A 57,671-nucleotide genomic window follows, 5' to 3' on the forward strand; every position below is an offset into this window, starting at 1 on the left:
GAGCGAATAGCCGCTTACTCGCCTATCGATAACATTAAAGAGCAGGCATACCCTGCCCTATGGATTGAGGGCAGTTGGTTCGATACCCGGGTCAGCTACTGGGAGCCAGCCAAGTTTTATGCTCAGGTGGCGCAACTGCAGCAGGGTTCAGCGCCGATTTTGATGCGTACCGATATGAGCAGTGGCCACGGCGGCGCATCCGGTCGATTCAAAGCGTGGCGCGATACCGCCCGCCAAGACGCGTTCATTCTTTGGGCGCTGGGACTGCACTCGCAATTATTTTCAACTTCCGAGTAAAGTGCTCGAAGGGAACTACATCGGCAGCACGGCAATAATATGCGACTCTAATTGCTGCTCCGGCACCTCGTCTTGGGACACCGCAAAGCTGCGCACGCTGATGCCTTTGCGGTGAACCCGCTCGGCGTCATTGCTTAACAGCGGATGCCAGCCCGCCAGCTTGCGCCCTTCCGCCACCCGTCGGTAGCCACAGCTCTGCGGCAGCCAGGTGAACTCTTTAACCAACGCAGGCGTCAGCTGGGTGCAGTCTGGCACGCTGTCAAAACGGTTAGCATAATCACTGCACTGACAGCTGTGGGTATCCAGCAGACGACAGGCAACATTGAGCACCGCCAGCTCTTGGGTGTCCTCATCGTGCAACTTCAGCAGGCAGCACTGACCACAGCCATCACATAGCGCTTCCCACTCCTGGGGTGTCAGCTCTTCAAGGGTAAAGCGCTCCCAAAAACGTTCGCGCATCGCGGTTTCCATCCTGCTACCTCTTTGTCACGGAATAACTCTTTATGATGGGGGTCTGTCTTGGTGGCTTAATTCAGCCATAAGAGCGGGCCATAGTGTCTGGAAATCGCCCTCTAATGCATGATAATCGTCGTATAGCCAAGGCACTAAAGCAGCCAACTGATTAGGGCCAGACAAACGCCGCCCAATTCCGGCCACGGCCCGGCAGGCAAACGCAAAGTCAGCGTAGCCTCTTAGCCAGTCCTGCTCGACGAGAATCGGCATCATACCGGCTAGCCGATTCGGCGCGGTGCGGGCGGAGAGCAGCCGATAACAACGCTCAAGAATCGCTTCTTGATGCGCCTGCCCCGCCGTATCCCAAGCCAGGAAATGATCCCACACCATATCCAGGGCTATTCCCGCATAGCGACGCTGACCCGTTGGCGCACGCCGCCGCGCATTTAAAACGCTAGGCCTGACCGAACAGCCGACCTCGGAGAGCCATCTGCCCGTCACCATCACGGCGATCTCGCCAGTGGGCGCCGAAGTACGCGTGGAGCTAGAGGCTGATTGGCTCGCCCAGCCTTGGCTTGCTACCGTGCGCCACACTGACTTTGAACACTTGGCGCTACGCCGCGGGCAACGCTTATTCGCCCACCCCCGCCACTGGCGACGCTTCCCCAAAGTCACTGCAAAAACCACAGAGCAGACACGCGTCGCATAAAGCCTAACAAATTACCGCCCCTCACGGGGCGGCTAGCCAGAGCAGCTCAGAAGCGCATTTTCCTAAAGGTTAGGCTCACCCGCGGCTCGATATCTTTCTTGGTTTTGGGCAGACTATGTAGCCAGTTTTGCTGTGTAGTACCTTGCATAATTAACAAGCTGCCGTGCTCTAGGGTAAGCGACACACTCTCCCCTGTTTGTTTATGTTTAAACGAGAATTTCCTTTCGCCGCCTAAGGTCAACGCCCCGATTGCCCCATTCTCGACAAGGTCTTTTTCAGCATCACTGTGCCATCTCATGCCTTCCGCGCCTGAGCTGTAAAAATTACCCAGGCACGAATTAAACACCTCTCCGCAGTGGCTCTCCACGACCTGCTTAAGCTCACGCAAAAAGTCCGGCCACACCAACGCCATTTTTGTGTAGCCGGAGTAGGCATAAGAAACCGGCTTATCTGCATACCAGGCTATTTTCCTCTTTGTAACGATCTCTTTGCCGTAAATAAACGCGCGATCATTCTCCCACCTTAGTTCGCTAATGCATTTATCTAAATACCTAGCGGCTGTAGCCATATCCAGGATTTTGCCGTGGTAATAAGCCGCCCCATCCTGTGGAAGCAGATTAATCAACTTCATGTCGTCGTTTTCAAACAAATCTGTATACGTCATAGCTGTGCCTATTGTGTGCTCAATACAAAGACAGCAAGAAACGGGTTTTTCTCACACTAACGGGAAGCAATACTGAACGCCATGGGGCAAAGCTCCAGGGTCTGGCCGAGGACTGTTGGCTAATGGGAAACATTGAAATGGGGCACAAAATGAGAGCAATAGACTATATACGACTACTGACGCTAGCAGCTATCTGGGGAGCTAGCTTTCTTTTTATGAGAATCGCCTCACCGGCGATAGGCCCAGTCAACACAGCATTTTTTAGAGTCTTTTTTGGCCTCATTGGTTTGGCTTTTATCATCGTTATCATACGTAAAAGCATGGCGTTCAGAGGTAAACTAGGCAAAATTTTGATTTTAGGTGCCATTAACTCTGGCATACCATTTCTTATGTACAGCATAGCAGCAATATTACTACCTGCTGGCTATTCAGCGATTCTAAATGCGACAACGCCTTTAACAGGTGCCCTGATTGGTTTTTTTATCTTTAGCGAGAGTTTAACTATAAAAAAATGGCTGGGAGTAACGCTAGGAATTGTCGGTATCACAGTTATTACCACTGTGGGTGATTCAAATATCGTTGGTAACATTTATATTGGCGTTACTGCTTGCATCATAGCCACTATTGGTTACGGCTTTGCGGGGTTTCTTACTCGAAAATGGATAACCCAGCAGGGCGGGCTGGATCCAACGTTAGTGGCGTTTGGCAGTCAAATAGGCGCGACCATTTTTCTCGCCCCCTTTTTGATCTGGAACCTTTCATCTGGCCCCAGCATTGATTGGCTTCAAGGTGATGTTTGGATCAGCCTGCTGGCCGTCGGTTTTGTATGCACCTCTCTAGCCTATATTCTGTATTTTAGATTGATCGCTGACATTGGTCCGTTACGCTCGCTCACCGTTACATTCTTGGTACCTCCCTTCGCTGTGTTATGGGGCTTTTTAGTCCTCGATGAAACGATTTCCAGCGGATTCTTAGTAGGATCTCTGATCGTTCTGCTTTCCGTTTGGCTAATCGTTAGTCCCGATGCTAAAAAAAGCCTAAGCCACTAACCTATTTTACTTCTTTCGCAATCAGGCGAGGAAAGTGATCAAGCATACTTGCATCGCCAGAACATACCGCCAAAGCGCTACCCGCGTTATACTGGCGTTTTAGCCATAGCGGAGGACGACCATGCTTCGGCGTCACTTTTTAAAAATTTCAGGTGTTCTGCTTGCCAGCGCATGGCTTGCTGGCTGTACCAGCCCTCAGTACTTGCAACTTAGTCCTGAGCGCAGCGCACAGGTACCGCAAGTGGGCTCAGGTCAACAGGTGACTGTGATTGCCCAGGATGGCCGTGAGAGCGACATTATTGGCAATCGAGCAGGCGGTGGCATGTCGACGGCGCATATTACCGTGAGCAGTCACGAGTTAATTCCCCGTCTCCAAGAAGAAGCTGAGCGCGCCGTGCGGGATATGGGCTTTAGCCCTACCACCGAACAGGCCGAGGGCCGCCCGAGCTTAACGCTGGAACTTGCCAGCCTGAACTACGCCCGTGGCGACAGCGGCCAGCCGCTGGTCGATGAAGCACGCCTTGAAGGTGTTTTCCGCGCTGTTGCTCAAAATAAGGGCACCACCTATACCGGCACCTACACTTCTCGCCGTACCCAGGGCTATGCCCTTAAACCCGATGCCGACAGCAATGCGCGAATGCTCAGCGATCTACTGAGCGATGGCATGAACCGCGCTTTTAGCGATCCGGAATTGGGCCGTTTACTCGCACGTTGAGAAGTATCTGCTTCCCAAAATCACCTCAGACTCGGGCTGCGTCTTTTACCACTAGAGACGCGGCCCGCGTCGTTCTAGTGCCCACACACTCTCCGTTCGGCCACGCTCATCAGGGCTGCCCTCTTCCAGAAAAGTGAGCGCGAAATTTGGAGTAAACAGGTTTTCAATCTCGCTTGCGGGAACGCTATAAGGCGGGCCAGCACTGCCATCGGTATGCGACAAACTAATCAACAGGCCTTTGGCGCCAGGGGGCACCAACTGCGCAAGGTGAAACGCATAGCGCTGCCGAGTTGCTGACGGCAGCGCTATCAGTGAAGCGCGATCATAAAACGCCCCAATTTCTGCGGCCTGCTGAATATGTAGGTGAAAAAAGTCCCCACACCAGAGTTCGACATTGCCTTGACGGGAGACATTGAAACCTGCCTGGCGATATCGTGACACCGAGGTACTGCGCTGAGCCAAAAACTGCTCAATGGCTTCAGGGGCAAACTCAATACCCAACACCGGATATCCTTCATCAGCCAGCCAGCGCATATCCAGACTCTTGCCACACAGCGGTACAAGCACCTTGGTGCGCTTGGCAACACCAAGCGAGTCCCAATGACGCAGTAGCGCCGGGTGCGCCTGCTGCAGATGAAAACCAATGCGCCCTTCTTGCCAGCGCTTGCGCCATTGATCACTCATTCTTTTGCTACCTTGTCGTTGATCGCGCTATTAAAACCAACGGTCACGCTTTTTACGTCGACGTGGCAGATGCGGCACAATCAGGCCAACCAACAAGCCCGCGCCAGCCACACCACCGCCGTACATAAAGTAGCGCATCAACAGATCTTCTTCCTGGGTTTCTAAGCGTGCCTGAAGCCCTCTTACCTGTTGGCGCGACTGCTCAGCCTGACTGTCCAGCTCTTGATTACTCGCTTCAAGCTCGGCAATACGCCGTTCACGAACCTCAAGAGTTGAGGTCATTGAGGAAACACGCTGTTCCCAGGATTCATTGATGCCTTCAAGCTCAGCCGTTAACTCTTCAACCTGCGCCTCTAACGCGGGTAACTGCTCAACGGCACTGGGTGTTTCTTGCAGCTCATCACTCAATACCCACACCGCATTGCCATCGCTGTTGCGCACACGCGTGTAGTCACCGCTGGATTCAAGCACATCGACCTGTTCGCCAGCATTGAGCGTACCGATAATACGATAACCGTCCGTTGGGCCACTACGCACATAGGTACTTAACTCGTCAGTCACCCACGCCCGGTTATCGGATTGGGCGTTAGCATTAATGCTCGCCACACTTAGTAAAACGCCAGCCGCAGCGGCGTAATTTCGAAAACGAATTTTATTTACCTGCATGACATCATGTCCTGATTAAAAACGCTGCAAGGCGGACGAAGCCAACAGCGCTTATCGTCTAACTTAGCGGTGCGTTTGTCTCATACGCTTACCCTTCGCCGCGCGGTGGCAACGAAAAGGGACGGGGGAACTCTGCTACCCGGGCATCAGTTTTAACCGCCTTCAATGGGCCTTCACGCTCTACTTCATCAATGCGCACAATAGCATTTAACGGTAGGTAGCTACGTTTGACACCATCAAAGGTTCGCTGCAATTTTTCAGTCGCAGGGTCGACGACTACCCGTGAAGCATCGTCAAAGACAAACTCCTCGACTTCAATAAAGCCCCAGAGTTCGCTCTGAAAGATTTCTCGAACGTATAAATCCCAAATTTCACCCTGCTGGTGAACCACCACACGGTAGATCGGCTTGGCCGCCATCTTGGCCTATTCCTCTTGCCATTTGTACATGAAGTTGAACCGCCTAGCTTACCATATTCCTATTGCTACGCCTTTAAGGTAAGCCGTTGGCAAGGTTTGCGTTAATGCTACGGATAAAGCGCTCATTAGCCGCTCATGCCCCCCTCGTGTATGGTGGGGCAGGTAATTTGGCAGTACTGTTTATTCACCAAGTAGGAGTCATCAACATGCAAAAGGATCCAAATAAGGGCTATATTGCTCTATTAGGCTGGAGCCTAAATGCGATTGAAGCGGCTGAGAATTTTGACCGTCGCTACATTGTCGTTGCACCTGACTGGGCCGAAGAGTATTGCCAAAAACACGACATTCCCTACGTGCCTTGGAATTTTGAGCGTCTTAATGATCGCTCGATGGAAATTGCCGAGACGCTTAAAGAAAAAGGTGTTGATGTCGCGATTCCTCTCTATGAAGAAACCGTAGAGTGGGCTGGGGCCATCAACTCCGTACTGCTTGATAATCCACGCATTTATGGTCAATCGCTACTGCTTCGCGACAAGGCGTTGATGAAGCGTCGGGCCCAGTTAGGCGGTATCCGCGTCGGTATCTTTGAAGAAGCCCACGATAAAGAAGACGTAGTGCGCTTCCTCAAGCGCGTTAACCAGACGCTGCTAAAGCTGGACGGCGACCCTAACGACCCGATTCACCTCAAGGCCTTCGATAAAGCAGGCTGCTTGGGCCACCGTGTCATTCGTACGCCGGATGAAGTGGACACCATCCCTGAGGAAGAGTTTCCGGTGTTAATGGAATCGCACCTGGATGGCTGGGAATTTGCCGTTGAAGCATGGATTCACGATGGCAAAATCGCTTTCTTGAATATCTCGGAGTACGTGACACTGGGCTACTCGGTATTCGTGCCCGCGTCGCCTGAGCTTGAGATTTACCGCGAGCAGATTACCCAACAGATTGAAAAGTTGATCAAGGCGTTCGACATTGAGTTTGGTTTGATCCACCCCGAATACTTTGTCACCAGCGATGGTGAGATGTACTTTGGCGAAGTGGCGTATCGTCCGCCCGGTTTTAAAGTCTTCGAATTGTTAGAACGTGTTTACGGCTTCAATGCCTATCAGGCGTCAATGCTGGTGTTCGACCCGAAAACCACGAAAGAAGAAGTGGCCAAGTTTTTCCCGAAAGAAGTGGTCGATGCCGATGGCTTTGCCGGTTGCTTTGGCGTATACCCACGCCGTCGTGTAGTCAGCCGTTTGGAAATTCCCGAAGAGACCGAAGATCACCCCTACTTTGAGTCTCATGAGCTAACCTCACCAGTAGAAGAAACCGTTACTAAACGCACCGCGTTTGGTACCCATTGGGGTCTGGTCTACTTTAAAGGCGAGGATGCGCATACCATACGCGACCTATTAAAACGCCAAGAAGACCTCGACTTCTATGTATAATCCCCGCTAACGCTGGGATAAGGAGTCACCGTGGAGACAGATCAAGTGACGTCTTCTCAAGAAGATAGCAAGCTCAATGGATTGTTGAGCAAATTTGATGACGCCGTGCGCCTGCTTACGCAGGCGCCCGCCTTCTCAAAGCCCGCCAAGCTGCCGCGAGTAATGGATACTGCGCGGCGAATATTACTTCAGGATGGCGGTTGTGAAGCACTGGAATCACGTGCGCAAGCGTTCGAGGACGCCGGTGTATTTTTAGGTTCTGATTGGGAAACCCCTCAATACTTGGTGCCTACTTTGACGACTTTCTCGCTGAAAAGCGCAGATGCCAACGTGGTCGTTATTGAGTCATTAAGCGAGCTGCGACTGCTCTCTGTCGCTAAAGGCGATTTTGTACACCCGCTGGTTTCTGCAGAGCATGCGCACCATTACCTTACTCAGGTCATGGCGATTAATTTATGGCTACTGTTCTTACCGCCTAGCGAGGCGGAGCGGGAAACCCAGGGGCGCCTGGCGACGATTCCTCGCCTGCTTTTCCAGCACTTAGCGGATCGAATCGGCTACGAACATATTGTCGATCAACTGATTGATGAAATTTGGCGCATTTTAAAGCAGCGACCTATCCAGGTTGACGCAATCAAGCAGATGATCACCCAAATTGCCCTTTGCCAAGCCAACCCAGCAATTGATCTAGGCGCTAGTGGTCAAGGTGCCGACCGTTTGGTCAGCTCACTTTACGGGCCCACTCAGGCCTGCCGAGAAGACCCTGGTGTCGATGTTTATCGCGATCGACTGGAGCACATGGATCAGACGGCGCTGCAGGCTGAATCCACGGGCTTTGCCAGAGCAATGCACGATACCGGCTTAGTATCGCCCTACCACGCCGTGTTGCTACGCCACCTGCTTGAAGAGGGGGATCATTTACTCTCTGAAGCGTTGGGCTTGTCGTCTACCGGGCGTGATTGCTTACTCTGCTACCGTGAGCTGGTTCAAGCGTTGATTCGTGGTGGGGTTTATCCTGCTACCTCTCAGGCAGTCTACGGCCTTGCGCTAATGCTCGAACGCGGTATTCTCTATCAGCCGCCGGTGGCACCGGCAATGTGGCGTCAGCTTAATCTACCGCTCTCAGAGTGGGCGCAGTCACGACTCTCTATCGCCTATGGCGACACTGTTTCTCCCCGCGCACGACTGATTGAAGGTGTGCTATGCATGCTGGGTCTACCGTTAGGCGTGGGACAGGGCAATAACCCTACCTGCCAATCGGCACGCGCCCTTTCCATGTGGGCCTACAACGATCCGGACTATCTGCTACAGATGGTGGCGTGGGCAGCACGCGATGACGAAATCATCATGCATTTCGAGGGCCAGGCCATCTCATCAATGGAGAGCCTTTCTGGCGTTGCAACTGAACTGCCTATGGATTTAGACCCCGTTTCGCTAATTGTCGTGCCACATCTGGATCGCATTTATGCCGAAATGGGCCGACGCTGCATTGGTCGTGAGGGCGACCCACACCGCTGGGTGAATCCTGAATTTCATGGCTGGTGGTCAGGACGTGGTTTCCGCATCAATGTCGATGTGGCCACCGGGCAGCTAAGCGATGTGGATGATTTTGTACGCCACTTCTACGCCAGTTATCACCCCTACTACAATGGCAACCAACCGCTGATTCATCCACAGCCAGCGGGCATTGCGGTCACCGATAGCGCAGCGCGTTTCATTGGCTGGCACGCCATCACCATTTTGCGGGCGTCCCTCGACCCCTCTGACGTTATGCGGGTTTATTTTTATAATCCCAACAACGATAGCGGTCAGGATTGGGGCGACGGCGTCATTGTCAGCACATCGGGTAACGGTGAACGCTTTGGTGAAGCATCACTGCCATTCGAACGCTTTGCATCGCGGCTGTATATTTATCATTACGACCCACTCGAGCGCGGTGAAATAGTCTCTGTCACCAGTGAAGAGTTGGAAAATGTTAAGTATTACCTGCACCGTAGCTGGGGGGCATCGCGTTTACCGCCTGTCGAACTACAGGCTGATCAAGGCCCTAATGCCCCACCGGATGCAGAATAAACCGCCCTATTAACGACACTCTCAATCATGATGATGCGACTCGATCAACTGTTGGTCAGCCAAGGGCTGGCCAATTCGCGTACCCGCGCCCAGCGGCTTATTCGCCATGGCCGGATTCGTCTTGCCAGTAACGGCAAACCGTTAACTAAAGCGTCAGAAAAGTGGCCCGAAGATACTCGCTTTGACGTAGAGGACGACCCTGAAGAGCGCTATGTCTCCCGCGCGGGTCTGAAACTCGAAGCGGTACTGACAACGCTTGAAATGCGCTTGGATGAAACAGTGGTACTCGATATAGGCCAATCAACCGGTGGCTTCACCGACTGCGCGCTGCGCTTTGGCGCCCGCCATGTCATTGGTGTAGAAGTTGGCCATGGGCAGTTGGCCCCCGAGCTACGTGGCGACCCACGCGTGACGTGCCTGGAGGGATTAAATGCGCGTTACATGAGTAGCGATGAAGCACTAAAAAGCGTGCTTGCCGCCCAACCCATTCATAGCGCCATTATGGATGTGTCATTTATCTCGCAAACGCTGATTCTGCCTGAAATTGCCGCCCTGCTGCCGCCGGAGGGGCACTTGATCTCGCTGGTTAAACCTCAGTTTGAGCTGAACGCAGAAGCACTCGATAAACGCGGCGTGGTGCGTGATGCTCGGCGTTATAACGACGTTGAAACCAATATTCGCAGCGCCTGTGACGCCTGCGGGCTCGCCATTCGTCACTGGCAGGAGAGCCCGATTACCGGCGGCGATGGCAATCGGGAGTTCCTCCTGCATGCCATCAAGGAACGTAAGAAAGGGGCTGGAAAAGAGTATCAAGTCGATGAAGGAGGCGTGAGCTGATTTGCAGACTGCACTTTTATCGCCTCGCCTTTATCGGGATGAAGCCATACATCCATCTGCTCAAAGGCCACGCGTACGCCCGCTTCACGAAACAGTGCATCAACCCGACAGTTAATTTCATCAGCCGCAAACAGCCTGTCGAGCAGGTCGTTGACGAAAATACGCAGCTCGAAATTGAGGCTATGCTGCCCGTAGCTTAAACAGAACACCTGAGGTTCAGGGTCAGTTAGCACGCGAGCGTTTTCATCTGCGGCTTTGCGCAGCAGTTGATGCACCTTCTGCATGTCCGAGCCGTGAGCCACGCCGTAGGTAAGCACGACTCGGGTGATGTTATCCGACAGCGACCAGTTGATCAGCTGGTCAGTCACAAAGGTTTTATTGGGGATAATAATCTCTTTACGATCAAAATCAGTGACAGTCGTCGCTCGGATGCGGATACGGCTGACGGTACCGTGCAAATTGCCAATCGTGATCGTGTCGCCAATACGGATAGGACGTTCAAACAGAATGATCAAGCCGGATATAAAGTTGGCGAAAATCTCCTGCAAACCAAACCCTAACCCTACGCTCAATGCGGCTACCAGCCACTGCAGTTTGTCCCAGGAAACCCCAAGGGTCGATAGCCCCATAACGATCCCCGTGCCCACAATGGTGTAGGAGAGCAGCGAGCTAATCGCATAAGCGCTGCCCTGTTTCAATGACAGCCGGGATAGCACCATTACTTCTAACAGGCCGGGTAAGTTGCCCGCCATAATAAAAGTAATAGCGACAATCAGCAGAGCAGCAAAGATGTCGGATATCGATAGCGCGTTATCAACCAGATCCCCCTCTTGCGCCTCCCACAGTGATACGTTGTCCAAATAGCCGAGCACCGAGAGCAAGTCTGACCAGACCAAGTAAAGCAGCGCACTAAAGCCAATCAACACAATCAGCTTGGAAAGCCGCAGCGATTGGCTATTGATCTGCGCCATATCAAGCGGGGGCTCTTCGACTACTTCGAGACCACCTTCCGCCCCCTCTTGTACTTGAGCGCGACGACGGGCCAGTGCACGACGATAGGCGAGCCGACGAGCAGCTACTGCCAAGCTGCGCACCAACGTAGCTTCCACCACCACCCACAGCCCCAGCAGGTAAAGCGTAATGGCGAACCTGCCTACTAGGCGCAACGCAGTGTATTCATAGCCCCAGGTGACTAATCCCAGCAGCATCAGTGGCACCGACGCCATCGCAAGCCCCAACAGCAAACGAAACAGACGCACGCCAAAAATGGGGATATGCGCCAGTATCAACTGCGCCAGCCACCAGCTCATGGCTATCAAACCAAGCGAGAGTAATGCTAGCGCAACGGGACGCATTGCTAACGGGGTCTCCACTTCACCCGACATAGCCGCAATGGCAATGACGGGCACCAAAGCAACCCCTAACCCGCCTAGCAGTTGGCGTAACCGAGCGGTGTATTGAGGTGACCAGGTAAAATGACGCTCAGCCACCCCCTCAGCAACCAATAGTCGGCGCACCCATGCCACTACGCCCCAACTCAGGGCTAACTGAAGCAGTGCCGGAGCAACGCTAGTTACCAACGGCCCCGCTGCGCCTAACAACCCAACCCCAATGCCCGCTAACGCTAATGGGCCAGGCAGCGCCAGCAGCGCATTTAGCAGCACCGCTTTAGGCGTGTGCAGCTGGGTGTCGCTTTTCAAGCGTCCGATTTGTGAATGCAGGTTCGCCAAGCGCGTCTTAATTTGGCGACGTAACCCCATCAGCACGAGACCCACCAACACAAGCGGTGCCCCGTTAAGCACTTGCCAAGAGAGTCCTTGCCAGCGGGTGGGCAAAATGGCACGCCACTCTCCCTCTTGCCACTCCAGGCGTAAATTATGCGGCAACTGGCGCAACCAGTTAACGTCCAGCGGGCGACTATTGGCGACCCAAAATAGCTGTTCATCAATGGTTTCAAGCAGCTCACTGGTGGTCGTTAACACTTGCTGCTGGTTCAGCTGTAGCTCGATCGCTGCACTCAACAAGCTTCCATAGGACTGCTCCAATTGTTCGACCAGCTCTCGCCGGGACTGATAGAGCCGCGAGAGTGAATCCACCAGTCCTGGCGTCGCTTCTATACCCGCTTCGGCTAGCTGCGCAGCCGCAAACTGCTCGCTTTGGCGTAACTGGTCACGCTGACGGACTAAATCAAATTGCTTCAAACGCAGATCAGCAATTTCATCCTGCAAATCGCGCCGTGCGGTTAATGGCGGGAGGGATTGGCGCTGCTCGCGCAAAATACGCGACAGCAGTTGGCTTCCGCGTATGGCGTCAATTTGCTCATTCAGGCTGCGCTGTAGTTGGCGGACATGCTCCAACTGACGCTGGGCTTCAATATTCTCACGCACGATACTGTTAGCGCGGTCGGTGGCCCGTAGCAGTTCAAGGCTTAACGTTTGGTTGGCTTGTTGGGCTTGCACCACCAATGGGTGGCCAGCGGCAATTAAGGGATTATCCCGGGCGGCATCAGCAATCGCCTGCTCTGAGGCCAAACGCCGCTGTTGGTCTATCACCCCTTGCAACATACTGAGCTGCTGCTCTTGATAATCAATTTGCAACATCAGAACATCACGGCGCTCCTGCGCCAATTCGCGCAGCCGACTATTCGCGCTGAGTTCACGCTGGTAAAAGCTCACTTCGCGGTCAGCAAGTGCGCGCTCAAGGCGCAGCTGTATAAGCCGTGCATCACTCAATGCCGAAAGTTGCCGATCTGCTAACAAAGCCTCGCGCTCATCGTGTTGTCGGCGTAAACTCTCCGCGCGCTGGAGAGTTTCAGCGATGGATTGTTGGGCGCGTTCTGGGAGTGTTTGCGCAGCCAGGAGTTGAGAGTTCACTTCTGCTAGCTGACTTTGCAACTGTTGAAGCTCGACCACCGCCTCAGTTTGCAGGGTTTCCAGCTCGTCAAGGCGCCGGTCACTCAAACCAGCCACGGAAAGCTGCTGTGACGCTTCTTCGGCTTCGCTCAACTCACGCTGCAAACGAGTTAGTAATTCTGGGGCTTGCTCTACGCGCGTATCTAACGCGGCCAGGCGCTCATCGACAGAGGCTAGCCGTTCATAGGCATCAAGGGCGGCCTCCAAGGCTTCTTTATCGCTGGTTTGTTGAGCAGTCAATGCGCCCTCAAGCGCTTCCAACTGAGCAAGCCTGGATGCCAGCTCAGCCTGTTCAGGCACACGCTCGAGCATGCTGGCCTGGAATGTAGCCTGGGCCGCGGCACTGCTAACAATAAGCAGCAAGAATAAGCACGTTACGATCCACTTACAGGCGCATCTCACCACGTTTCATATGCCTCGTTGACATCGATAGCTCCGCAGACACGGATAATAAGGTTATTGTCAGGCGTTCTGATAGCCAGCGCAATCAGAGGTGTTGACTTCCGCAGGCGGCGTGATAGAAACAACCATGGCATTTGCCTATTCATTCATTTTGCGAGCCACCTTAGATGGTTATCCGAAAACTACCGGTCACGAAATTATTGGTTCTGCTGAGTCTTGCTACGTTTAGTGCAAGTTCCTTCGCTGAGTCCCAACAAGAGATTGAGGCGCGTATCCGTGCCCTCAACGCTGAGCTATATGATCTGCATCAACAGTTGCAGCAGGTAGAATATCCCGAAGAAGCCGCTCAAGGCGTGCCATTTGAGCAGTTGCCTGAAGAAGCCGCCAGAGAAGACTTGAGCGAGCGACGTGAACTCGAACAGGAATCGAGCCGAAACCCGTTTTCAATCACAGCGCACCGCACCAATTATCTGTTCCCGGTTAGCTATAATACGAACCAGAACCGCGAAAGCTTTCGCAATATCTCAGACGACAGCGAAATAGATAGCGTAGAGCTTAAGTTCCAGTTCAGCGCCAAGGTAAATCTGGCTGAACAGGTGTTTGGCAACTACGGCGACGTCTTTTTTGGCTATACCCAGCGCAGCTGGTGGCAGGCCTACAATACCGACGCTTCATCGCCTTTCCGAGAAACCAACTACGAACCTGAAATATTCATCGACTTTGACAATGCCTGGGAGGCGCTTGGCTGGGTGAATACCCGCAACCGAATCGCCCTTAATCACCAGTCTAATGGTCGCTCAGATCCTCTCTCCCGTAGCTGGAACCGGGTTTATCTTGAAAGCACCTTCCAGCGCGGTGACTGGGCGTTCACCCTGGCACCGCATTGGCGGATACCGGAATCCTCAGATGATGACGACAACCCGGATATCGAACGTTACATGGGGTACGGCGATATTCGCCTCGCCAAGCGCCTCAATAATAACCATGAAATGAGCGGTCAGTTACGCGGCAACCCCAGCGCAGGGAATATAGGCACCCAGATTGATTACAGCTGGCCTGCTTTCAACAGTTTGCGGGCGCATGTACAGTACTACTACGGATATGGTGAAAGCATGATCGATTATGATCACCGTGTGCACCGCCTGAGCCTTGGGTTTAGCTTAAATCCCTTATTTAGTGCGACAGGGTTGAACCGATAGGCGCAATTGCTTGTCTGTTATTAAATGGCTGCTATGCTCATAGTAGCTAAATCATTCATTCGTCAAAGGAAGACTCCATGGCTAAACGTCAACACACTTACTCTACTCAAGCCGATCAACTCAAAGATGATCTGCGCCACTTGAGTGAAACCGTTGAAGAGCTGGTCAATGCGACCGCTAAAGATGCCAGCGGAGAGATGAACGATCTACGTACCCGTGCCGAACGCCGTTTGAAAGACACCCGTGCACGCCTCGAAGCTCGCGGCGAACGTATCTATGACGAAACTCGTGACTCGTTGACCCATCAAGCCGATGCATGTGATCGCTACGTGCATGAAAACCCCTGGACGAGCATTGGTATTGGTGCCGCTGCAGGTATGGTTGTGGGTATGCTGCTCGGTCGTCGCTAATGGCTTTGGGTCCAACCCAACGCGTCTTCTCTGCCGCCAAACGCTTACTGAAATCGCTGATTGCTAATAGCGAAACCCGCCTGCGTTTGGCGGTGTTTGAGTTAGAAGAGGAGCGTGCCCGCTTACTGGTTCTACTTCTTCTTGCAGGAGCAAGCTTACTGCTGCTCTTGTTGGGTATTGCCACGCTGACGGCATTAGTAGTGGTTCTGTTCTGGGATACCTATCGCTTAACCGCCATTGCCATCAGTGCAGGTGTGTTAATCGGCGCCAGTTTGCTACTAGCGGTCATCGCGATTCGCCAGTCCAAGCAACACTCTCTTTTAAAAGAAACACTCAAACAGCTTGCTGCAGACCGAGCACTGCTTGAGGAGCCAAGTGATGAAACCATCCGCAGACAACGCTAAACCGCCAACGAAACCACTCAGCCGTGCTGAACGCAAAGCGCTATTGCTGGCTGAGCTGGAGCAGCAGCGCGTAGATATTTTGGTCGATAGTGAATTTTTACAGCAAGCTGCTTCACCACTGGATAGAAACTGGCAAAGCTTTAAGCTGCCTCTTTACGCCGTTGGTGGCTTTGCCGCATTCAAGTTAATGCGCCATCCAGGCGGCGCCATGGCAGCAGGCAGAAAAGCGCTTGCGGGCTATATGCTATTCAAGAAGCTTAAATTATTAGCCAAAGTAGCTAGTTAATTCTGACGCTATTGCCTGGGTTGGTGGCGTTGCCTAGCAAGATTGCCCGCAGGCTACGCCACTCGCCCAAGCCCACTGAAAGTTATACCCACCAAGCTCGCCTGTTACATCCACTACTTCACCGATAAACCGCAGCTGTGGCAAGCCTTTCACTTCAAAGGTTTTGGATGATAGCGCGTCGGTATTGACTCCCCCCATGGTCACTTCAGCTGTACGCCACCCTTCAGTACCCGCCGGCTTCAGTTGCCAAGCATTAAGCCTGCCAGCCCATTCGTCCAAGGCCTGATTGGCATATTGAGCGAGCGGCCGCGCAGGATCATGATCGGGATACCACTCAAGCAACGCTTGGGCCAAGCGCTTCGGAAAGCGCTCCGTCAGCCACGTAGAAAGTTGACGCTTGGGAGTTCCTTGACGCGCCTCACGCAGCAATTCCGCCACATTTTCACCGGGCAACAGATCAACGGTAAGGCTCTCCCCTGGCTGCCAAACGCTGGATACCTGCAGCATCGCAGGCCCAGACAGTCCGCGGTGGGTAAACAGCATAGGATCAACAAAGCGGCGGCTGCCTGCACTAACGGCCACCGGGACGCTCACGCCTGAAAGCTCTGCTGCGCGCGCTTTCCAGGTATCGCTTAGGGTAAAAGGCACCAGCCCAGGGCGAGTATCAAACACCTCCAGGCCAAATTGACGGGCTATGTCGTAGCCAAACCCTGTCGCCCCCATGCTCGGAATAGAAAGCCCACCGCTAGCCACTACCACCACTCCCGCATCAATTTTACCGATCGACGTCGTCAGCCGCATGGCATTGCCCTGCTGTTCCACGCGGGTAATCTGTGTACTGAGTTTTATTTCAGCCCCGGCCCACTCGCACTCGGTGAGTAGGGTACGAACAATTTCCTTGGCGGAGGTTGCGCAGAACAGCTGTCCCGGTGTTTTCTCAACATGCTCAACGCCATGGCGCTCAACCAGCTCGACAAAGTGCTCAGGACGATAACGTTTGAGCGCCGAAATACAAAAGTAAGGGTTTGATGAGTAAAAGTGCTGTGGCGTAGTGCCAAGATTGGTAAAGTTGCAACGGCCGCCCCCGGACATGAGAATCTTCTTGCCCGCTTTGTTAGCATGATCAAGCACTAAGACCCGCTTTCCGGCATAACCCGCTTGGGCTGCGCACATCAAGCCTGCGGCGCCAGCGCCAATGATGACAACATCATAGATCATAATGGACAGCTCATATTGAGGGCGATTCCCGCTATAAAAAGCAGGCATTCTAACAGGGTCGCACTTAAAAATTATTATATGGCCAAATTACCATATACAATAATTGTATAAATATTATCTAACGCTGAGAACCCTATGCTTTTGCCCTTTCATCGACGACGGCTGTTGCGACTTGCGCTTGTGCCCCTCACCCTTTTACTTTCCTGCGCAGCGTTGGCCCAATCGGCGCCCTCAGTCATCGGCACCCGCGCGATCGTGACGACCTGGTCGGATCCACTAGAAGCCTTGGGAACCCTTCGTGCCGATGAGAGCGTGACGCTATCAGCTACGGTCACGGACATCGTTGCCGAGATCAATTTCCGTGACGGCGAGCAGGTTGAAGAGGGGCAGCTGCTTATTCGCCTAGAGGATGCCGAGGAGCAGGCGCAGCTTAGGGCGTCCCAGGCACTTCGCGAAGAGCGGCGCAACGCGTCAAATCGCGCTTCCCAGCTGCAAGAACGCAATCTGGCGGCCCGGGCCGATGTAGAAGATAGCCAATCACGGCTGCGCCAGGCAGATGCCGATATACAAGCGATTGAAGCGGAGTTGGCTAATTACCAGATAAAAGCGCCCTTCAGCGGCCGTGTGGGCTTTCGCAATATCAGTATTGGCGCTCTGGTCACCCCAGGCATGGACCTGGTGACGCTTGATAAATTGGATGTTATGCAGCTCGACTTCAGCGTTCCAGAAGTATTTCTTGGTCGCCTATCGCCAGGCTTGATGCTCAACGCCACGACTGCCGCCTACCCTGACGCCCTCTTTAGCGGTGAAATTGCCACCATCGGCACACGGGTGGATCCAATAACGCGCAGCGTAAGCGTCCGCGCTGATCTCGATAATGCCGACGGCCGCCTGCGCCCTGGCATGCTGATGGAAGTGATCGTTCAACAGCGCGTACGCGATACTGTCGTCATCCCTGAGGCTGCCATAGAGCCTAGCGGTGACCGTCACTTCGTGATGCTAATTGAGCAGAGTGAAGGTAGCACACGCTTGGCACGGCGCGAAGTGGCGATCGGCGAGCGGCGCAATGGCGAGGTGGAAATTCTTGAGGGGCTCACCGCCAACGATTTAATTGTCTTTCATGGTCTACAGCTAGCCAGAGATGGACAAGAAGCCAGGTTAATCGGGATCGCCGATGACGAGACCGGTATCCGAGCGCTGCTGGAGGCCGACCGCTAATGCGCTTATCGGATATCTCTGTACAGCGACCGGTACTGGCGATGGTGATTGCGGCGCTGATTGTTGCCTTTGGTCTGCTAGCGCTCAATCGTTTGCCGCTTCAAGAGTACCCCACCATCGACCCGCCAGTGGTCACCATCGATACCCGCTACCCCGGCGCCTCGGCCAGCGTTGTCGAAACACGTATTACCCAGGTATTAGAAGACCGCATTGCGGGTGTTGAAGGCATCGAGCTAATTACCTCGCAAAGCGAAGATGGTCGCTCTCAGATCGAGATCGAGTTTGGCATCGATATGGATATCAATGCCGCCGCCAATGATATTCGCGACCGTATCTCCGGCGCACTGCGCAACCTACCCGACGATGCTGACAACCCAGAGGTTACCAAAGCCGATAGCAGCGAAGAGATAGTGGTGTGGCTAAGCCTATCCGGCGAAGACTACTCCATCACCGAGCTGACCGACTACGCTAACCGCTTTCTGGTCGACAGCCTTTCCGTTCAGCCGGGGGTAGCACGGGTGCGTGTCGGCGGCGGCAGTGACTACGCCATGCGGGTGTGGCTGGATCGCAATGCCTTGGCCGCACGCGGACTTACCGTTAGCGATATCGAAGATGCACTACGAGCAGAGAACGTAGAGCTACCGGCAGGCTCGCTTGAATCCGAAGATCGGCAGTTTATTGTCCGTCTCCCCCGCAGCTTTGCCAGCGCCGAAGATTTTCAGCGCCTCGCCCTCACCTCTCCTCAAAACCAGGCGGAAAACGGCTATCTGGTGCGCCTTGCTGACGTAGCAAGAGTAGAAGTCGGCGCGGTGGAGGATCGTTCTGTTTTCCGCTCTAACGGCATCCCCATGGTCGGCCTGGGTATGATCATGCAGTCGACGGCCAACGTAATAGAGCTCTCCGAAGCCGTTCAGGTCGAACTCGAACGCCTGCAGAGCACCCTGCCCGAAGGCATGTCGCTAAGCCTGAACTACGACGCATCGCTGTTCGTCTCCGGGGCGATTGAGCAGGTCGTTATGACACTGTTTATCGCCATGGGCCTGGTGGTGGTAGTGATCTTTATGTTTTTGGGCAATTTGCGCACTACCCTGGTACCTGCGGTGACCGTTCCGATTGCCGTTATTGGGGCTTTTACCGCTCTGGCCGCGATGAATTTCTCAATCAACCTGCTAACGCTGCTGGCGCTGGTGCTGGCGATCGGCCTGATTGTCGATGATGCCATCGTCGTGCTTGAAAATATAAACCGGCGTATGCACGACTACGGCGAGACACCGCTGGTCGCCGCCTTTCGCGGTACTCGACAGATCGCTTTTGCAGTTATCGCCACCACTCTGGTGTTGGTGGCGGTTTTCTTGCCACTCAGTATGTTGCAAGGCGATATTGGCCGACTCTTTTCCGAGTTCGCGCTGACCATGGCCGCGGCGGTTGTGGTCTCGACCCTGTTGGCACTAACGCTTACGCCGATGATGGCGTCTAAAATTCTTAAGCCGGGCATGCACGACAGCCGGATTGGAAAAGCCGTGCAGTGGCTTCTCAGCGGCACTCAACGCCGCTATCAGGCCACGTTAGAGTGGATGCTCAAAATGCGCTGGCTGGTGGTCGCGGCGTTTGTATTGCTGATAGGTGCCACCGCCTGGCTGGCCACGGTACTGCCCAACGAATACACGCCTCAGGAGGATCGCGGCAACTTTATCGTATTGGTGAATGGCCCCGAAGGTGCCACCTTCGACTACATGATGGACTATATGGATGAGATCGAAGCGCGGATGACGCCACTGGTGGAGAGCGGTGAGTTGGAGCGCGTCGTCGTTCGCGCCCCTCGTGGCTACGGCAACATCGAGAATTTTAATAGCGGCTTTATTATCGTCAATATGGCCGACTGGGGCAGTCGACGCAGTGCCTGGGAGATCATGGGCGAAGTACGCGAAAAGCTGCGTACGTTGCCAGGGGTACAAGCCTTCCCGGTGATGCGCCAAGGGTTTGGGCAGCGTACCCAAAAGCCGGTGCAGTTTGTGCTGGGCGGCGGGACATACGAAGAGCTTGCCCGCTGGCGCGATACGCTGATCGATCATGTGCGTGAAGACAACCCGCGCTTGATGGCACTGGAGAGCAACTACAACGAAACCCAGCCGCAGCTAAGAGTCGATATTGACTACGAGCGTGCTGCTTCGCTGGGCGTTACGGTCACCGAGATCGGCAGAACGCTTGAAGTGCTGCTAGGCGGCCGTAACGTCACTCGCTACGTGGATGACGGTGAAGAGTACGACGTCATTTTGGAAGGTGACCGCGGCAATCAAAACAGCCCGAGGGCGTTGGATAACATTCAGGTGCGATCTGCGCGCACAGGTGAGTTGATCCCCCTGGCCAGCTTGGTCACCCTCTCCGACTTTGCTGGCGCCAGCACCCTGAACCGGTTTGACCGTATACGGGCGATTACCATTGAAGCCAACCTGGCGGATGACTACCCCCTCGGCGAAGCCTTGGCCTATTTAGAGCAGAGCGCCGCCAAGCTACTGCCCGAAGAGGCGCAAACCAATGTGGCAGGCGCCTCGCGGGACTTCCAAGAGGCCAGCGGCGCCACCGCGTTCCTGCTGATACTGGGCGCGCTAGTGGTCTTTTTGGTGTTAGCAGCGCAGTTCGAGAGCCTGATCCATCCCTTTGTGATTATGCTCACGGTGCCACTCGCGATGAGCGGCGCTTTGCTTGCCCTGCTGCTCAGCGGTCAGTCGCTGAATATCTACAGCCAAGTTGGCTTGGTGCTGTTGATTGGGCTGGCGGCGAAAAACGGCATTCTAATTGTCGAGTTTGCTAACCAGTTGCGCGATGAGGGGAAAGCGTTCCGTGCGGCGTTGATTGAAGCCTCTGTGACGCGCTTAAGGCCCATCTTAATGACCGCCGTGACCACCATGGCCGGCGCCATTCCGCTGATTATTTCCACCGGCCCTGGCGCAGAATCGCGTTTGGTGATCGGCACTGTGATTATGGCGGGGGTCGGTTCGGCCACGCTGTTTACGCTGTTTGTCGTGCCCGTGGCTTACGACCTGCTGGCACGCCATACAGGATCGCCAGGCGCAGTGAAGCGACAGCTGGAGGAGGAAATTGCCAACGCACCATCTGAGTGATGTTATTGCGACTGAAGCGTGGCAATTTGGGCGGGAGATGAACAATCTGGTTTTTAGAGGCCGCCGCACGCTTGAGATTGCTTCGTCGCGGGCTCCTCAATGAAAGGGACTCCTCCCCTCTCGAAGCTTCAGAGAGCTACATTGATAGTTGAACCACTTCAATGCGGAGGGGAAGAGTCATGAACAAGCATAAGATAATCGGTATTGATCTGGCAAAGCGTGTTTTTCAAGTGTGTGTTGTCGACACTCGCCGCCCGCGTGTTCAGGTCAACAAAGAGCTTAAACGGCATCAGGTCTTGGATTTTATGCGCCGCCAACCGGCCTGTCGGGTGTTCATGGAGGCGTGCGGTGGATCGCATTATTGGGCGCGACAGCTGCAGGCCCTCGGCCATAGCGTTGCCCTCATTTCGCCCCAGTTTGTGACGCCTTTTCGCAAGGGGCACAAGACAGATGCCAATGACGCCCTCGCTATTGTAGAGGCGGGTTTGCGCCCAGACATGCGCTTTGTACCGCTCAAAAGCGTCGAGCAGCAGGATATTCAGAGCCTGCACCGCATTCGGGAAAGGTACATTCATCAGCGCACCCAGTTGATCAATCAAGTTCATGGACTATGACAGGAATACGGTGTGATTAGCGGTCGTGGTCAGAAGGCATTAAAGCAACGTGTATGGCGCGCCCTAGAAGATGCCGACAACGAACTCTCAATGCTGATGCGTGACTTACTCGCTGAACAAATGACGGAGCTGGATCGGCTCAATGAGCGTATTCAGTCACTGGATAAACGGGTGGAGCAGATGAGTCACGCCGTGGGGCCTTGTCGCCAACTACTGGCGATAGAGGGTGTGGGGCCGGTGGTCGCCACGCAGCTCTATAGCGCCCTCGGTAACGGCGACGCGTTCAAGCAAGGTCGCCAAGCGTCAGCCTATCTGGGATTAACGCCGAAGCAACACAGCAGTGGTGGCACCGCGAGCATCAAGGGCATTGGCCGAACGGGTCAAGTCTCACTGAAAGCCGCCCTGATACGTGGCGCGCACTCGGTCATCAACACCGTGGGTGACAAACAGGATGCTAAAAGTCGTTGGCTACGATCCCTGGTCGCTCGCGTTGGCAAGAACAAAGCGGCTGTCGCGTTAGCGAACAAGACAGTACGAACCGCCTGGGCGGTTCTGCACAGCGGTCAGTCCTATTGTAGAGAGTTTAACGACGGTTCAGCGCTGATGGTGAGCTAAGCGGTAGCACCATCAGCGCCTAAGCGCCGACAGGCGGCTACCTTGTTGCTGAGCAACGATGGATGAAAAACAGGTCAGACCGGCCTTCTCGAAACCTGATCATTGCGATGGCTGAAAAAGCCTATCGTTCGTTGAGGAGAGAAGGTGCGCGACGTTCATCAGGGTCAGGGGATAGCGTCCCCATTGAGAGACCGACTATACGCACGCATCGGCTTATGTTGTTCATCATCGTCGCTTGCAACCGGGGAGGAGTCCCTATACGCAATGACATAGGGGAGTGTCATTGCGAAGCTTCGTCGTTTCACTCCTTGCAGTGACAACCTCAATAAAAAAGGGTGCCATTTGGCACCCTTAGTAAAGCAGTTGGCGGTTACTCACACTCGCCTAGGTACTCGCCTTCAATGACCGTGTTCATGCTCAGCTCCCCCATGGGCGACTGGGTCAGGATATCGACACTGCCTTCAATCCGCTCACCCATAAAACGCATTTCGCCATCGATGGTGGCTTCGCCACCTTCAGCACGGCACACCATGCTGTAACTAAGACCGTCTGCGTTCAAATCCTGATCGAGTAGCTCACAGCCCTCTTCTTCTTCGATGAAGCCGAACTCAGCGCCCTCAAGCTCTTCCTGAGTAATACACTGGCGCTCGGTTTCCGTTTGATCCGGAATTTCCATTTCGCCGGTAACGCTGGTTTTGCTCACAAACTCCCACTCACCAGCGGTGACATTGGGGGTTTCAGCCAACGCGACCATCGGAAAGGCCACTAGGGCCGCTACTGCCATGTTACGTAACATCATCGCTACTCTCGCTGCGTTGCTTTGGGAACTTAAATCCTGAGATATCCTACCTGATTCAATCCCACGATGCCCTACCCGACGACCACACTGCTACACTCATTGGGTAAGAAACTGACTTAGCGCATCCGCAATACAAGGTAACCAACAATGCAAGACGACGCTCTGGTCAATTATGACTTTCACTGCCCCTACTGCGATTCACCGCTGACCTTCCTGATTGATACGTCACAGGGCAGTCATGACACCTGGGAGGATTGCCACCAATGCTGTGCGCCCATCCAGCTACAAGTCATCGTCTCGCCGATGAGCGGAGAACTCGAAAGCGTCGTCGCTGGGCGTGACGACGACGTGCTGTAGCTTGATCTAAACGTCTCGTAAAGCAGCCTTTCGCCGGGTCTCATTACGCCGCATAAAAAACCACGCCAACAGTGTCGCCAGCGATACCGTTAGGATGATCAAGGTAGCAAGCGCATTGATCTTCGGCGACACCCCCATGCGCACCGACGAAAACACCACCATCGGCAGCGTATTAGCCCCTGGGCCTGAAACAAAGCTGGCGATCACCAGGTCATCCAGCGAGAGGGTAAACGCCAGCAGCCAGCCTGCTGCCAACGCGGGAGTAATGATCGGCAGCGTGATAGAGAAGAAGGTTTTCACTGGAGGTGAGCCCAAATCCATGGCGGCCTCTTCAATGGAATGATCTACTTCCCTCAGCCGCGCAGCCACCACGACCGCCACGTAGGCACTACAAAAAGTGGTATGGGCAATCCAAATGGTCGCCATACCCCGGTCGGCTGGCCAGCCGGTAATCTGCGCCATCTGCACAAATAGCAGCAGCAGTGAAAGACCCGTTATGACTTCGGGCATCACCAGCGGCGCTGTGACCATGCTGGATAGCGCCGTTTTACCGCGGAAGTGGCCATAGCGCGTCATTACGAAGGCTGCCACGGTGCCCAGGCAAACCGCCATGCTGGCAGCGAAAAATGCGATCCTTAGGCTCGTCCACACCGCCGATAGAATCTGCTCGTCACGAAATAGTTCACCGTACCATTGGGTAGAAAAGCCAGCCCACACGGTGACCAGTTTTGAGGCGTTAAACGAATACACCACCAGCACAAACATCGGTAGGTAAAGAAACAGCAGGCCAAGCACCAGCATGACCGTTGAGAAGTTGATCCGTCGCAGGCTGCTCATGACGCTAGCTCCTTGGACTGATAGCGATGGAACCAGACAATCGGCACTAGTAAGAGCAGCAGCATCACCATGGCCAGCGCCGACGCCACGGGCCAGTCGCGGTTTAGGAAAAACTCCTCCCACAACACCTTACCGATCATTAATGTGTCCGGGCCGCCAAGCAACTCGGGAATCACGAACTCGCCTACCGCCGGGATAAACACTAGCATCGAACCGGCGACAATCCCCCCCATAGAGAGCGGCAAAGTAATTTTTATAAAGGTATTGATCTTGCGCGAACCCAGGTCAGCAGCGGCTTCCAATAACGAATTATCCATCCGGGTTAGGTGGGCATACAGCGGCAACACCATAAACGGCAAGTAGGCGTAAACGATACCAATCGTGACCGCAAACTGGGTATTCATCATGCGTAGTGGAGAATCGATCAGACCTATCCCTATCAGCAGGTTATTGATCAACCCGCTATTGCTTAAAATACCCATCCAGGCGTAGACACGAATCAGAAACGACGTCCACGAAGGCAGCATGACCAGCAGCAGTAACAGCAGCTGCCAGCGAGCCGGTGCCCGCGCCATGGCATACGCCATTGGGTAGCCGATCAGCAGACAAGCCACCGTCGCTATGAACGCAGTTTTGACTGAGCCCCAATAGGCGGCAATATAAAGCGAATCTGAAAGGAGAAAGAGATAGTTGCCCAGGTTTAAAAAGACATGCAGCGTCTGGTCGGCATACTCAAGCAGTGGCCCGTAAGGCGGAATCGCAATCGCCGCCTCGGACAGGCTGATTTTGAGCACTAGCGCAAAGGGCAGTAAAAAAAACAGCGTCAGCCACACGAGCGGAAACGCAATCACTGCTCGACGCCCTAACTGCAAGCGTTTGAGCAGTGCTGAAGAACGAGATAACTTCATTAAAGGCAGCCTCCTCGCGGTAAGGAATGCATCACTATCGCAATTCAAAACGTTAGCAGCTCAAGACACTAGCGGTTCAAAACAATCGTACTGTGATCTTCCCAGTAGACATACACACTGTCTTCCCAGGTGGGTCGATCACCGCGACGCTCTGTATTGGCCATACTGACTTTAATGATCTGGCCCGACTGGGTGCGCACGTAATAGAGCGAGAAACCACCTAGGTAGGCGATATCATCCACCTTGCCTTCCGCCCAGTTATATTCAGTAGTGGGTTCCTCGCGGGTTAGCCAGATTTTTTCAGGTCGAAGTGCGACCCAAACCCGACGATTCGACGCCTGTGTGGTAATACCATGGTCAATATAGATGGGGCGCTCGAGCGCGGGAGCGGCAATGCGGCAGTGGTCGGCAGCGTCTTCGATAATCTCGCCTTCAAACAGATTCACCGTACCGACGAATTCCGCCACCATGCGGCTCACCGGGCTTTCATAAATATCGATGGGCGAACCTATCTGTTCTATCCAGCCATCAGCCATGATCGCCACACGGTCGGCCATGGTCATCGCCTCTTCCTGGTCGTGAGTGACCATAATGCAGGTCACACCCACCTGCTCAATGATCTCAACCACTTCAAGCTGCATTTCAGTGCGCAGCTTTTTATCCAGCGCGCCCATAGGCTCGTCTAACAGCAACAGCTTGGGCCGCTTGGCCAGCGAACGTGCCAGCGCGACCCGCTGGCGCTGGCCGCCAGAGAGCTGATGCGGTTTGCGCTTGGCAAAGCGCTCCATATGCACCAGCTTCAACATTTGCGCGACGCGAGCGTCGACATCCGCTTTGGGGAGCTTGTCCTGCTTTAAGCCAAAGGCAATATTCTGCGCCACTGTCATATGCGGAAATAGCGCATAGGACTGGAACATCATATTGATAGGTCGCTTGTGCGGGGGCATAGCGGTGATATTCTCACCGTCTAATAAAACCCTGCCTTCGGAGGGCGTTTCAAAGCCCGCCAACATCCGCAGCAGGGTGGATTTACCCGACCCGGAGCCACCTAATAGCGCGAAAATTTCCCCGCGTTTAACCTGCAAATTGACATCATCCACCGCCAGCGCATCATCAAACCGTTTGCTTAAGCGTTTCACTTCCAGCACGACATCCTCGGCAAACCGTGGGGTTTTGCCCTGGGGTCGTGACGAAGAAGGAGTCGTTGGCGCAGCAGATGAAGGCTCGTTCGACAGGGGCGTAGTGACCATTCGCCACTCCCATCAAAAGGCCCGGCAACCCGGGCATTAATAAAGACGAACAGCGAGCCAGTGAGGGAATGCCTCTGGCTCGCCGTCGGATAAATGTCGGTTTAACGACCGGACTTTACACGATTCCAGATCCGTGTACGTGCGCGAAGCACATCTTGAGGCTTTTCAGCCTGTACGTACAGGTTTTGCATGACATCGGTAGTCGGGTAAATCGCCGGATCATTCAGGATTTCATCAGAGAGATATTCATTAGCCGCCAAGTTAGGGTTGGCATAGCGTACATACTCGGTGATCTCGGCGGCAATTTCCGGGTCAAGAATGAAGTTGATAAAGGCATGAGCGTTTTCAGTGTTCGGCGCGTCAGCGGGCACCGCCATCATGTCGAACCAAAGGGCAGCGCCTTCCTTGGGGATGCTATAGCCAATAGAGAAGTCGCGTCCTGCTTCTTCAGCACGAGCAGCGGCTTGGAAAACATCACCGGAGTAGCCTGCGGCGACGCAAATATCGCCATTCGCCAGGTCAGACACATAGCGTGACGAGTGGAAATAGGTCATATCGTCGCGAACACTAGCAACCAGCTCACCCGCCGCTTCGATATCGTCAATATTTTCGCTGAGCGGGTCTAAGCCTAAATACGCCATGGCGGGTGACAACATCTCATCAGCGGAATCCAGCATTGACAAGCCACAGCCCGCCTCGCTCAGTGCGCCGGTTATTTCAGGATCAAACAACAGCGCCCAGCTGTCCAAGGGGGCGTCGTCACCGAGGATTTCTTTTACCCGCTCAACGTTATAGCCGATCCCATTGGTGCCCCACATATAAGGGACCGAGTATTCGCTACCGGCGTCGATGGTTTCCAGGTTAGCCATCAGCTCTGGGTTGAGGTTATCTAAATTGGGCAGTAACTCGTGGTTCAGTGGCTGGAACACGCCAGCTTTCACTTGGCGGGTAAAATAGTAAGTGGATGGCACGACCACATCGTAACCGGAACGCCCGGCGAGCAAGGCGGCATCAAGGATTTCATTACTGTCGTAAACGTCGTAGGTCACTTCAATGCCGGTACGCTCGGTGAATTTTTCCAGCGTTTCCGGGGCAATGTAATCTGACCAGTTAAACACCCGCACCTCGTCGGCGTGGGCAGCGCTAGCCGCTGCAGCGAATGAGATAGCCGCAACGGCCGCGGAAAGTTTGTGGATGTTCCCCATTATCACTGCTCCTGTTGTCTCAACTAGTCATTAAACAATTCAGCATTCACTAAGCAGTTCAGCCAAATGTTTTGCCAAGTGTCTTCATACCAAGTGCGCCCTGCTGCTGCCGGCAACAGCCCTCAGCGGCTAACAATAGCGTAGGCCATAATACTGACCGTGCGAATTTTGCGGTGCAGTGACGCCTACCGCAAGCCAATGTGAAAAATTCTTGTATTTTGCTTCATCGACCCCATTAACCAGCTAGTGCAACGACAACCGCCTGGCCAATAGAGAAATGCTATTGATGGCATGGCTATTCTTAATTTTAGCCATTAATCGTTAGCCATTAGTATTATCAACAATTTCACATTATTCATTCACCAATCCTGGAGATTATCTGAATGTCATTGATCAACACTGAAGTTAAGCCGTTTAAAGCAACTGCCTATTTGAATGGCGAATTTGTTGATGTTACTGAAGCCGACATGCAGGGTCAGTGGTCCATCTTTTTCTTCTATCCCGCTGACTTCACTTTTGTTTGCCCGACTGAGCTTGGTGACTTAGCCGACAACTATGCTGAGTTCAAAAAACTGGGCGTTGAAATCTACAGCGTTTCAACCGATACCCACTTTACTCACAAGGCATGGCACGACAGCTCTGACACCATCGGCAAACTTCAGTACCCGATGATTGCGGATCCGACGCTGCGCATTTCACGTAACTTTGAAGTCTTGATCGAAGAAGCCGGTCTTGCCGAGCGCGGCACCTTTGTTGTCGACCCCGACGGCAAAATCCAGATCGTCGAAATTAACGCAGGCAACATCGGTCGTAATGCCGAAGAACTGCTGCGCAAAGTGAAAGCCGCCCAATACGTTCGTGCTAACCCGAACGAAGTGTGCCCAGCCAAGTGGAAAGAAGGCGAAGAGACACTCGCTCCTTCTCTGGACCTGGTAGGCAAAATCTAAACCGCTCGCGGTTTTCACATCCTTGCTCTTTTTTGCTGCGCAAGGGTGTGCATGTTCAACGCCCGGGTTTCGCCCGGGCGTTCTGTTTTAAAACTGTTATTAAACCTGTTAACAGTTTTTTAAAGTATTACTGATTAGCACCGTCACACACGTGTGTTCAATACGTCTGTTATCTGCGAGGAAGCTACTGTCATGCTGGACGCCAATTTAAAATCCCAGTTAAAAGCGTATCTGGAAAAAGTGACTCAGCCGTTCGAGATCGTTGCGTCCCTCGATGACGGTGCCAAGTCACAAGAATTGCTTGGTCTGTTGGAAGATATCAGCAGCCTGAGCGACAAGATTACCTTGCACAGCGATGGTCAGGATGCACGTACGCCATCGTTTGCGATCAACCGCCCCGGTGAAGAGACTGGCGTGGTGTTTGCAGGCATTCCTATGGGCCACGAGTTCACCTCGTTAGTGCTTGCCCTGCTGCACGTTGGCGGTCATCCGCCTAAGACGTCTGACGAATTGCTTGATCAGGTTCGAGCATTAGATGGCGAGATGCTTTTCGAGACCTATTATTCGCTGTCGTGCCAGAACTGCCCGGACGTGGTTCAGGCACTCAATTTGATGGCCATCTTCAACCCGAACGTGCGCCACGTCGCTATTGACGGCGCACTGTTTCAGGATGAAGTCGAGTCTAGGGAAATCATGTCGGTGCCGAGCGTCTATTTGAACGGTAAACCGTTCGACCAGGGCCGCATGACGCTTGAACAGATTCTGGCCAAGGTTGATACCGGTGCCGCCGAACGCGATGCCAAAAAGCTGAGCGAAAAAGCCGCTTTCGATACGCTTGTCATTGGTGGTGGCCCGGCAGGTGCTGCGGCGGCTATCTACTCGGCGCGCAAAGGCATCAATACCGGCGTTGCCGCTGAGCGCTTCGGTGGTCAGGTGGCGGACACCATGGGCATTGAAAACTTCATTTCGGTGTCACACACCGAAGGCCCGAAAATGGTCAGCGCGCTAGAAGAGCATGTCAAAGATTACGAAGTTGACGTCATGAACCTGCAGCTTGCTACTTCCTTTAAAGCTGCCGAGACAGAAGGCGGCCTTCACGAAGTATCGTTTGAGTCCGGCGCTAAGCTGAAGAGCAAGACGCTAGTACTGGCGACAGGCGCCCGCTGGCGTGAGATGAACGTGCCCGGCGAGCAGCAGTATCGCAACAAAGGGGTTGCCTACTGTCCTCACTGTGACGGTCCGTTGTTCAAAGGCAAGCGGGTAGCCGTCATTGGTGGTGGTAACTCTGGCGTAGAAGCGGCGATTGACTTGGCAGGCATTGTCGGCCACGTCACGCTGGTTGAGTTTATGGGCGAGATGCGCGCTGATGCGGTGCTGCAGAAAAAGCTCAAGAGCCTGCCTAACGTTGATATCATTCTCAACGCACAATCGACCGAAGTCACCGGTGACGGCAGCCGTGTCAATGGCTTGAACTATAAAGACCGTACGACTGATGAGAGCAAATCCATCGCGTTAGAAGGTATTTTTGTTCAGATTGGTCTGGTACCTAACACCGAGTGGTTGAAAGGCTCACCGATCGAAATGACGCCACGTGGTGAAATCATTGTCGATGCCCATGGCATGACATCCGTACCCGGCGTGTTTGCCGCAGGCGATGTTACTACCGTGCCCTACAAGCAGATCATTATCGCCATGGGCGAAGGTGCTAAAGCATCGCTCGGCGCTTTCGACTACTTGATTCGTAACTGATCTTGACGAAAAAAAGCCCGCTGACAAATATCAGCGGGCTTTTCTGTTGGGGAGTACCTTTAACTCGCGACCCGTTAGGGCATCCATGCACAATCTTTTAGGTATCCATTAAGACTTAGCTGGAATTTCCCCTAGTACCTCTGGAATCGTCATCTTCACGTAGCGCCCTGGCGCAGGCTCAATCACTTTGAGCTCACCATCGCCAGGTTGGCGCATAGGCACCATCTTTTCGCTATCGGCATAGCCATTTTCAGTCATCCAAGACTGCCAGTGGGGCCACCAAGAGCCTTCATGAGGCGCTGCGTTTGCTAGCCATTCTTCATGCGTTTCCGGCAGCGCATCGTTCGTCCAGTAGCCGTACTTGTTTTTATGAGGTGGATTAACAATACCCGCAATATGGCCTGACCCGCCCAATACGAAGGTGACCGGCCCTTTAGGTAACAACGCTCCATAATAGGTACTGTTCCACTTGGCGATGTGATCCTCTTTGGTGGACACGAAATAGCTGGGTGTGGAGACTTTACGCAGGTCTATTTTCACATCATCCAATTCAATGCCGCCAGGCTCAACTAGACGGTTCTCCAGGTACATATAGCGCAGGTACCAAGCGTGCGTCCCGGCAGGAAGGTTGGTGCCATCCGTGTTCCAGTAAAGCAGGTCAAAGGCGGCGGGCGTTTCGCCCTTTAAATAATTATTGATGTAAAACGACCAAAATAGATCATTTTCACGCAGCAAGTTAAAGGTATATGCCATTGAACGACCATCAAGATAGCCTTTCAACTGCAGCGTCTGCTCAATGCCTTCTACCACTCGCTCATTAAGAAATACGCCGATATCGCCAGGGTCACGAAAATCCTGCAGCGTCGCCATATAAGTAACCGACTTTACTTTGCGCCCACGCCGCGTGCTGGTGAGATAGGCCACTGTAGAGGCGGCTAGTGTGCCCCCCACGCAATAGCTGAGTAGATTGACCGACTTCTCACCACAGGCCTGTTCGATGGCTTCCATCGCGCTGATGGGCCCCATCTGCATATAGTCGGCCCAGGTGATATCGCGTTGTTCAGGGCCAGGGTTACGCCAGGAGATCAGAAAGACGGTATGGCCTTGATCCACCAGCCACTTAACCATTGAGTTATCTTCACGTAGGTCAAGAATGTAGTACTTATTGATCCACGGCGGCACCATTAGCAACGGCGTTTTAAAGGTTTTTTCCGTGGTGGGGGTGTACTGGATCAACTGGATCAATTCGTTTTCGTAGACCACTGCCCCGGGTGTTACGGCGATATTTTCACCCACGCCAAAAGCGCCGCGATCCGTCATGCAGACATTGATACCCTCGGCAGAATTGCCCAAGTCTTCGCGCAGGCGAGCTAATCCATCCACCAAGTTCTGTCCACGGGTTTCAAGCGTGCGGCGCATGACTTCAGGGTTGGTGCCCATAAAATTTGTCGGCGCCATCGCGTTGACCAACTGGCGCGCGTAAAACATCAGGTTACGCTTTTTGGTTTCGTCTAAACCGCTTAGGCTTTCAACCAGCTCTTCCACCATCTGCGAAAACAGTAGGTACTGCTGCATGATAGCCATATAGTGCGGGTCTTGTGTCCACGCCTCGTCTTTAAAACGGCGGTCATTTTTGGCCGGCATGATCAACGGGGTAACCTGCTCGCCAGCCATCCCGCGCATGGCTTGCTGCCACAACAGCCACTGATCCTGCACCAACCGGGCCTGGGTTTCCCACAGCAGGGTAGGATTCTGCATCAGCGACTGCGCACCCGCTTCAAAGCTTTCGCGCATATCGCTATAAATGGAGTCGGCGGCTTCACTTGGTGCAATACGGGAAAGCAGATCCTGCATCAATCCTTGATACTGCTCACCGATCTCTTTGAGTTGATTATGCCACTCTTCAAGCTCTGCCTGAGATAACCCGTCAGGTAAGCCCTTGGCTATTTCATCGGCTAGCCCTTGAGAAAGCCCTGATGATAATGCCTGGAACGGATTGTGCCACGCTGACTGCATACTAACTCTCCCTACGCCCTCTCCAGGCGCACCGACCACTTTGACCAAGACCAAGCTGTTATATAGCTAAGTTTTTATACAATAAGGCTTCTATATGACAAGGTTTTATCGTTGTAATATTTTATTTATAGTTGCAACGTTTTAAATGCATCGCGGCGCCCTAAGGCGCCGCGATGATGTCGTCAATCAGCTTTTGCGCGTTGACTGGCTGGAGGCTTTCGCAGGTTGCTCCCCTTTCGCAGTAGCCTTGGCTTGGTCGGACATTTGCTGCCCGGCTTCACTGAACATCTTTTCCATTTCAGATTTAAACTGCAGGCTCATTTCACTCATCACCCGCGCGTCTTCCTGCATCTGCTGGGAAAGTTCGTTCATCATCTCGGCTTGCTTGGTGCCGAAATCACGCAGGCTTTCTGCATCTTGAATTTCAGTGGCGCTACGCATGCGCTCAGTCCCCATCTGGCTGTAGCGCTTCATGGCTTCCAACTGATACTGGGTCATTTTTTCCATATTATTGAGCATCAGCGAATTAATTTTTCGCATGGGCTCAAACATCTGCTTAGTTTGGGCGTTAAAGGCGTCCATCATATTGTCTTGCATAGTGTCTGCTCCTGTATCGTTCCTTGGCATGAGCCTTGGAGTGACTCACCGTGATGTAGCGTTGCTGCTCTGCAAAAAGAGTAATCTTTGGCATGCTGCATTGCAACAGTGGCGTCATTCCAGTATCACCGTGCAAGCCTGAACCGCTTTGCCATATTACTCTGCCCTACCTCAACAGGTGTAGAACCACCTGCTAAGTTAATGCGCGTTAACTGCTTGCTTCAATCTATGTGCCGCTGCGTTTGGATTCAGAACGGGAACGTGACGATGCCGTTGACTTTGCTTTGCTGGAAGTAGCACTTTCCGAATTGCTTTTAGAGCTAGTCCCCCCCGCCTTCTCATCATCATTGCTGTGGGCCGAAGAAGTGCTGGCGCTGCCCGCTTGCCGCAGCATATCGAGCATCATTTGCTGGTAAGTACCGAAATTAGCTAGCCCCTGGGAAAGCCCCTGTTGCATCATCGGTTGCTGCAGGAAAGGCCGCATTAGGCTCATAGGGTCGTAGCCTTCTACTCCAGACTCCATCTGCCGCTGAATATTCTCTAGCAAATTTTTCTGGAAAGCTTCGACATCAGGCAGCCCCAGTGATTGGCGAAACTCATCGGGGGTAAGATCAAACTCAACGTTAATCTTCATAGGCGGCTCCTGCACTGTTTTTCATGACGACTGCTCATGCATTTGTTTTGTTTGAGTGTAGCAGCGAACTGCAAACCTCACCGTGATGCGTTATCGCTGAGTTAAACGGGGCGTGTCAACGCTAACGTCACCATTCTGACCACGCTGACGCAGCCAGTGATCCAGCAGCGTAATCGCCATCATCGCCTCAGCAATGGGCGTTGCGCGAATCCCTACGCAGGGGTCGTGGCGCCCTTTAGTCACCACCTCAACTGCCTGACCATGAATATCGATAGAGCGGCCCGGCGTAGTGATGCTGGAAGTGGGCTTCAGCGCTAAGCGCGCTACAATCGGCTGCCCACTAGAGATGCCACCGAGCACTCCGCCTGCGTGGTTGGAAAGAAAGCCCTCTGGCGTCATCTCATCACGGTGCTCGCTGCCCCGCTGGGCGATACAGCCAAACCCTGCGCCAATCTCAATCCCTTTTACCGCATTGATACTCATCAAAGCATGCGCCAGATCAGCATCCAGGCGGTCAAAGACGGGTTCACCCAGCCCGACCGGCACGCCTTCGGCAATCACGGTAATTTCAGCACCTACCGAATCCTGGTCGCGACGCAGTTGATCCATATAGGCTTCCAGTTCAGCGACGCGCTCCGGGTCGGGGCAGAAAAACGCATTTTGACCCACCGATTCCCACTGTTTGAACTCAATCTTGATAGGGCCTAACTGGCTCATATAGCCACGAATCTGGACGCCCTGGGCGGCTAGATACTTCTTGGCAATCGCCCCGGCAGCCACCCGCATAGCAGTTTCACGGGCACTGGAGCGCCCGCCCCCGCGATAGTCGCGGTGGCCATATTTATGGTGGTAGGTGTAATCCGCGTGGGCTGGCCGAAACTGCTCTTTGATTTTCGAGTAGTCGTTAGAGCGCTGATCGGTGTTCTCAATCAGCAAGCCGATCGAGGTACCCGTGGTTTTGCCTTCAAACACACCGGACAGAATGCGCACCTGATCGGGTTCTTTGCGCTGAGTGGTATGCCGCGAACTGCCCGGCCTGCGGCGATCCAGGTCGAGCTGTAAATCGGCTTCGCTTAACGGCAGCCCAGGCGGACAGCCATCCACAATAGCGCCAAGCGCAGGTCCGTGGCTCTCACCAAAGGTAGTCACACTGAATAGTTTGCCAAACGTATTGCCAGACATGGCCGTTAATTCCTCACACGAAAGACGCCGCATGGGCGTCGAGTTCAGCGGCGCTCAGAGCAAAAACACCCTGGCCGCCACGCTCGAATTCAAGCCATAGAAAAGCGACATCCGGAAATGCCGCTTCCACATGGCGGTCAGAGTTGCCGACTTCTACAATCAGCCAGCCCTCATCGGTTAAGTGTTCCCGCGCCTCGCGCAAAATGCGCCGCACTATATCCAACCCATCGCTACCGGCTCCCAGGGCCAGTGAAGGCTCGTGGCGAAACTCGGCAGGCATAGTGGCAAGGTCACGGGCATCGACATAAGGCGGGTTAGAGACGATCAAATCAAAGCGTCGGCCTTCTAAACCGCTGAATACGTCCGATTCGACCGCCCGCACCCGGTCGCCCACATCGTGGCGGGTAATGTTCTGGCGGGCCACGGCCAAGGCATCCTGACTAACATCGGCAAGCGCCACTTCGCAGGTCGGTAAATAAAGCGCCGTCGCAATGCCGATACAGCCAGAACCGGTGCATAAATCCAGCACACTGGCAGGCGGCTCTTCAGGAAACCAGGCGGCAAAGCCGTCTTCAATCAGCTCGGCAATCGGCGAGCGCGGAATCAGTACCCGTTCATCGACACTGAACGGATGGCCGGCAAAAAAGCTCTCGCCCAATAAATAGGGAAGCGGACGGCGGGTGGTAACACGCTCCCGTGCCAGAGCAATAATCCGCTGCCGTTCTACGGGCAGCAGCCGCGCCTCGAGCACACTGGGATCGATGTTCCACGGCAAGTGCAGAGCACCCAGGCAGAGCGCTACCGCCTCATCCCAGGCAGAATCGGTACCATGGCCGTAGTGCAGGCCCGCCAGATAAAACTCGCTGGAGACCCAGCGCAGATAGTCGCGTAGGGTAAAGAGCTGGCTCACCAGCAACGACTCCGACAGGGAAAGGGTTGAGTGAGGATGCTCAACGTTTAGATGCGTGGTCACAGCGGCTCCTGGTTGACGATAATGATGAATGCAGCTGATAAAGCCTTATTCATGCAACGAATAAAAAGATTGTACCTTTCACGCCGTCCGGTTCACAGCAACGCTCAGCCCGCTATACTGTGCGTCTTTATCTGTTTCACCTTTATTTGCCACTTTTTTGCCACCCGAGCCTACCATGACGCGACGCCGCCACCTGCCCGACGATGACGATATCAATGCCTTCCGCGATGCGTTAAAGGCGGCAGGCGTGCGCCGTATCGCGACTAACCAGGCCGATCCAGGCAAACCTAAAATTGACGGTAAGGCCCATGAGGCTAGACGTCATGCGGCTGTTGAAAGCAATACGCCTCAGTCCAGCGGGCGCACCTCAGATGGCCGGGTGGAGGCCGTGCGCCCCTCTGAGTATTTAGAGTTTTGTGTACCGGATTTACCATGGCGTACGTTTAGCCAACTAAAACGTGGGCAAACGGCGTGGCAAGCGGGACTTGATATGCACGGCTATACGCTGGAAGAGGCGCGTGCGGAGTTGGAGAGTTTTTTGCGCGACGCCGCCAGCCAAGGCTTGCGCTGCGTACTGGTAGTGCATGGCAAAGCGTGGGGCACCACGTCTGACTTTCCTGTGCTTAAAAGCCATACCAATGCCTGGTTACGTGAGTGGCCCGGCGTGCTGGCTTTCTGCTCGGCTATCGATATCGATGGTGGCACCGGTGCGGTGTATATATTGCTGCGCAAGCGAAGCCAGTAGCCGTTACTCGGCAGCGTCGGACGCGATACTTGGCATGCGCCGCTCCAGCGCTTCATCGGCCAAATGTCTGCCCAGACGAATCAACTCCTTGCCGCGGTGGAATTCATAGGTACTGCAGACTGTTTTGGGTATTTCTATCAGCACGTCGGGCGGGTAGCCCGCCACCTTGTACTTGGCCAGCGCTGCCTGGGTAATATCAAACGACTCCAGAATCATATCGAGCTTGCTCCACTCCCGCTTACCACGGGCTTCAGTGGTCTCCTCCAGCTCTTCGCCCTCTCCGCTTGCCCCCTCACCATTCGCTCCCAGCCCCGCCCACAGTTTTCGCGTAGCGGCGCGCACATCCCCCATCCAGTTACCCATGTTTTGATCGCGCTCAATCTCTTTTTTGCTACGGCTATCGGTCGCCTCCTCTTCCTTAGGCAGCAATTCCTCCATGGTGACTGGCAGCGGGCTATGCGCGGTCACGTTGACCGCCACCACAAAATCCGCTTGATGAGCCGCCACCACAGGCATGATCGGCAGCGGGTTAAGCAACCCGCCATCCACCAACACTTGATCACCCAAATGCACTGGCGTTATTACCCCCGGCACGGCAATTGAAGCACGAATCGCTTGCAATAAGGGTCCATTTTGAAACCACACTTCCCGCTGGCGAACCAGATCCGTTGCCACCGTTGTCACTGGAATCGCGAGGTCTTCAATTAAGATATCGCCCACCAGCGTTTCCAGCTTGTTCATGACCTTGCTGGCACGCATCGCGCCCATGGGGCTCCAGGTCACGTCGACTAATTTGAGCACATCCAAATAGTCAAGGTTGCACACCCAATCGCGGTATTCCGGCAGCTTGCCTGCCGCGTAAATACCACCGATCAGCGCGCCCATCGAGCATCCTGATACGGCGATGATTTCAAAGCCCCGCGCCTCAAGTGCTTCAATCACCCCGATATGCGCATAGCCGCGCGCACCGCCACTGCCCAACACCAGAGCGACCTTGTTTCCACTACTGACATGCGCCAATTCGTTCATACTGCTATCCATCGCTAGGCCTTATCGGTCTTAACCCTGCCGCTCGTAACCCAGTGAGCGCCAATTACTGCGGCGACTTGCGCTACGGCACGGGGTTCCAGATGCAAGTGGTGGCCGCCATTAAGCACATGCCGGGTCAATGCTTTTACTGCTTGCCGCGCCTGAACCGCCCAGGCGCGTTCACCCAGAATCCCCTGCTCCCCTTCAACCAATAGCACTGGAGCGCTGATTTCCGCCAGCAATGACAACACCTGTTCGGGCGTGAAGCGCACCAATGAAGGCTTCAGCAAGCGACTGTCGGTGCGCATTTGCACATGGCCATCGGCGGTGGGCTGGGTGTTGCGCTCCACTAACGGTGTGGCCGTAATGGTGTCCACCGGCGTGACGCCTCCCGCAACACGCGCAGCGATGGCACTCTCGATATCCGGGTAGCGCGGCGCGCGGGAAAGTGGCCGACGGTAGGCTGTCAGTCCTTTGCGCAGTTGGCTAGCGGTCTCTTCAATGGGCGTATTAAGCGCCCCCAGCCCGTCAATCAACGTTAGCCGCTCCACCCGTTCAGGCAGCGCAGCAGCAAGTAAGCAAGCCACTGCGGCGCCCATGGAGTGGGCCAACACGCTAACCTGGTTAAGGCCGAGGTCTTCCATGGCATCCAACACATCGTGGCAGTACTCCCATAGCGCATAGCCACCGCCCTGGGGCACATGTGCCGAATGACCATGGCCGCGAAAATCCAGTGCCACGACACGCATATCCAATGACTCTACCAGAAGCGGGGCTAACCGAGTAAAACTGGCTGCATTATCCAGCCAGCCGTGCAGAGCCAGCCAAACCGGGGCATCAGCGCGCCCCCAACTAAGGGCGGCCAGGCGACCCTGGGCAAGAGAAAGCGGCTGCGGCGCAACGCTGCGTGCAGCCGTAGATTCGGTGTGGGGCATAATCAACCATCCTGAACAAACGGCAACGTTATAAGGCAAGCAAGATGACGACGTAAGCGACAAACGTTACCATGCCCGGCGTTATGCTTCCGCCTCTTTTACCTCCACCCTCATTTGGTGCCATTATGAAACCACACCGCGATACCCGCGCTCGTAATCTGGTCTTTTTTGTTGCTGTCATTAGCGCCCTGGTGGTCGGTTTCTGGCTCGCAAAATAGGTTCAAGCCTCACCGAGTAGCCCCAGGCTGGCCGCTGGCGCTTGGCGACGTAATCCCCGCGAAAGTGCATGACCTATCACGCCAATCAGCACAGCACCGCCAATGGGGAGGAAAATCCATAGCCCCAGATGAAGGCGCGGGGTTAGATCCAACAAAAAGACGTACAACGCTGCGGTGGTCAATTCAGCCAGTACCGCCCCCATCAACCCACTGGCAAAGCCCAGCAACGCGTATTCAGCGCCCTGCACCCGTGAAATCATTTTACTGCCTGCGCCAAATACGCGTAATAGACCGCTTTCATGGGCGCGCACAGGTAAGCTTGCAGTCAGTGCGGCATACAGTACGCTTATCCCTGCCAATAGGACCAATGCAAGCACTAACTCCACCGCCCGTGTAACCTGGCCGAGTACATCCCGCACCTGGCCCAAAATGGCATCAACATTCAGTAAGGAAACTCCTGGGAATTCGGCAATCAGCTCCCGGATCAACCCCTGCTCCGCTTCAGGCAGATGAAAGGCGGTGATGTAGCTATGCCCAAACTGTTCCAGCACACCCGGCGGAAAAATGACGAAGAAATTAGGCTGAAAACTATCCCAATTCAGGCTGCGCAGGCTGGTAATTTGGGTGGTGATTTCATCGCTACCCACCGAGAAGGTCATCTCATCACCAATGCTTAAGCCAAGCCTTTCAGCGAGTCCATCCTCCATGGAGATGGGTACTGGCGCCGCTTGCTGCGTTGCCTCAACGGCGCTCATCCAACCTTGGCCTTCACTGTCCTCTTCATTGCCCTCCTCACTGTTTGTGTCGCCTCCCAACTGGGCTGGCGAGAACCATTCACCGGCCACCACAGCATTGCCCTCTGGCACTTCAGATTGCCACGTCAGGTTGAGCTCCCGGCGCAGCGAGTTGTCACCGCGGGCATCAGGCGGCACAGCATCTCCAGGCGGATGGCCATTAATGGCAATCACTCGCCCACGCACCATTGGATATAGGGTGCTTTGGGTTTCCACCCGTGGCGAAACTGCCGCATCGAAAGGATCGCGTTCGGAAGGCTGGATATTGATGGCAAAGTAGTTGGGGGTATTGTCAGGCAGTTGGTCTTGCCACGTGCTGAGCAGGTCGCCCCGTACCAGTACAATCATCGCCATGGCAAAGAAGGTCACCGAAAAGGCCAGTAACTGGCCTAGGCCCGCTTGGCGACGCCGTGCTAGCTGGCGGCCGCCTAAGCGGAGCGCCTGAGACCACTCACTACGTCCTGAGAATCGCTGTACGACGCGCAATAAACCGCTAAGCAGCAGCGCGCTAATCATCCATAGCACACCGAGCAGAGCCGCCCCGCCAATCAACAGCGCAATCGCCAGCGGCAGGCTACCCGAATAGAGCCACAACAACCCGCCAAACACGAGGCTTGCCACACCCACCACCAGCCAGGCCGAAGGCGGCAGCGGATCTAATTCGCGACGCAGAACTTTTAATGCGCTCACTCGTTTGATACGCAGCAGGGTTGGCCCAGCAAACCCCACCAGCACGGCAAGAGCCGTAAACACGCCTAATCCCAACGGCATAAGACCAGGCGGCGGTAGCGTCATGGGTAAGAAACTCACCAACAGCCAGATAAGAACCGCTTGGCCAATCAGCCCAAGCAGCGCCCCAATCACGGCGGCTACCAGCGCCAACCCCATTAGCTGAAGCGAAAAAATCGTCACTAGCTGACGCTGGCTGGCGCCAAAGCAACGCAACAGTGCGGCAGTATCCAGGTGGCGTTCTACATAACGGCGAGTGGACATTGCCACTGCCACGCCCGCCAGCAGTACCGCTGCTAAACCGGCCAGCCCCAGATAGCTCTCTGCACGCTGCAAGGCATTGCCAAGCTGGGGGCGATCAACGCGAACATCGCGCACTTCCACCCCATCGCGGCGTAGCTCAGCAAGCAGGCCTTGCACCTGATCAAGCGCTTCCGGCGGGCCTGCTGCCAAGATTTCAAACTCAATCCGCGAGCCTTCTTGAACCAGGCCAGTCGCCTCGACATCCGCCGTATTGATCATTAAACGCGGGTTAAAATTACCAAAACCGCCGGACTGATCCGCTTCGCGCTCAATGATTCCCGTTACGACCAGTTCGGTTTCCCCGACCTGGACTCGATCACCCAACTCGATTTCGACCAGTTCCATCAAGCGCGGGTCAGCCCACGCTTCCCCTGGTGGCGGACCAGAGGCGATTTGCTGGGTGCCATCACCAAAGTCTACATAGGAGGTACCGTAGTGTGGGTAGACCTCATCCACGGCTTTTAAGCTAGCCGGTTGAAAACGCCCGTCGCGGCTAATCATCGATACCAGATCGACTTGGTCACTCAGTACGAAACCTGCATTTTCAAGGCGTTCTCGCAGCTCCTCTGAAAACGGATCACGCTGCTCTAATACCAGATCGCCACCCAGCATTTGGCCCGCCTGGCGCTCTAGGCCGCGCTCTAGGCGATCTAGGAAAAACGCAATCATGGTGGAAGCCGCGACCGCCAATACCAGGGCGATAAATAGCGCACGTACATCAGCGGCACGCAGGTCTCGCTTGAGGCTGCGCATGGCCAGGCGCCAGTTCACATCACTCATTGCGTGCCCTCGTCAATCGAAGCCGCGGTGGGCACAAACGCTTCTAATTTTCCATGATCTAATCGCAGGCAGCGGTCACAACGACGCGCCAGGGCATGGTCGTGAGTCACTAAAATCAGCGTGGTGCCTGCTTCCCGGTTTAGGGTGAAGAGCAAGTCAATGATTTGCGCGCCGGTGTCGGGGTCCAAATTACCGGTGGGCTCATCGGCAAATACCAGCTCGGGGTCGGTAACGAAAGCACGGGCAACGGCAACGCGCTGCTGCTCACCACCGGAAAGTTGTTTGGGTAAGTGATTCACTCGCTCGCCAAGTCCAACACGCTCCAACCACTGGGCAGCGGTTTGTGTCTCCCCTGCACGCGGTGAGAGTTCGAGGGGTAACATGACGTTTTCAAGCGCGCTCAACGTGGGCAGCAGTTGGAAGTTCTGGAACACAAAGCCCACTCGCCCAGCGCGTAGCGCAGCTCGCCCATCTTCATCCAAGCGGCTCAATGCATGGCCGAAGAGTGTTAGCTCACCATCGCTTGGAGTATCAAGGCCAGCCAGTAGCCCTAGTAGGGTTGATTTCCCCGCACCGCTCTTGCCTAGAATCGCCACACTTTCACCTGCCGCCACGCTTAGCGATAGGTCGTGTAAGATAGTTAGTGAGCGTTCACCGCTCGTCACTTTTTTAGACAGCTTATCGGCATGCAGAACAGGATGCCTAACGGCGCCTTGTGGAACATCGCTTAACGCTTGGTTGTCGGTATTAGGCTGGCGCTCACCGTAGGGTGACTCGCTCGACATTGATATATCCGTAGCAGTATTTTCAGTTTTATCTGAGGAGTTTGGATTTGAAGAACATGGATTTGAAGAGCTTTGATTTGAAGAGCTTTGATTTGAAGAGCTTTGATTTAAGGAGTAAGACATGAAGCGTGGCATCCCTGTGGCATGGCATGGACTGAACCGCATGGTAACCGGATGGCTGGTGTTGCTGATAGTCACCTTTGCCTCGGTGTCTATCAACGCTTCGCCTACCAATACCGAACAGTCACCCAGCCTATTAGTGATGGGCGATAGCTTAAGCGCCGCCTACGGTATTGAGCGTGAAGAGGGCTGGGTGAGCCTGCTGGCAGAGCGTTTAGAAGGCGAGGTGAACGTCATTAACGCCAGCATTAGCGGTGAAACCACATCCGGAGGTCTACAACGATTCTCTGATATTCTCGGACAGCAGCAACCGGATATTGTTCTACTGGAATTAGGCGGCAATGACGGTTTGCGCGGTCTGGCACCCAATCAAATGCAGGCGAACTTAGCCAGCATGATTGAGCAGAGCCAAGAGGCAGGTGCACAAGTACTGCTACTAGGGATCGATATACCGCCCAATTATGGCCAAGCGTACCGGGATGCTTTTACCGGGGTTTTCCACTCGCTGTCAGAAGAGTACAACATTTCTTTAGTGCCTTTCTTGCTGGAGGATATAGCCCTAAACAACGCGTTAATGCAAAGTGACGGCATTCATCCTACCGCCGATGCACAGCCGATTATCCTCGACAATGTGTGGCCCGAGCTTGAGCCGCTGATTGAGCCCCTGGTTGAGGGGCAGTTAGAGACAACGCATCAGGCAGCGGTTCAGTAAGGTTAACAAAAAGCTGTTTATCTACTTTATCGACGGGTGGATAAACCGCCCTATGAAATAAACGTTAGTGCATATCTTCTGCCATATGGACTAACATCAGCAGTGTTGCTGAAAAATAGTCGTCCTGCTGTTGAGGTGTTGAGCTAGGCAACGTTTCGCCACTGACATAGGCTCTAATCGCATCCACTCCACGTGAAATCGGATATTCAGCACGCTCATCACTTACCACATCAACCCAAGCGGGTGCTGGTTGATGTACAGGATCATCCCAAAAAGCCTTAATACTGCCAAGGCCGCTGGCTTCCTCACGCCCACCCCATACAAAATAGAGCGGGATACGAACAGCATCAAAACCGAATCTAGGCGCCCAGTTTGTTGCCGGGCTCAATTCACCCTCCTGAGTGATTTGAACCCAATCGGTTGGCAATAAATATGCGCCAAAACGTGCTTGATCCAGTAATTTAACGCCATCATTAATCAGGCGGTCCCAGGACTCATTCGGCTCAATTTCAGCGAAGTCTTGTAACGCGGGAATAAACCAGTATGAGAGGTTGAGATCAGCTCCTTCGTTGCGACGAAAACCTTCTATGCCTGGCAGTAACACCTGAAAGCCAGCAACTTCGTATGTTAGGTTTTCAAGTATTGCGCTTCGTATACTTTTTGATGCACTCGCATAATTAGCGTTATCCCAGCGCTCGGCTGCTAAATATAATGCCCAGGCAATAAATAAATCACCATCGGTTGCGTTATTTCGATCGCGCACTGCTGGTATATCGCGAGGGTCATATCGCCAAGAGAAGAGTGATACATCCGGTCTATTCAGGTGACGGCGGGTCCAGCGCCAAATCTGATCAAACGTTTTCTGATCATTATAATGCTGAGCAAGCATCATGCCCCACCCTTGCCCTTCCGAGTGACTGATATTGTGATTACCTGTGTCAATCACCCTTCCCTCTGCATTAACAAAGCGCTCACGATAGACGTGCCAAGCAGAGTCTGCCTGGGCTGCACTTATGCTGCTGAACAAACAGACAAGAAGCCCAGCGCTTAACGTAAACCGATACAGCATTTTCGGTTAGCCCTTTAATTGTGCAGCTCCATTAACAAAAGCCGCTAACGACCATAGAGGAAAGTGCATTCACGCTGTTCTAGATTACGACTTATACATCTGATAGGCACATCAAAATCTCCACCCTGCTGTTGCAGCCACCCTTTAAACACGCCTTCTAGCAATGCGGACATTGCTAGCAAACTGGTATCGAGGCGCTCCGGAGACGATCCTGGTACTGGGAATGCAGTATGACAAATATGCATTGCTTTATTTTCGGCCACGATGCTCGCCTGCCCCCAGTCCAGCAGGCCTAATTCATCGTTGACGGCTTGCTCCAGCCGCTCTAGCGTAGCGCACTCTCCAATAGGCTTTTCTGCAGCTATTCGACTACCGATATGGTGCCAAAAACCAGATGATTCCTCTTTACCCGCGTTATTAGAGAGCTCATCAAAGACCAGTTCTAAAAAAAGCCGCCACTGGGGACTACAGTGTCGCTTAGCGTAGTACTCGATGTGTTGAATATGATTATCTGGCTCGTTCACCGCTATCTCCAAAGATATAGTTCATAAACATACTCGCGGATGTATCGTTGTAATCACCGAAGCTATTGAAGTCCACATTGCCGCCAAGGGAAAGTTCCGGGGTCATTTGATACTTCATAGTTCCACCGAATGAAAGACCTACACCACTTTCGCTCTCTCCCTCATAGCGTGATTCTTGCGTCGCTCCCAAGGCAGCAAACACATCTAGCAACGCTTGTGCATCCGGATCAGTGGGAAAATAATTGCTTTCATCAGTACTATAGCTTTGGAAACCTGGAGCAATGTATCCACCCAACGTTAACTGGTCGGTAAAGTTTTCCTGATAATTGATAGGGAAGGTCACGCTAACGTAGTCCTGAGGACTGAAATATCCTCCATGCCCATAGGTAAAGTGGCTGAGATCATCATCAAAAGCCATCGCAGAAATATGAACACCCGTTTGCAGCCGACGACGTTCATTATTGATCGGACGCGCATAGCCACCCAGAGATAGTTCATATGACTGGTTATCGGCAACGTTATTACCGGTATATCGATATGTACCAATATCAGCATAGAGACCGCCTGTTTCAGTATCGTAATTGATACCTGCTCGGCCACCGGTGCTCACTACTCCACCCCACGTATCGCCAGAATAAGCATCGTAGGTGCCCGCATACGAAAGTACACTATCCTTCACAGCTCGGCGCTCAGCAGTAAAATTCAGCGATATATTGTCAGCGACCTCAGGGCGCCAATTGATACCACCAACCAAATTTGTTTCTTCAAACCCAAGAGGCGTGCTGCCAATATCCAAGTTTAGGTTGCGATTTGTATAACTAAGTTCTAGCCCCGAACCGCTATCCCGTAGGCTGGAGGGACGTGCTGATTGTGCCTCTGTCTGCAAACGGCTTTGGATGCCAGCAAGGGCAGTTTCAATCTGCTCACGACTATTTGCAAACGCACTTAAAGACTCGCCGTCCAGGTCTAGCTCAGCAAAATTGACACTATTTTCTTCAAGGTAACTATTAAATAGCGCTAGCTGTTGATCAGTCAGACTGGCGACCGTTAAGCCTGCTTCAAATAGTGGATTACGCTCAAGAGCTGCCTCATAAAAGCCTCTCGCCTCCTCTAGTTCAGCAGCCAATCTAACCGCCTCTTGTTCATTTACTGCAGCATCCAGGCTACTCTGGGCAGCGAAAAAGTTTGTTACGGCTGACTCAATCTCGTCCAAGATAGAGGAGACGCCACCCAACGACTGATTTAATGTACTGGCACTCTCAGCCAGACCACTGCGCCCATAGCGTCGCAGGCCATCTCCCTCAGGCGTTCCCGCCGTTACTTGTGTTGGCGTGATCGCTACTTCAAGACGGCCCTCTCCGAATGGTATTGCTGAAAAACGCAAGGGAGCTTCAATGCGATCCTGTTGGCTCAAGCCACTCTCGCCATCGCGGAAATTAAACACAAACTCGGTGGTAACTCTTGGCGCCCGCTCGCGCCTAATCTCTCTAGAGAGATCATCAATCTGTTGGCTTACAGTCGGGGCTTGCATCTCTGTTTCAGCGAGCTCAACGTCGCTGCTGATTTCGCGGCTAGCGCTCGGTAGCCAGCTAGGTCGTTGTGAATAATTTGCGGTTCCTCTGGCCCTATCCGTAAACGGATTCTGTCTTTGAGAAAGGGCAGCAACCTCGCCTTCTTGTCCACTTAACCGCTGGCGGGCTTCGCTCAATAAAGCCAGTGCTCCAAGGCTCTGGCCGTTAGCTCGAGCAACTTGGGCGCGGAGTAGTAGTATATCAGCCGTTTGCTCCTCTGACGCATAGCGCTCCAGCAGCTGGCTAGCTTGACTCGTGCGGTTGTTAGAAAGCGCCGTTTGCACAGCGCCTAGCAGCGCCTGCTCACTCTGTGGATGACGAGTCAACACATAGGTGTAAATTTGTTCTGCTTGTGCTTGGCGCCCCCCATCAGCATATACACGACCCATCGCCAACAATAAATCTTCATTGTCAGGTGTTTGTCGCATCGGTTCAGCAAGCCGATCATAAGCACTAGCTAAGCGGCCACTCTGACGCAGTTGGTCAGCTTCAATAATAACCAACCCACGTTCTACTGCTAACGCATCTTGATTTTCTTGCCATTGAGGATAAGCAGCTAAACGATGAAATAATTGGCGAGCTGCTTCTGGGCGCCCTGCCTGGGCCATCACCAGCACGTGGTTGATATATTCGTTGGGTGTTTGCTCGTCAATTCCACGGGCTAAGTCGCGCTCCACCCAACGAAGGGCTTCACTTTTTGCACCCGCCTGAGATAAAGCTCCCGCAATTTGACTAACCTGATTTGGCGTCAGCTCAGAATCTCTATAGCGAAGATATAACTGCTGTAGTGAGGCAATTGCGGCAGTGCGATTTCCCTGCTCTAGCTGAGCAATTGCTTCCGTGAGGGGCTGCTGAATTTGCGCCTGCTGCTGAAGTGATTGCATATCAGCGGTTATTGCATTGGCCGGAATCCCAGATAGCAAACGCTGGGTTTCTGACCAACGTTCCTGCTCAGAAGCAAATAACGCAGCGGCGTAGCGTTGGTCAGGTGTTGCACTGCCGCTTTGAAAAGGCACCATCAAGGCTTGCGCTTCATCAGGGCGTGATTGATCAGCTAAAACCCGTGCTAAGTCGAGCCGCGTCCAAGGATCATTTGGCGATAAAGCAAGGGCTTCGCGAAGCGCCGTCTCAGCCCCAAAACTATCCTGCTGACGCGCTTGACGACGCAGCGCCTCCACTTGCGCAGTGGTTAATCCGCCAATTTGGCTGCGGGCACTTTCCGGAAGAGCCTGCGCTACTTGCTGAGCAGTCGCCCAATCACCTTTATCAGACAGTACTTGAACCAAACCAACACGCGCGTCTACATCATTTTGACGGGCTTCCAGAAGGCCGCGGTAGGCCTGTTCTGCAGCATCCAGACGCTGCTGCCTGCGCAAAATGTCTGCTTCTAACAGTCGGGCGGCACGCCCTGCATCACCGTTCTGCTGAGTAAGCGGCCGTACTTGCCCAAGCGCCTGCTCAAGATTATTCGCCTCCGCTAAACGCCGAGCTTCTCCCAAGCGGGCATAAAACGCTGCGCTTTGATACGCGGCCGCCCACTGTTCTCGCTGAGCAGGCACTTCATCCATCGCTTCACCGAGTAAATCTCTCGCTTCAGCAAACTGCTGCCTACGTAGCAGTATCAGCCCTAAACCGACTTTAGCCTCTGCGTCTTGAGAATTAACGTTAAGCGCTTGCCGAAATGACTCCTCCGCATTGCCAAGCTCTCCAGACTGAAGCGCAGTAAAGCCGATTGCACGAGAGTTCTGAGCAATGGAGTCTTCGAACCGCTGTATCACTTCGGTATCACTTGGGTTGGCCTGTGCATAAGCCTGATAAAGCGTTTGGTCCGCAGGCGTGGCCTCTAGCCACAATAATGCTTGACGCCAAGCACTCCGTGCAGCCGCCGCATCTAAGCCATCTTCTTGCGCTATCTGTGCTAACTGATCAATTCCTTCACGGCGGGTGCCCTCGCGATAGGTTAAGACCTTTCCTAAGGCAAGGCTTAGAGGATCATTTTCAGGATATTTATTACTAAACTGGCGCAGGCCATCACGCGCCTCTCGCCATTGAGTATCGCTGCCACCGGCCAATGTTTGGTAATACTCAACCGCCAAACCTCGAGGAGGTGTTTCACCTCTAAATAACTCCCGGTATGCGGTTACCGACTCTTCATAGCGGTTAGCACGGGCTAACTGACGAGCACGATTCAGCTGCGCGGTGTCTAACTCACTGCCCTGCTGAAGCTGGTCTAGCTCGATTAGACGCGGGTTATTAGGTGATACCTCTGCAAGGCGCTGAATCCACTGCTCCGCTTGATCAGGTTGTTCATCCACGAGGGCTTGTTGCGCTAATCGGAACAGAACTTCTGGGTCGTCCGGCCGACCAGAAAGGTATCGCTCTAAGGCTTGCCTAGCTAAATCCGGACGTTGATTTTCTTGCCAGAAATCAGCTTGGCGTAATAAAGCATCTAGGGCGGTTTGCGAGTTATCTTGCCCCCACGCAGTTGACACTGGAACGCAGCAGGCGAATGCACTTAGCAAAAGCCGCTTTTTTAACTTCATGATAGTAGGTACGGGTGATGTATACATATTTATTTCCCGCCAGGGTGCGTATTGCTACCACTATATGCGCGCCGCAATGCCCGCCGCTTGAGAGCGCTATAAAAAACTCCCGCCATTAATAAAAGTACCGTCACCATCGCCAGCAGCATAGGAATAATATACTGCCCTGCATACCAGCGAATAAGTCGATGCCAGACCATTCTTCCTCGCGCTGTCCGGGGCCCAACTTGATAAGCATTAACTTTGTGATCAGGAGAGATCACTACTAAGTCACCTACTGCTTGACGGCTAATTTGGGGTTGATCAATGATCGCAGCTAACGTCCGCATTCCTTCATCGTGAAAAGCAGTTGCTACCACGATACTTCGCATTGGATTAAGCGGTGACCGAACTCCCATTAACACTTGTTCTGGTGCTTGACTACCGAGCCTGTTACGTGAACGTTCTACGTCTTTTCCCCACTGTGCCTGCGACCACAAGTTGAGACGACTAAGCAGACTTAACGGTGTAACACGCAAAGCGCCTTGCTGAATGCTAAATGGGTCTATGTGGCTATTGAGCTGGCTATTTTCTAATTGATCAGCGCGAGCAACGACCAGGATATCTTGCTGGGCTAGGCTGTCATTAAGGGTTAATCCTTTTCGTATATTTAAGGCCGTACTTGGATAACCCGTGGAAGCCCCCATACGACCAATCAAACCAAGCGCGGTGCTAATTTCCACAGCGTCAGGCTCACTTGCCACCATCAATGTCGTTTGAGATAAATCCGCCCACTGGGTAAATGGAAAGCCAGCACTTAACCAGTACGAGAGTTCGGGTAACACTGCAAAATGTTGCGCGTCACTCATATCTAAATATGAGTCTGGATAAAGTCGCGTTTCAATACGATCAGGCAGGCCAAGCTCGCAACCATCTTCAGGCGTATTGACGGCCATATTAAAGTAGAAACTAAGTTGGTTATTTCCATATAGCTGCTCTTGTGGAATACGTAACGTTGCTCTTTCTTGGCGAATATCATTGCCCAGTAGCCTCCATGCATCCCAAGCTAGCGAGCGTTTTTCAACGGGTAAAGAGCCAAGATAAGACCCGTTTAATTCCACCTCTAAGCGTGAGTCGCTTTCATTTAACCAATCGCCACGTGGGAACTCATAACCTATCTCCAACGTGACATCGTCACCGGGCCACAAGTGTATGTTTGGCGGTAGACGGAAGCTATAGTTTTGTGGCGGAGGACGAATACCTTCACCGACCATTTCACTGCTACTTGTCATGCTAGTGAGAAATATTGGTTCATTAAGTGCCTGCCAGTTAGGTGCGTCATAAGGTTTCCTCAAAGGAAAAAGAGGAGCGCTAACTTGTTCGCTATCCCCACTCAGCCTCGCTTGATAACTAGCTAAATAAGTTGCAGCATTTTTCACTTCCTGTTCGGTTTTCCCCGTCGCAATAAGCAAGCGATACATAGGATTATTGGGATTGGCTTGTTGCAGTAAAGTTGGCCCATTAATCCGCGGCAACTCCACCCCTAGCGGCATTTGCTCAGGGGTGCCTATCACAACCGCATGCTGGTCAGGTATTTGGGTATGATGAACTGGAAAATCCGCCCCCCTAAATCCAGATTCAACCGCAAAATGCGACGCTAAAATAGCACTGGCACTCAGTAACGTTTCAGAGGGAGAAGCAGGCATAACAAAGGGTAATTCCAGCCGATCCATGTCTGCTATATCAAAAAATGGAGCTGGCAAATTAGCTAAACCGCTTACTGGTGGTAATGATTGAACGTCTACTGTAAGTGTCGAGCTAGGCAGTATTTCCACCCAAATATCTTTACTCAGCAGGTTATTACACTGCTCTAATGTTTGACCTGTAATACTCAGCAACAATGTGTTGTAGGATACAATTAACTCAGGAGGGATAGTAATTTCAGCCACTAGATGATCTGCGGTGAAGCGATCAAGTTCAAGAGTATCAACCACTATGCCGTTTAGATTAACGTCTAACTGACTAAGTCCTTCCAATAACATATCGGAATAGCGTATCTCCAAATGCAATACAGCTTCCGTTGACACTTCATCACTGCGTAAGGCGAACTCCACCCCCGCCTGGGCTCCATTACCCTGTATGCGTAAGGTATTAGGTTCTAACGATTCGCTATTCGTTTGCTGTAAAAGCGGGTAGATGCGTTCGCGAGTTTGAGTCGGCATATTGAAAGCCAGCCCTCCTCTCGCGCTCACTTCAACGTCAGGCAAAAATGAATTGTCAGGCGATAAAGTATCTGACATCAACAACTTTGATTGCGGTGGCAGCGGTGAAACACCTAACTCTTGGCTCCATGCCCGCTGAGTAGACATAATGCCAATCACAATTAAAGCGACCAACACCATGCGCCATACCCATGTTGACGCTGGAGTCGTTGCTTGAGCTGCTACTGGTGCTGCACTGGTGGGGATGCCTTCTGCCTCCTTAACTTGTTTTGCGCCTGAAGCACCTCTTGCAAATAGGCGATTCTCCTTCCAGTTTTTGAAAAACAGACCTGTAACTGCACGAATGACCGTCCACATGGAGCGAAGTGGCTGATCTTGGGGAAGTTTACGTTTTTGTAACCAAGCATCTGCACGCCCCATAACTAATTTGACCAACTGTCGACGTTGCGCCACGTTCAAGCTGCCAAACCGTAGACGGATATGCTGGTTATCATGGCTCACTACATGCACTGGAAAAAGAACTGGATGGCCGTCGAATTTCATTTCAACAAAATCAATTCGGGAATCTTCAGAAAAGCCCGCTATTGCAGCGATTTGCATCCCCCCCATTGAAAGGTTTTGAGTGGCCGCCGTTAAGGTATAACCACCGACTAGATGCAATACCGCAGGGCGACTGAGTTTAATCCGCACGTATTCACGAACTTGTCGTTGCTCACTTCCTACCGCGATTGCCGCCATCAAAAAGAAAGCGCTAAAGGAAGCCCAGATTATATTGAAGAGTAAAACGCTTAATTGTTCACCTTCCGGGTTCCACCAGACGAAGCGTATAATGCCCCATAGCGTACCGGCCGTCAGTAACGCTAGCAAAAATAAATGTGGTCGTGTGACATTAAAATCAAAAAAACTTCGATCTAGCCGCCCGCCCTTTTCGGTAACATTAAACTTGCCACGGTTAGGATTAAAAAGAGTAATAATCGAAGGTTTAAGAAGATAAAAGGTTAGAACCGTTTCATATATTTCATTCCAAAATGTATAGCGGTACTGACCGACAAGTTTTGCATTGGTATAAACGACAGCAAACAAGTGAGGTAAAACATACACCGCAACTGACTGCGGAGAGGCCTGGATAATATTAAGTCCAAATAGCAGGTAAGCTAACGGCGCCGTTAAAAAAACAAAACGCGCTAGAGGAAACTGGAAATGCAGCATTGCGCTCAAGTAGCAAAGACGCTGAGGAATACTTAACCCTCGTCCCAGAAGTGGGTTATCACGGCGCAATATTTGTGTCATCCCACGAGCCCATCGCGCTCGCTGAACGATATGTAGTGCCAAACGCTCAGTAGCCAAACCAGCTGCAAGAGGTATCCCCAGATATGCGGTGGACCATCCTTTTCTCTGCAACTTTAATGCTGTATGAGCATCCTCCGTTACTGTTTCAACAGCAAAGCCGTCGATTTCGGCCAGAGCACTGCGACGGATAACAGCACAGGAACCGCAAAAAAAAGTTGCGTTCCAGTAATCATTTCCTTTCTGAATGGGACCGTAGAAAAGCTCACCTTCGTGAGGTACTTCTCTTCCGCTTACTAGATTACGTTCAAAAGGATCAGGAGAATAAAAATGGTGGGGCGTCTGTATAAGTGCTAAACGTTCATCAACAAGAAATGAACCCACTGTTGCCTGTAAAAAGACTCGCGTCGTAACATGATCACAATCAAATATACAAATTAGCTCTCCTTTTGTTTTTTGAAGAGCATTATTTAAATTACCCGCTTTAGCATACATATTATCTGAACGTGCTATATAACCCACTCCTGCTTGTGCCGCAAAAGCAGCAAACTCAGCCCTTTTACCGTCATCTAAAATATAGACATTAACTTTATCAGCCGGGTAGTCAAGATTTTGCGCTGCCAGCACGGTATCACGAACGACATCTAAACTTTCGTTATAGGTGGGGATATAAACGTCTACCGTTGGCCATTTAGAGATTTGCTTAGGTAATGGCACAACTTTACGTTCAAGTAGCCAAGCTGATTGAAAAAAGCTAAGTACTAATACTAGCCAAGCATACAGTTCTGCACCTAAGAGCCCCAAGCTCAAAATAGACTCTAGAAGGCCTTCGGTAACCAGTGTCTCAGTCACCCGCCAATAGATATAACGACTCGCGGTCATAACCGTAATCAAGGCCATTGCTAAGCGTACACGTGGCGAATTAACCTGACCCATCACAAGTAAAAGTGCAGCCGTAATCCCCCCAAAAGCTAACTGATTACTCAGCGTCATGGGCGTTGAAATCACAATTAGCAAAATAGGAGTGCAAAGAAGTAATAAAAGGATAATCCAGGTTTTATACAGAAGCTGTTTCATCACTCACCTACCTGACGAATTTGCACTAACGCAGTATCCGGCATTAAACGCATAAGATTATGAGCGATGACTTCCAAATCATTAACCACCGCTGATGTATAAGCATGCTGTAGAACAGAGACCTGTAGAGCATGTGCTTCAGACACCGCAGGATCGCGATGTACAGATCCTAGCAGAGAAGCACCTAATCGTTCTTTTAAAAGCGAATACACGTCACGACTAAGCTCACTTCTTAAATCCAGTTGGTTCACAACGTAATACAGATGCCTACTTACATCTCCTGAATAGAAGTTTCCCTCTTCAATGGAAGGCAGAACAGCCAAAGAAGCGCTATCAGAAAGCAGTGCTGTCACACATAGTGGCTTTAATTTACATATTGCATCTAAAGCAACCGAATGCCCTGGGGGCAAATCCACTAATAAAACATCGTCCGGGGAGTCATAGAAACTCCTAAGTGATTGATATAGAGCTTGCGGATCACTGGAGATATAGCTCTCAAAACGGTAGCGTTCCTCTCGAGTTGTGGGACCGTAAGCAAGCACATTGATGCCAATGGATGTAGTTCTTACCATTTCATGCCAATATGGATTTGAAGTTGCTTCAGCCACATATCCTTGCGGGTCATTAAAAGCAATGCCAAAATGTAATTTCAGCGCATCCTGGCTATCGAAATCGATAACCGTGACATTAAATCCTTGACGCTGAAATGTGTAGGCAAGATTAGCAGTTAACGTCGTTTTTCCAACACCTCCTTTAGGTGATGCAACGCAAATAAGAGTCATGAATTAATTTCCCTTAGCAACGCTTTTAGCGACGTTTCTTCGTTTTCATCTGATTGTTGCTCGTTACCGTTATCGGTATAAATTTCAAATAAGTGACCAAAAGAAGGTCGCTTCGGTTGAGTGGGCGATGGATGCTCATATGATGGATGCTCATATAAAGCGTCGAAGGAGGTGGGCCGGGAAACATTTTTTTGTTGAGGAGTCGCTGGTCGCAGCGTTGGTACCATCGCTGGTTTTTGTACTTGATGAGGTACCCGTGGTGCTTGCTTTGAGCGCTCAACGCTCGTATGCACTACACCAGGGGCATACTTTGCAATACAATCGAGCAATTTCCAACGCTGAGACTCATTGGAATGAGCCGTACCTTCCGAAAATTCCCGATGTTCAAATCCCGTACCGAAATTTTCATCTGATACACCAATATCTACATTTTTTCCCATGTTTTCGTTACAACCTCGTTTAAATCTACAACCAACACTATACTGAAGGCTAAACTTCATGCATCTTTATGCCAGTATTTTGTTAGTAGCAACTGTTGGCTCATACTGAGGAACTAGCTATTAACTTGGTTTTGTATACTAGATCACTACCCACATCAAGGACTAAAATAACAATAATTCAACAAATAGAAATATTCGTTTGCCGAACAACAACTGTCTAGTTACCCTTTTGTCCTTGCTGAAGCCCTAATCCCAACAAAATGAGCACCAACCCGACCAGGGTTGAAGGCAAAATAGGCTCGCCTACCACTAGATAAAGCAAAAACAGCGACACAGGCGGTGAAAGAAAAATCAGGTTGGAGACTTTGGCGGTGCGCGACACTTGATGTACCGCTAGCTGCCACAAAATAAACGCCACACCCATTTCAAACAGACCTACATAAACGCCCGCCCCAAACGCTGGCCAACCGTGCCACTGCACACCTGGGCCAAGCAGTAACAAAACTGTCAACACAGGTAGACCCACGCTGAAATTTTGCCATTGGCCTACTAGGGGCTGTCGCTTATCGCGTGCATTGAGAAGCCAATAAAGTGCCCACAGCAGTGTCGAAGCGAGTGCCAGTACAACCCCTAACGGATCGGCGAAAGAGACATTGAAAACCAAGCCACGTGTAGCGATCACCCACACGCCTGCATAAGCGACCAACCCAGCAACGATATCTATTCGGGTTAAGCGTTGACCAAGCAAAGGCACCGCTAAAAACGCCATCGCTAACGCCCAGGTGTAATTCAGCGCCATGGCTTCTTGCCCGGGGAGGCGGTCATAGGCGGCGAATAGCACTAAATAATAAGCCACGGGATTCATCAGCCCCGCCCATGCAGCCGTTTTCCAACCACTGCGTAGCGCCTTAGACATATTTCCCTGCTTGATGACTAGCGCCCCCATTAATGCCCAGGAAACGAATGCCGCTAGCCACATCAATTCCAAAGGACTCATCCAAGCGAGTGCTACTTTGAAAGCCGTTGCTACTGTCGACCAAAGCGCTACCGCCCCCAGGCCATAGAGGACGGCTTGCTTATCCTGATTCATCGGTCGATATGTCCTAAATCTCGCCCTGGATCCAATTGATCTCGCACACGCTGCTTAAGAAGTTTTATATCGGGAAAGCCGCCATCACGCTTACGCTCCCAGAGCAGTAGCTCATCACACCATATCTCGAAAGCGCCGCCATGAGAGGGGGATAGCGCGACCTCGGTCAGTTGCTCACCGAAGGTCGATAGAAGTTCTTGGGCATACCAAGCGCTACGCAATAGCCACTGACATTGAGTGCAGTAGCGGATTTGAATACGTGGCATTGAGAGTTCCTTATCGGTAAATTCCTTTGCAGGATACTATGTCGTTCTCAGAAAACATTTTGTCATTTTAAATTAGCAATCGCCAAGGAACCGTCATGGCTCAACCGGATGTTTCACAGTCTCGCCTTTATGAGTGGCTAACAGGCGATGAAGATAGCCGCATGTGCGATGACATACCTGATAGTGCTTGCAACGCACAGCCGCACAACTTTTTCCTACACCTATGGGCTTCTTTAGGAAATAAGTTGGCTGACGAGTTATCTAGCGCGCGCTTAGTTTTACCGTGGCTGATGGGCATTATTGGAGCACCGGTGTGGATGGTAGGCTTGCTAGTGCCCATCCGTGAGGCGGGTGCGCTACTGCCACAAATTTTTGTGGCGGGTTTTATCCGCTTAAAACCCAAACGGAAATGGGTATGGGTAACAGGTGCGTTGATTCAGGCGCTAGCTGCATTAGTGCTGGCCCTACTGGCATTGTTCGCCACCGGCTCTTTGGGCGGTGCATTAGTGTTAGCCGCGCTCGTGCTGCTTTCGCTGGCACGGGGCTTATCCTCTATCGCGACCAAAGACGTGCTGGGTAAAACCATTTCCAAACGCCGCCGCGGCACGTTGATGGGCTGGAGCGGCAGCGTTGCCGGTGGTGCTACGCTGGCGGCGGGCGCTGTACTCATGCTGTTTGGTAGTCGCCCCGGCAATGTCATCGTGGCGCTCTTACTCGTAGTCGCCGCTAGCAGCTGGCTAATGAATGCCTTAGCCGCGGCCCGTATTGAAGAAGCTCCTGGCGCCGTTGAAGGAGGAGAAAACGGCTGGGACAGTATTAAGCTAGGTCTGTCGCTGCTAAAAAATGATCGCACTTTTCTACACTTCAACCTTGCCAGGGCATTACTGCTATCAAGTGCACTCGCCTTGCCTTACATCGCCCTGCTGGGGCAGAACCAAAGTGGCACCGACCTCGGCGGCCTGGGTATTTTGATTGTGGTATCCGGGCTTGCAGCGATGGTGGCAAGCCCCGTCTGGGGCAAGCGCGCCGACCAATCGAGCCGCAGCGTTATGCGCGATGCAGCGGTAGGTACGGCTATTTGCTGTTTATTAGCTGCCAGCGTGGTCTGGTTGCCAAACGGCTGGGCACAAAGCATTTGGCCCTATGCGGTGGTTTACGCGCTCTTAGTGGTTATTCACCATGGCGTACGCTTGGGGCGAAAAACCTACCTCATTGATATGGCGAGTCAAGATAATCGGGCGCTTTATGTTGCGCTCTCTAATACGCTAACAGGCGTATTAATGCTTTTGGTAGGCGGCATTATTGGCGCTCTTGCACAATGGTTTGGTAGCGCCATACTACTGCTAATACTGGCAGCAACCGCCGTGGGGGCTGTATTGAGCGCCCACCAATTACCCGAGGTCGAATGAGACGGTGCGCGTACACGATTGCAATGCGTGACAACGCTCGCCATGATAGAGCCAGATAGCAGCGGTAGATTGGAGCCCTTGCTATGCTGCTGATAATAAATGATTTGAAATGCTGCCCGTTCACAGGCAAAAAAAGCCACTTTGAACGGCGGGAAGGATTGGAGCTGCAACAGGAACCCCTTGATGAAACGATCTCCATTGATCAGTCCAGAGCTGCTCGAACGCATAATTGACGCCTCGGAAGACGGTATTGTTGTTGCTGAACAGGAAGGCGATGAAAATATCCTCATCTACGTCAATAAAGGCTTTGAACGCTTAACGGGCTATAGCGCAGATGAAATTCTGTATCGCGACTGTCGTTTTTTGCAGAACGAAGACCGCGACCAGGATGCCCTGATCTCTATCCGAGACGC

General features: G+C 52.8%; 49 protein-coding genes and 2 pseudogenes (2 of these 51 running past the window's edge). 21 read left to right on the forward strand and 30 right to left on the reverse strand.

Annotated features, from left to right (window positions below; genetic code table 11):
* Positions 1-297: the 3' end of a S9 family peptidase gene (locus tag ACXUPB_RS13710; protein ID WP_472952923.1), read on the forward strand. It extends 1,806 nt beyond the left edge of the window; 297 of the gene's 2,103 nt are visible here — the last part of the coding sequence; its start codon lies off the left edge, out of view; it ends in the stop codon at positions 295-297.
* A 15-nt stretch (positions 298-312) separates the two neighbouring features.
* Here the strand turns inward: ACXUPB_RS13710 and ACXUPB_RS13715 are convergent, their stop codons facing one another.
* Both ACXUPB_RS13715 and ACXUPB_RS13720 read right to left on the reverse strand, forming a co-directional pair.
* Positions 313-768: a YcgN family cysteine cluster protein gene (locus ACXUPB_RS13715; RefSeq protein ID WP_472952924.1), complete on the reverse strand. Its 456-nt coding sequence runs from the start codon at positions 766-768 to the stop codon at positions 313-315.
* 30 nt (positions 769-798) lie between these two features.
* Entirely contained in the window at positions 799-1,254 is a 456-nt protein-coding gene (locus ACXUPB_RS13720) for an ACP phosphodiesterase (RefSeq protein ID WP_472952926.1), read from the reverse strand.
* Here ACXUPB_RS13720 and ACXUPB_RS13725 point away from each other — a divergent pair.
* Positions 1,211-1,459 (forward strand): annotated as a pseudogene (locus tag ACXUPB_RS13725) (TOBE-like domain-containing protein); the annotation flags it as partial. The gene ACXUPB_RS13720 and the pseudogene ACXUPB_RS13725 sit on opposite strands and share 44 nt — an antisense overlap.
* A gap of 46 nt (positions 1,460-1,505) precedes the next feature.
* Here the strand turns inward: ACXUPB_RS13725 and ACXUPB_RS13730 are convergent.
* Positions 1,506-2,123: an alpha-ketoglutarate-dependent dioxygenase AlkB family protein gene (locus ACXUPB_RS13730; protein WP_472952928.1), complete on the reverse strand. Its 618-nt coding sequence runs from the start codon at positions 2,121-2,123 to the stop codon at positions 1,506-1,508.
* A gap of 122 nt (positions 2,124-2,245) precedes the next feature.
* Here ACXUPB_RS13730 and ACXUPB_RS13735 point away from each other — a divergent pair, with 122 nt between their 5' ends.
* Together ACXUPB_RS13735 and ACXUPB_RS13740 are read left to right on the forward strand one after the other, a co-directional pair.
* A complete protein-coding gene (locus ACXUPB_RS13735) occupies positions 2,246-3,172 on the forward strand; it encodes a DMT family transporter (RefSeq protein WP_472952930.1) in 927 nt (308 codons plus the stop codon).
* A 121-nt stretch (positions 3,173-3,293) separates the two neighbouring features.
* Entirely contained in the window at positions 3,294-3,887 is a 594-nt protein-coding gene (locus ACXUPB_RS13740) for a YajG family lipoprotein (protein WP_472952931.1), read from the forward strand.
* Between the two features lie 51 nt (positions 3,888-3,938).
* On the opposite strand, the gene ACXUPB_RS13745 is transcribed toward ACXUPB_RS13740, so the two are convergent.
* The 3 genes from ACXUPB_RS13745 to ACXUPB_RS13755 form a co-directional block, all read right to left on the reverse strand.
* Positions 3,939-4,571: a class I SAM-dependent methyltransferase gene (locus tag ACXUPB_RS13745; RefSeq protein ID WP_472952932.1), complete on the reverse strand. Its 633-nt coding sequence runs from the start codon at positions 4,569-4,571 to the stop codon at positions 3,939-3,941.
* A gap of 30 nt (positions 4,572-4,601) precedes the next feature.
* Positions 4,602-5,237 (reverse strand): TIGR04211 family SH3 domain-containing protein, encoded by a 636-nt coding sequence (locus tag ACXUPB_RS13750; protein WP_472952933.1) that lies wholly within the window; start codon positions 5,235-5,237, stop codon positions 4,602-4,604.
* Positions 5,238-5,325: 88 nt separating this feature from the next.
* The gene (locus ACXUPB_RS13755; RefSeq protein WP_008959579.1) at positions 5,326-5,655 is read right to left on the reverse strand and encodes a DUF1820 family protein; all 330 of its coding nucleotides are present in this window, start codon (positions 5,653-5,655) and stop codon (positions 5,326-5,328) included.
* 206 nt (positions 5,656-5,861) lie between these two features.
* On the opposite strand from ACXUPB_RS13755, the gene ACXUPB_RS13760 reads away from it, so the two are divergent.
* The 3 genes from ACXUPB_RS13760 to ACXUPB_RS13770 are packed head-to-tail and all read left to right on the forward strand — an operon-like array spanning position 5,862 to position 9,995.
* Positions 5,862-7,085, forward strand: a complete 1,224-nt coding sequence (locus ACXUPB_RS13760) for an ATP-grasp domain-containing protein (protein WP_179917011.1) — start codon at positions 5,862-5,864, stop codon at positions 7,083-7,085.
* Positions 7,086-7,115: 30 nt separating this feature from the next.
* Entirely contained in the window at positions 7,116-9,158 is a 2,043-nt protein-coding gene (locus ACXUPB_RS13765) for a hypothetical protein (RefSeq protein ID WP_472952936.1), read from the forward strand.
* Positions 9,159-9,188: 30 nt separating this feature from the next.
* Positions 9,189-9,995, forward strand: a complete 807-nt coding sequence (locus ACXUPB_RS13770; RefSeq protein WP_472956754.1) for a TlyA family RNA methyltransferase — start codon at positions 9,189-9,191, stop codon at positions 9,993-9,995.
* On the opposite strand, the gene mscK is transcribed toward ACXUPB_RS13770, so the two are convergent.
* Positions 9,968-13,270, reverse strand: coding sequence for a mechanosensitive channel MscK (gene mscK / locus ACXUPB_RS13775; protein WP_472952937.1), 3,303 nt, complete (start codon positions 13,268-13,270; stop codon positions 9,968-9,970). The two genes, ACXUPB_RS13770 and mscK, sit on opposite strands and share 28 nt — an antisense overlap.
* A 206-nt stretch (positions 13,271-13,476) precedes the next feature.
* Between mscK and ACXUPB_RS13780 the strand changes: the two genes are divergently transcribed.
* From ACXUPB_RS13780 to ACXUPB_RS13795, 4 genes are all read left to right on the forward strand, one after another.
* Positions 13,477-14,508 (forward strand): phospholipase A, encoded by a 1,032-nt coding sequence (locus ACXUPB_RS13780; protein WP_350359363.1) that lies wholly within the window; start codon positions 13,477-13,479, stop codon positions 14,506-14,508.
* 77 nt (positions 14,509-14,585) lie between these two features.
* Positions 14,586-14,918: an ElaB/YgaM/YqjD family protein gene (locus ACXUPB_RS13785; protein WP_350359364.1), complete on the forward strand. Its 333-nt coding sequence runs from the start codon at positions 14,586-14,588 to the stop codon at positions 14,916-14,918.
* Positions 14,918-15,322 (forward strand): phage holin family protein, encoded by a 405-nt coding sequence (locus ACXUPB_RS13790; protein WP_350359365.1) that lies wholly within the window; start codon positions 14,918-14,920, stop codon positions 15,320-15,322. The genes ACXUPB_RS13785 and ACXUPB_RS13790 overlap by 1 nt, the downstream gene beginning before the upstream one ends.
* On the forward strand, positions 15,297-15,608 hold the full coding sequence (locus ACXUPB_RS13795; RefSeq protein ID WP_472952938.1) for a YqjK family protein: 312 nt from the start codon (positions 15,297-15,299) through the stop codon (positions 15,606-15,608). The genes ACXUPB_RS13790 and ACXUPB_RS13795 overlap by 26 nt, the downstream gene beginning before the upstream one ends.
* A 33-nt stretch (positions 15,609-15,641) precedes the next feature.
* Here the strand turns inward: ACXUPB_RS13795 and ACXUPB_RS13800 are convergent, their stop codons facing one another.
* Complete coding sequence (locus tag ACXUPB_RS13800) at positions 15,642-16,826, reverse strand: BaiN/RdsA family NAD(P)/FAD-dependent oxidoreductase (RefSeq protein ID WP_350359367.1); 1,185 nt, start codon at positions 16,824-16,826, stop codon at positions 15,642-15,644.
* A gap of 135 nt (positions 16,827-16,961) precedes the next feature.
* On the opposite strand from ACXUPB_RS13800, the gene ACXUPB_RS13805 reads away from it, so the two are divergent.
* The 3 genes and pseudogenes from ACXUPB_RS13805 to ACXUPB_RS13815 all read left to right on the forward strand — a co-directional run bounded on the left by ACXUPB_RS13805 (position 16,962) and on the right by ACXUPB_RS13815 (position 22,395).
* Positions 16,962-18,044, forward strand: a complete 1,083-nt coding sequence (locus ACXUPB_RS13805; RefSeq protein WP_472952940.1) for an efflux RND transporter periplasmic adaptor subunit — start codon at positions 16,962-16,964, stop codon at positions 18,042-18,044.
* Positions 18,044-21,166 carry an efflux RND transporter permease subunit gene (locus ACXUPB_RS13810; protein WP_472952942.1) on the forward strand — a complete coding sequence of 1,041 codons (3,123 nt, stop codon included), beginning with the start codon at positions 18,044-18,046 and terminating at the stop codon, positions 21,164-21,166. Before ACXUPB_RS13805 ends, ACXUPB_RS13810 begins: the two co-directional genes overlap by 1 nt.
* 179 nt (positions 21,167-21,345) lie before the next feature.
* Positions 21,346-22,395 (forward strand): annotated as a pseudogene (locus ACXUPB_RS13815) (IS110 family RNA-guided transposase).
* A 370-nt stretch (positions 22,396-22,765) separates the two neighbouring features.
* Here ACXUPB_RS13815 and ACXUPB_RS13820 read toward each other — a convergent pair.
* Complete coding sequence (locus tag ACXUPB_RS13820) at positions 22,766-23,194, reverse strand: DUF3617 domain-containing protein (RefSeq protein WP_350359371.1); 429 nt, start codon at positions 23,192-23,194, stop codon at positions 22,766-22,768.
* A 147-nt stretch (positions 23,195-23,341) separates the two neighbouring features.
* Between ACXUPB_RS13820 and ACXUPB_RS13825 the strand changes: the two genes are divergently transcribed.
* A complete protein-coding gene (locus ACXUPB_RS13825) occupies positions 23,342-23,551 on the forward strand; it encodes a zinc ribbon domain-containing protein (protein ID WP_035563260.1) in 210 nt (69 codons plus the stop codon).
* A gap of 6 nt (positions 23,552-23,557) precedes the next feature.
* Here ACXUPB_RS13825 and ACXUPB_RS13830 read toward each other — a convergent pair whose 3' ends face one another.
* The 4 genes from ACXUPB_RS13830 to ACXUPB_RS13845 form a co-directional block, all read right to left on the reverse strand.
* On the reverse strand, positions 23,558-24,388 hold the full coding sequence (locus ACXUPB_RS13830; protein WP_472952944.1) for an ABC transporter permease subunit: 831 nt from the start codon (positions 24,386-24,388) through the stop codon (positions 23,558-23,560).
* A complete protein-coding gene (locus ACXUPB_RS13835; protein ID WP_472952946.1) occupies positions 24,385-25,296 on the reverse strand; it encodes an ABC transporter permease subunit in 912 nt (303 codons plus the stop codon). The genes ACXUPB_RS13830 and ACXUPB_RS13835 overlap by 4 nt, the downstream gene beginning before the upstream one ends.
* Before the next feature lie 68 nt (positions 25,297-25,364).
* Entirely contained in the window at positions 25,365-26,546 is a 1,182-nt protein-coding gene (locus tag ACXUPB_RS13840) for an ABC transporter ATP-binding protein (RefSeq protein ID WP_472952947.1), read from the reverse strand.
* Between the two features lie 101 nt (positions 26,547-26,647).
* Positions 26,648-27,751, reverse strand: a complete 1,104-nt coding sequence (locus tag ACXUPB_RS13845; RefSeq protein ID WP_472952949.1) for a polyamine ABC transporter substrate-binding protein — start codon at positions 27,749-27,751, stop codon at positions 26,648-26,650.
* Positions 27,752-28,140: 389 nt separating this feature from the next.
* Between ACXUPB_RS13845 and ahpC the strand changes: the two genes are divergently transcribed.
* Together ahpC and ahpF are read left to right on the forward strand one after the other, a co-directional pair.
* The gene (gene ahpC / locus ACXUPB_RS13850) at positions 28,141-28,698 is read left to right on the forward strand and encodes an alkyl hydroperoxide reductase subunit C (protein WP_431313221.1); all 558 of its coding nucleotides are present in this window, start codon (positions 28,141-28,143) and stop codon (positions 28,696-28,698) included.
* 192 nt (positions 28,699-28,890) lie between these two features.
* Positions 28,891-30,447 carry an alkyl hydroperoxide reductase subunit F gene (gene ahpF, locus ACXUPB_RS13855; RefSeq protein WP_336274964.1) on the forward strand — a complete coding sequence of 519 codons (1,557 nt, stop codon included), beginning with the start codon at positions 28,891-28,893 and terminating at the stop codon, positions 30,445-30,447.
* Positions 30,448-30,555: 108 nt separating this feature from the next.
* On the opposite strand, the gene phaC is transcribed toward ahpF, so the two are convergent.
* The 5 genes from phaC to prmB all read right to left on the reverse strand — a co-directional run bounded on the left by phaC (position 30,556) and on the right by prmB (position 35,849).
* Positions 30,556-32,463, reverse strand: coding sequence for a class I poly(R)-hydroxyalkanoic acid synthase (phaC, locus tag ACXUPB_RS13860; RefSeq protein WP_472952951.1), 1,908 nt, complete (start codon positions 32,461-32,463; stop codon positions 30,556-30,558).
* 186 nt (positions 32,464-32,649) lie between these two features.
* Positions 32,650-33,060: a phasin family protein gene (locus ACXUPB_RS13865; protein ID WP_335598315.1), complete on the reverse strand. Its 411-nt coding sequence runs from the start codon at positions 33,058-33,060 to the stop codon at positions 32,650-32,652.
* A gap of 226 nt (positions 33,061-33,286) precedes the next feature.
* On the reverse strand, positions 33,287-33,694 hold the full coding sequence (locus tag ACXUPB_RS13870; protein WP_335598316.1) for a hypothetical protein: 408 nt from the start codon (positions 33,692-33,694) through the stop codon (positions 33,287-33,289).
* Positions 33,695-33,784: 90 nt separating this feature from the next.
* Complete coding sequence (gene aroC, locus ACXUPB_RS13875) at positions 33,785-34,876, reverse strand: chorismate synthase (protein WP_008959602.1); 1,092 nt, start codon at positions 34,874-34,876, stop codon at positions 33,785-33,787.
* Between the two features lie 13 nt (positions 34,877-34,889).
* The gene (gene prmB / locus ACXUPB_RS13880; RefSeq protein ID WP_179915782.1) at positions 34,890-35,849 is read right to left on the reverse strand and encodes a 50S ribosomal protein L3 N(5)-glutamine methyltransferase; all 960 of its coding nucleotides are present in this window, start codon (positions 35,847-35,849) and stop codon (positions 34,890-34,892) included.
* 175 nt (positions 35,850-36,024) lie between these two features.
* Between prmB and ACXUPB_RS13885 the strand changes: the two genes are divergently transcribed.
* Positions 36,025-36,594 (forward strand): Smr/MutS family protein, encoded by a 570-nt coding sequence (locus tag ACXUPB_RS13885; RefSeq protein WP_472952954.1) that lies wholly within the window; start codon positions 36,025-36,027, stop codon positions 36,592-36,594.
* Positions 36,595-36,597: 3 nt separating this feature from the next.
* Here ACXUPB_RS13885 and ACXUPB_RS13890 read toward each other — a convergent pair whose 3' ends face one another.
* The 4 genes from ACXUPB_RS13890 to ACXUPB_RS13905 form a co-directional block, all read right to left on the reverse strand.
* Positions 36,598-37,623, reverse strand: a complete 1,026-nt coding sequence (locus tag ACXUPB_RS13890) for a patatin-like phospholipase family protein (protein WP_472952956.1) — start codon at positions 37,621-37,623, stop codon at positions 36,598-36,600.
* A 14-nt stretch (positions 37,624-37,637) separates the two neighbouring features.
* The gene (locus ACXUPB_RS13895) at positions 37,638-38,558 is read right to left on the reverse strand and encodes an alpha/beta fold hydrolase (protein WP_472952958.1); all 921 of its coding nucleotides are present in this window, start codon (positions 38,556-38,558) and stop codon (positions 37,638-37,640) included.
* Between the two features lie 220 nt (positions 38,559-38,778).
* Positions 38,779-41,382 (reverse strand): ABC transporter permease, encoded by a 2,604-nt coding sequence (locus ACXUPB_RS13900; RefSeq protein ID WP_472952960.1) that lies wholly within the window; start codon positions 41,380-41,382, stop codon positions 38,779-38,781.
* The gene (locus ACXUPB_RS13905; RefSeq protein ID WP_082072571.1) at positions 41,379-42,167 is read right to left on the reverse strand and encodes an ABC transporter ATP-binding protein; all 789 of its coding nucleotides are present in this window, start codon (positions 42,165-42,167) and stop codon (positions 41,379-41,381) included. The genes ACXUPB_RS13900 and ACXUPB_RS13905 overlap by 4 nt, the downstream gene beginning before the upstream one ends.
* A 121-nt stretch (positions 42,168-42,288) precedes the next feature.
* On the opposite strand from ACXUPB_RS13905, the gene ACXUPB_RS13910 reads away from it, so the two are divergent.
* Complete coding sequence (locus ACXUPB_RS13910) at positions 42,289-42,999, forward strand: arylesterase (protein WP_035563208.1); 711 nt, start codon at positions 42,289-42,291, stop codon at positions 42,997-42,999.
* A gap of 64 nt (positions 43,000-43,063) precedes the next feature.
* Here the strand turns inward: ACXUPB_RS13910 and ACXUPB_RS13915 are convergent, their stop codons facing one another.
* The 8 genes from ACXUPB_RS13915 to ACXUPB_RS13950 form a co-directional block, all read right to left on the reverse strand.
* Positions 43,064-44,068 carry a family 8 glycosyl hydrolase gene (locus tag ACXUPB_RS13915; RefSeq protein WP_035563206.1) on the reverse strand — a complete coding sequence of 335 codons (1,005 nt, stop codon included), beginning with the start codon at positions 44,066-44,068 and terminating at the stop codon, positions 43,064-43,066.
* 44 nt (positions 44,069-44,112) lie between these two features.
* Entirely contained in the window at positions 44,113-44,592 is a 480-nt protein-coding gene (gene bcsD / locus ACXUPB_RS13920; RefSeq protein WP_035563204.1) for a cellulose biosynthesis protein BcsD, read from the reverse strand.
* Positions 44,576-48,655, reverse strand: a complete 4,080-nt coding sequence (locus tag ACXUPB_RS13925; protein WP_472952962.1) for a cellulose biosynthesis protein BcsC — start codon at positions 48,653-48,655, stop codon at positions 44,576-44,578. The genes bcsD and ACXUPB_RS13925 overlap by 17 nt, the downstream gene beginning before the upstream one ends.
* An 80-nt stretch (positions 48,656-48,735) precedes the next feature.
* Positions 48,736-53,271, reverse strand: a complete 4,536-nt coding sequence (gene bcsA / locus ACXUPB_RS13930) for a UDP-forming cellulose synthase catalytic subunit (protein ID WP_045812104.1) — start codon at positions 53,269-53,271, stop codon at positions 48,736-48,738.
* Positions 53,271-54,053 carry a cellulose biosynthesis protein BcsQ gene (gene bcsQ, locus ACXUPB_RS13935; protein ID WP_350359377.1) on the reverse strand — a complete coding sequence of 261 codons (783 nt, stop codon included), beginning with the start codon at positions 54,051-54,053 and terminating at the stop codon, positions 53,271-53,273. The genes bcsA and bcsQ overlap by 1 nt, the downstream gene beginning before the upstream one ends.
* Positions 54,050-54,493: a hypothetical protein gene (locus ACXUPB_RS13940; protein ID WP_158414206.1), complete on the reverse strand. Its 444-nt coding sequence runs from the start codon at positions 54,491-54,493 to the stop codon at positions 54,050-54,052. Before ACXUPB_RS13940 ends, bcsQ begins: the two co-directional genes overlap by 4 nt.
* Positions 54,494-54,710: 217 nt before the next feature.
* Positions 54,711-55,583 (reverse strand): DMT family transporter, encoded by an 873-nt coding sequence (locus ACXUPB_RS13945; RefSeq protein WP_035563199.1) that lies wholly within the window; start codon positions 55,581-55,583, stop codon positions 54,711-54,713.
* Positions 55,580-55,849, reverse strand: coding sequence for an Rdx family protein (locus ACXUPB_RS13950; protein WP_035563196.1), 270 nt, complete (start codon positions 55,847-55,849; stop codon positions 55,580-55,582). Before ACXUPB_RS13950 ends, ACXUPB_RS13945 begins: the two co-directional genes overlap by 4 nt.
* Positions 55,850-55,944: 95 nt before the next feature.
* Here ACXUPB_RS13950 and ACXUPB_RS13955 point away from each other — a divergent pair, with 95 nt between their 5' ends.
* Complete coding sequence (locus ACXUPB_RS13955) at positions 55,945-57,258, forward strand: MFS transporter (protein ID WP_035563193.1); 1,314 nt, start codon at positions 55,945-55,947, stop codon at positions 57,256-57,258.
* A gap of 183 nt (positions 57,259-57,441) precedes the next feature.
* A protein-coding gene (locus tag ACXUPB_RS13960; protein WP_035563190.1) for a PAS domain S-box protein crosses the window boundary here: on the forward strand, positions 57,442-57,671 show its 5' portion. Its footprint extends 205 nt past the window's final position; the window shows 230 of its 435 coding nt (coding positions 1-230); its start codon is at positions 57,442-57,444; its stop codon lies off the right edge, out of view.

The sequence above is a fragment of the Vreelandella sp. DA03-1M genome (genome assembly GCF_055725665.1).

Bases quoted from the DNA above. Each gene is read 5' to 3' on its own strand.
- ACXUPB_RS13915 (WP_035563206.1), bottom strand. From the start codon at position 44,068: ATGCTGTATCGGTTTACGTTAAGCGCTGGGCTTCTTGTCTGTTTGTTC.
- ACXUPB_RS13810 (WP_472952942.1), top strand. From the start codon at position 18,044: ATGCGCTTATCGGATATCTCTGTACAGCGACCGGTACTGGCGATGGTG.
- ACXUPB_RS13835 (WP_472952946.1), bottom strand. From the start codon at position 25,296: ATGAAGTTATCTCGTTCTTCAGCACTGCTCAAACGCTTGCAGTTAGGG.
- ACXUPB_RS13940 (WP_158414206.1), bottom strand. From the start codon at position 54,493: ATGGGAAAAAATGTAGATATTGGTGTATCAGATGAAAATTTCGGTACG.
- ACXUPB_RS13870 (WP_335598316.1), bottom strand. From the start codon at position 33,694: ATGAAGATTAACGTTGAGTTTGATCTTACCCCCGATGAGTTTCGCCAA.
- ACXUPB_RS13900 (WP_472952960.1), bottom strand. From the start codon at position 41,382: ATGAGTGATGTGAACTGGCGCCTGGCCATGCGCAGCCTCAAGCGAGAC.
- ACXUPB_RS13955 (WP_035563193.1), top strand. From the start codon at position 55,945: ATGGCTCAACCGGATGTTTCACAGTCTCGCCTTTATGAGTGGCTAACA.
- ACXUPB_RS13770 (WP_472956754.1), top strand. From the start codon at position 9,189: ATGATGCGACTCGATCAACTGTTGGTCAGCCAAGGGCTGGCCAATTCG.
- ACXUPB_RS13805 (WP_472952940.1), top strand. From the start codon at position 16,962: ATGCTTTTGCCCTTTCATCGACGACGGCTGTTGCGACTTGCGCTTGTG.
- ACXUPB_RS13715 (WP_472952924.1), bottom strand. From the start codon at position 768: ATGGAAACCGCGATGCGCGAACGTTTTTGGGAGCGCTTTACCCTTGAA.
- ACXUPB_RS13895 (WP_472952958.1), bottom strand. From the start codon at position 38,558: ATGCCCCACACCGAATCTACGGCTGCACGCAGCGTTGCGCCGCAGCCG.
- ACXUPB_RS13795 (WP_472952938.1), top strand. From the start codon at position 15,297: ATGAAACCATCCGCAGACAACGCTAAACCGCCAACGAAACCACTCAGC.
- ACXUPB_RS13840 (WP_472952947.1), bottom strand. From the start codon at position 26,546: ATGGTCACTACGCCCCTGTCGAACGAGCCTTCATCTGCTGCGCCAACG.
- ACXUPB_RS13820 (WP_350359371.1), bottom strand. From the start codon at position 23,194: ATGATGTTACGTAACATGGCAGTAGCGGCCCTAGTGGCCTTTCCGATG.
- ACXUPB_RS13730 (WP_472952928.1), bottom strand. From the start codon at position 2,123: ATGACGTATACAGATTTGTTTGAAAACGACGACATGAAGTTGATTAAT.
- ACXUPB_RS13740 (WP_472952931.1), top strand. From the start codon at position 3,294: ATGCTTCGGCGTCACTTTTTAAAAATTTCAGGTGTTCTGCTTGCCAGC.
- ahpF (WP_336274964.1), top strand. From the start codon at position 28,891: ATGCTGGACGCCAATTTAAAATCCCAGTTAAAAGCGTATCTGGAAAAA.
- ACXUPB_RS13890 (WP_472952956.1), bottom strand. From the start codon at position 37,623: ATGAACGAATTGGCGCATGTCAGTAGTGGAAACAAGGTCGCTCTGGTG.
- ACXUPB_RS13755 (WP_008959579.1), bottom strand. From the start codon at position 5,655: ATGGCGGCCAAGCCGATCTACCGTGTGGTGGTTCACCAGCAGGGTGAA.
- ACXUPB_RS13720 (WP_472952926.1), bottom strand. From the start codon at position 1,254: ATGGTGACGGGCAGATGGCTCTCCGAGGTCGGCTGTTCGGTCAGGCCT.
- aroC (WP_008959602.1), bottom strand. From the start codon at position 34,876: ATGTCTGGCAATACGTTTGGCAAACTATTCAGTGTGACTACCTTTGGT.
- ACXUPB_RS13950 (WP_035563196.1), bottom strand. From the start codon at position 55,849: ATGCCACGTATTCAAATCCGCTACTGCACTCAATGTCAGTGGCTATTG.
- ACXUPB_RS13780 (WP_350359363.1), top strand. From the start codon at position 13,477: ATGGTTATCCGAAAACTACCGGTCACGAAATTATTGGTTCTGCTGAGT.
- ACXUPB_RS13745 (WP_472952932.1), bottom strand. From the start codon at position 4,571: ATGAGTGATCAATGGCGCAAGCGCTGGCAAGAAGGGCGCATTGGTTTT.
- ACXUPB_RS13910 (WP_035563208.1), top strand. From the start codon at position 42,289: ATGAAGCGTGGCATCCCTGTGGCATGGCATGGACTGAACCGCATGGTA.
- ACXUPB_RS13885 (WP_472952954.1), top strand. From the start codon at position 36,025: ATGACGCGACGCCGCCACCTGCCCGACGATGACGATATCAATGCCTTC.
- bcsA (WP_045812104.1), bottom strand. From the start codon at position 53,271: ATGAAACAGCTTCTGTATAAAACCTGGATTATCCTTTTATTACTTCTT.
- ACXUPB_RS13905 (WP_082072571.1), bottom strand. From the start codon at position 42,167: ATGTCGAGCGAGTCACCCTACGGTGAGCGCCAGCCTAATACCGACAAC.
- bcsQ (WP_350359377.1), bottom strand. From the start codon at position 54,053: ATGACTCTTATTTGCGTTGCATCACCTAAAGGAGGTGTTGGAAAAACG.
- ACXUPB_RS13830 (WP_472952944.1), bottom strand. From the start codon at position 24,388: ATGAGCAGCCTGCGACGGATCAACTTCTCAACGGTCATGCTGGTGCTT.
- ACXUPB_RS13945 (WP_035563199.1), bottom strand. From the start codon at position 55,583: ATGAATCAGGATAAGCAAGCCGTCCTCTATGGCCTGGGGGCGGTAGCG.
- phaC (WP_472952951.1), bottom strand. From the start codon at position 32,463: ATGCAGTCAGCGTGGCACAATCCGTTCCAGGCATTATCATCAGGGCTT.
- ACXUPB_RS13790 (WP_350359365.1), top strand. From the start codon at position 14,918: ATGGCTTTGGGTCCAACCCAACGCGTCTTCTCTGCCGCCAAACGCTTA.
- ACXUPB_RS13760 (WP_179917011.1), top strand. From the start codon at position 5,862: ATGCAAAAGGATCCAAATAAGGGCTATATTGCTCTATTAGGCTGGAGC.
- ACXUPB_RS13800 (WP_350359367.1), bottom strand. From the start codon at position 16,826: ATGATCTATGATGTTGTCATCATTGGCGCTGGCGCCGCAGGCTTGATG.
- ACXUPB_RS13750 (WP_472952933.1), bottom strand. From the start codon at position 5,237: ATGCAGGTAAATAAAATTCGTTTTCGAAATTACGCCGCTGCGGCTGGC.
- ACXUPB_RS13825 (WP_035563260.1), top strand. From the start codon at position 23,342: ATGCAAGACGACGCTCTGGTCAATTATGACTTTCACTGCCCCTACTGC.
- ACXUPB_RS13735 (WP_472952930.1), top strand. From the start codon at position 2,246: ATGGGAAACATTGAAATGGGGCACAAAATGAGAGCAATAGACTATATA.
- ACXUPB_RS13865 (WP_335598315.1), bottom strand. From the start codon at position 33,060: ATGCAAGACAATATGATGGACGCCTTTAACGCCCAAACTAAGCAGATG.
- ACXUPB_RS13785 (WP_350359364.1), top strand. From the start codon at position 14,586: ATGGCTAAACGTCAACACACTTACTCTACTCAAGCCGATCAACTCAAA.
- ACXUPB_RS13845 (WP_472952949.1), bottom strand. From the start codon at position 27,751: ATGGGGAACATCCACAAACTTTCCGCGGCCGTTGCGGCTATCTCATTC.